The sequence below is a fragment of the Oceanobacillus jordanicus genome (assembly GCF_022095695.1).
Taxonomy (GTDB): domain Bacteria; phylum Bacillota; class Bacilli; order Bacillales; family Amphibacillaceae; genus Oceanobacillus_B; species Oceanobacillus_B jordanicus.
Genome location: NZ_JAIFZM010000002.1, coordinates 230,515 through 288,185, shown reverse-complemented (window position 1 = coordinate 288,185; position 57,671 = coordinate 230,515). Strand labels below are relative to the sequence as shown.

Sequence of the window (57,671 nt, the reverse complement as noted above, 5' to 3'; positions counted from 1 at the left end):
TTTAAACAATCAATATTCGTTTACTTTATAAGCTTTGGTAATAGGACTTGAATAAACTCCACTTATTTTTGGTCAATATTAGGCCCCTTCAATCATATCCCGTTTATTATAACCAAGATAACCAACGATCATCATGGCGATGCTGATCACGGTGATTGTAATAAAGATTGGTGCGTCAAAACCTTCCATTGGCATTCGAGGTATCCAGCTCTGAATGGCTGTTTTTGAAAACCATTCTGGTAAGTCTACTATACCTCCAAAGTAGTTAAGCAAAAAGGAGTAGGCAAGATAGATATACACCACTTTACCCAGCTTCGGTGCCCAGCCGAGAGCTAAAGCTGCCAAACCAGTAAAGAATAGTACGGATGGTAAAAAGTTGAAGCCAGAAGCAAGAAAATCAAGTATACCCATCGTTGACTTATCCCCCATCGCTGCGATAGCTATACCACCAAGACCGCCTGCAGCTAATAAAATCCCCACTAAACCTGCAAAAATGGCCAGACCAATAGTGGTCCAATAAAGTTGGCTACGGGTCACTTTTGTAGCGTAAAGCTGACTTAAGTGTAATCGACTTTCTTCAGAGAAGAGTTTATTTACAATGGCAATTGGTAATATCGAAACCAAACCAATCATGACCATCATTATCGTTCCAGTGAATGATTCTTCAATGGAAATGCCTGATTGAGTGAACATTTGCCTCATCATTTCATTACTTCCAAGGAAGGACCGCATGTCTCCATAAATTGAACCATAGGCCGCACCCATAATAACAAAAGCAATTAACCAACTAATCATTACGCCTTTATTAATCTTAATAAATAAACCATGAACAGACAGCAATGATTTCTTTGCATTTTCTCGACCATCTCTTTCAGGGAGATAGCCAGCTCCCATATCGCGGGCCCCTTCAAGGGTAAAAGCAATGACCATCATGATTAAACTGAAAATCAAGACAAAAAGAAGTAGGATCCAGTTATTTTCCGTAAAGGGATAAGTTAAATATGTCCACCCCAAAGGATTAATTATAGATAAGTCAACATTGGAGACATCCGTCCCTGCACGAATAATATAAAGCAGTCCTATTATTCCTAAGGTTGAACCTGTTGCTCCGGATGAAGTAGGCATAATTTGTGCCATAACGAGTGCAATTCCAGCACCCATAATACCTGCCATTCCAATGGAAGCTCCGAATAAAAAGGAACCTTCAATAGAGATGGTATCCGCACCAAAGCTCACCATTACCCCACCAATAATAAGGGCTAATATAAGGTTGATGAAAGCAATTTCCACCATTGCAGCCAGAGAGTTTGCTTGGCGACCTATTTGAAATGAGCGTACAAGCTCAGTCAGACCAAGATCCTCTTCTTTACGAGTATGTCCTACCACATGTAAAGCCGCCATTATCATCGCAAATAAACCACAAAATAGTAACATTTCGTGCGCATACATGGCCCCTAACGTATAACTAGTTGCTGATTCAATTGGCGTAGGACCTACCATAGCTATCATAGCAGGGTTTTGCAATGTTTCGAACATCCCCAGAAATCCCTCGCCTTTTGCTATCTCTTCAAACGCTGGAACAAAAGCAGCTGAAAACAAACCAATTCCTAAAATCCAAACAATCATTTTTTTCCAATCACGTTTTAGATATAACAGGAACAGTATATCCCACCGCGCAAATTTTTCCTTCATTGTATTTCATCCTCCCTTCCGACAGTTATCCTTCATAATGACGCATAAACAAATCTTCAAGAGTTGGCGGTACGGATTCAAATTTCTTGACCCCCAATTTGCTTGCTTCCATTAAAATACGATTGAGATGTTGATTATCAATAGAGAATGTGGCTTGATTATCTTTTTGTTTGAAATCAAAAACCCCACTTATATCAGCCATTTCAGCCACATCCCCTTCTGTAGCCAACGTAACAGTGGAACGGGTCAAGTGACGCAATTCATCCAAGGAACCGGTTTCTACAATCTCACCTTGGCGAATGATGACAACCTTATCAGCTAGACGTTCCACTTCACTCAAAATATGAGAGGACAACAGAATGGATTTACCTGATTCTTTGATTTTTTCTACTTCTTCCTGAAAAATCGCTTCCATTAAAGGATCGAGACCTGAAGTTGGTTCATCAAAAATGTATAAATCGGAATCAGCAGATAATGCGGCAATCAAACCCACCTTTTGGCGATTTCCTTTAGAATAACCCTTGGCCTTTTTCTTAGGATCTAATTCAAAACGTTTAATTAAATAGTCACGTTTTTGCTTATCTCCTCCACCATGCAATTTAAGAAATAAATCAATAATCTCACCGCCTGTCAGATTTCCCCACAGCGTGACATCTCCCGGGACATAAGAAATACGTTTGTGAATTTCAATGCTCTCTTTCCAAACATCCTTACCGAATATTTCAGCATTACCTGCATCCCGATTAATAATTCCAAGTAAAATACGGATTGTTGTAGATTTCCCAGCCCCATTGGGACCAATAAAACCGACAACCTCCCCAGCATTTACGGAGAATTCTACGTCTCTTAATGCCTGAAACTTACCGAATTTTTTTTGTAAACCTTGTACCTTTACAATTTTTGTCATAATCCTTACACCCCTTTTTCAAGAAAAAATTTGGATGAATATATGATTCGTATTGTCGTTTTTCAAACTTGTTTTTATTAATTCTGAGGTCATTCTAAACCCTTATATTAAGCCATAATCTTTCTGGTCTTCGCTAAATTTATAACTTCAACATGTCAAATTTCTTCTTCATTTGTAAAAGCTATCCCTCAGTACTTTCGAATAACTCTCCCATTCTTTGATATATTGCTCTCCTACTTCTTCAAAGGTGTCTAATTGATTAACCGCTCTTTCCGCAAACCCGAGCATTGTCCAATTAAGAATGTCAATCGCCTTTTGAACATTAATCCCTTCACGAAATTTGGAATAGTCTATATTCTGATATAGTTTTTCAATCCCTCTTTCAAAGATATAATTAATTTTATGCTGAATATCATCCTTCACTTCATCAGATTCCTCATGGGCTAATGAAGTAAGAAAATCAAATACTTGAGGAAATTTCCTTTGGATATGCAATTTTTTTAATCCCAATTTCTCGATTCTTTTAAATAGGTCGGTTTCATTCAAATCTATTTGCTCATAAATTTGCTCGACAACTTGAACCCCATACTCGATTAAATAAAAATAAAGTTCCTTTTTGCTATTAAAATAATTAAACAATGATCCTTTGGAGATATTTGCCTCTTTTACAATCTCATTCGTTGACGCCTTTTCAAATCCGCTTTTCACAAATTCTTTTGTTGCGGAATTTATAATAAGCTCTTGTTTTTCTGTTTTCAGGTTGTTAAATACGGAGTATATGATGGTTACCTCCTTTCTTTTATACCCAATTGACCAGTTTGGTCATTTGAATATACCACACATGACCAAACCGGTCAATAAGATTCAGAAAATACAGGTATGGTTATGAAATAAAGATTAATTAAAAACCAAAACAAAAAAACATCCATTTTGAATTAGAATGCAAAATAGATGTTTTTCTTGTGAATTAGCATATAGTGTTATTCAACAATATGGTCCGTTTGTAAAAAACAATAACGCAATCTATCCATAAAGTGAAACTTCAATCAGTGGGGATTTTCGTTCTTCCCCCCACTGATTGTTAGTTGAACGAACCGGGGTGTTAGCGGCCGTTTACTCCCACTAAAAACTAACGGTTTCTCTTCATGTTTAGAAGTGGGAGTCTTACGGACGGTTGCTCCGGAATAAATCCCTTGTTCTTTACCTACTCCCCATGATCACTTCAACGCGTCAAAAACAACTTTAGCAGCCTCCGCGATTAGCGCGTCGTCATAGTCAGCATCCTCGGTATCATGGCGGGACATTATTGCAATGACGATTGGTTCTCTATCTGGCGGCCAGACAACTGCAATGTCATTTCTCGTTCCGTGTGTTCCGGCTCCACTCTTATCACCGACCACCCAGCCATCAGGTGCGCCGGCACGAATCAATGTATCACCTGTCGCATTGCCTTGGAGCCAATCCGTGAATAGTTCAAGTTTTTCGTCTGGAAGCAAGTCGCCTACCGCAAACTTCTTAAGATTGGTGGCCAGGGCTTTAGGTGTGCTGGTGTCACGGGTATCTTCTGGATTGAACTCATTCAATTCTGTTTCGTATCGGTCAGACTGTGTAACATCATCGCCAATTTCTCTTAGCGCTTCCTCAAATACAGCTGGTCCACCCAATGCTTCAAATAAAAGATTTCCAGCGGTGTTGTCACTTGTGCGGACTGCCGCTTCCCCAATATCTAAAAGAGTCATGCCCGTATCAACGTGCTTCTCAGTAACAGGCGAGTAGGGAACCAGGTCATCTTCCGTATATGTCATCACTTCGTTAAGCTCTTCTAACGTGTTCTGCTTTAGCACAAAGGCTCCGGCCAAAGCCTTGTATGTTGACGAAAAGGCAAAACGTTCCTCAGCTCGATATGCGATCGTCTGATTCGATCCTGTATCAAGCGCAAAAACACCAAGTTGTGCGTCAAAGTCATCCTCCAATGCAGCGAACTGCTCATCTAGCTTAGCACTTTGTCCGTTTTCGTTCTCCTCTTTTGATGAAGTGTCGGTTGAACTGTCAGCATCCGCACAAGCTACGAGCGAAATCAGGGCTAGTAACAACATTAGCAATATTACTTTATTCATACTAAACCTAGTTTTATTTTTCATGTATATGACCTCTTTCTATATCTATTAAATAAATCTGGGTTTCTTAAACTAATTGAATAGTTCGTTCGGCGATTCCCCTGTTGTCTAACATACATTCTAATTTCTCAGATTTCCCTCCTTCCTGAAACATGATTACGAATGTAGTCCAATCTTACATCTGTAGTCTCATAATGTCAATACTTCGTTTATTTAGATGCCTCAATACCTCTGTATACAGTCAACATAAAAAGATTGGAAGTGATAAACTGGTCATTAAATGTTAAAATAAAGGCTCTTCGATCATTTAATTAAAGAATGTTAGGATTGTAAGTGGGGGCGAAAACGGAGGTGATCAGCTTGGTCTTAACTTACCTTGTAATAAGTTTGCTAGTTTCTTCTATTACGCTTGCGGTTATTAAGCTAGTTAAAAAAATGTTTCAAAATCAGCTATCAGCGAAATGGCAATATAATCTATGGTTTTTATTTCTAATTGCATTAACGCTTCCTTTTTTGCCAAAACATTTAATTGATTTTGGAAACTTTTTCACTTCATTAGACGTTAACCTAAACGATGAAGTCAGCCCTTCTATAACCACCAGTGACACTGCAGTGGTGGGAAATCCCAGCTGGATGCAAGACTTTACGCTATCCGTAAATCGAATTGATGTAGAATTCCTAAATATACTACTAGCCAGCATATGGATTGCAGGAATGTTAGTCATGGCTGTTCTAACTTTCCAAGGGTGGTTCATGTTAAAGAAAATCAAATCCACGGCAACTGTTCCCAAAAATAAAGAAGTTCTAAGATTATTTATACATTGTAAGCATCGTTTAAATATAACGGGACGTGTAATTGTAAGGGAATCAACCCTTGTGAAATCTCCTATGACATTTGGTCTATTTAAGACCTATGTGGTGCTGCCTTCCCGGGTTGAAGAATGGATGACTATGAAGGAAATTCAGTACATTTTCTTGCATGAACTGAATCATTATAAATATAAAGACATTGTGTCAAATTACTTTATTATTGTTTATCAGATTTTGTACTGGTTTCATCCGCTAGTTTGGGTGGCATTTAAAGAAATGAAAGTGGATCGAGAGATAGCTTGTGATAGTGCTGTTTTACATACTCTGGATGAGCCCTGCTATCAAGAATATGGCAATACCATTATTAATTTTGTAGACAAAGCATCCAACCCGAAGAACATCGGGTTGGCAAATGAACTGAACGGTTATAAAGGGCAAATAAAAAAACGTATTGAAAAAATTGCCTCCTTTACAACGGAATCAATGGGCTTGAAGCTGAAGAGCGTCTCCATCTTTCTCCTCGTCGGAGTATTTGTAGTAAGTCAGGCACCCTTGGTTTCTGTAATGGCTGATGACAGTAGTCGTTATGATTTTAATGAGGAACGCACGGTCTATGAGGATCTGAGCGAATATTTTACTGGATACGATGGGAGCTTTGTCTTATATGACATGCAAGCTGATACGTATCATATCCATAATCAGAGTAAGAGCACACGGAGGATTTCTCCAGATTCTACTTACAAGATTTATAGCGCGCTGCTCGGATTGGAGACAGGTGTTGTATCGAATGATAATTCACAAATCCCTTGGGATGGAACAATGTATCCATATGAAGCATGGAATAAGAATCAATCTTTATCTTCAGCAATGAAACATTCTGTTACCTGGTATTTTCAGAAATTGGATAAAGAAATACAACAAGATACCATTCAAGCCTACCTTAAACAAATTAGCTACGGTAATGGTGATCTTTCCGGTGGAATAGAAGAATATTGGCTCGAATCTTCATTAAAAATATCTCCAGTAGAACAGGTACAATTACTAAAGGCATTCTATACAAACGCGTTTGAATTTGATGAAAAAAATATCAAAACCGTTAAAGATATCATTAAATTAGAGGAACGTGATGGAGAAAAGCTATCCGGTAAAACGGGGACAGGCACTGTGAATGGAAAGAATGTCAACGGATGGTTCATTGGGTATATAGAGACCAAGGAAAACACCTACTTTTTTGCAACAAATATTCAAAATGAAGATAATAGTGATGGAAGCAAAGCAGCAAACATTACCTTATCTATTTTGAGGGATAAAGAAATCATCCATGGAATAGAAGGATGAGTGGTCTGATTCAAGCGTCCATAGAAGGAGAGAGGAAAAAGGATGTCAAAGAAAATCCCCAATATTTCAGAATCAGAATGGGAAGTTATGCATGTGCTCTGGAAAAAGGCCCCGCAAACTGCCAGTGAGATTATCTCTTCCTTGCAGAAGCATACAGACTGGAAGAAGAAAACCGTACGCACACTCTTGGATCGTCTTACCCAAAAAAAGGTTGTCGGCGTCAACAAAGAGCAGAGGGTCTATACTTTTTTCCCTCTTTATTCGCAAGATGAGTGTCAACGTGCCGAAGCACAGTCTTTTGTTAAGCGAATTTATGGCGGAACGTTAAAGTCTATGCTGGTTCAGTTCATTCAGGAGGATTCTTTGTCAGAAGAGGACATTAAAGATTTACGTTCCATTTTGGATGAAAAGACACAAAAAAAGAGAACTAAAAAATGAAGTTAACTCGGGCGCTTTCTTTAATAAGAGGGCGTCTTTTTGCTTGGTATTTTCTAACATTCTATCGACCAGCTACTTTCTTAAATAATCTTCCTTTCAACCAAATTGGGATATTCCCAAAATGCATTTGGAAAATATGAAAGAGAAGAACGCAGGCCAAGCTATGAAGCGCTCATCCAGATAGCCGATCTTTTTCAGGTGCCGATTGATTCCCTGTTACGAGGAGAAGAACCAGTTTATTTAAAAAACTACCGCAAAATAAATGACGTTCTCAATCTATTGGAAGACGCAGGATATAAGCAGCCGTTTCTATTAGATGTGAACAGTTGGACCAAGCTAGGGAAAAAGGAGCTTCACGACCTCTCCCACTACTTCTACTGGCAGGTGCAGCAAGCAGCAAAGAAAGAAGACTAGCATCCCCGTTCTCCCCCTCTTCACCAAGACAGAAATGGCATCTCCCCCTCTCCAATCCACTAAAGGAGGCATTTCATGTCAAAACCCTACACCTTTGAAGAAATTTACGAGCAGAACAAGCGACGCATTCATTACCACATCCACAAGCTTAATCTCCAAGACCCCCATAAGGAATACTACCAAGAAGGGCTGATCGCCATGTGGCAGGCCTATGAGAAGTACAACCCTGACAAAGGCCCCATGGCCACCTACTTCAATTACACCATTCGCCATAAACTCATCGACCTGCTTCGAAAGGAAACGAACGACTCCCTCAAGCAACAAAACTATCTCGAAATCCAAGCTCCCTTATTACCAAAAGCCGCTCCTCCCGTAACATATAACGATATCCCACAACTACTAAAGGAAATAAAATCCCTTCTTACCGAAAAACAGTGGAAATGGTTTTATCATGCCGTTTTATTAGGTATGCCCATTAAGGAAATTGCTGCACAGGAAAATGTGAGTGTGGAAGCTGTGAAGAGTTGGGGGAAAGAAGCGAGAAAGAATTTAAGAAGAACGCACGCGTAGTCAGTCATAGTTTTATTAGTCAATGCATGTTACGTTTCATCATCTTCTATTCTAGCATTTCGCATTGGTGAGAGACTAAACCATAACCCACATACAGTTAGTCCAGCTATCGAAATCCATAAAGCCGTTGTGAAACCTAGCCCGTCAGCAAGGGCTCCTCCTAGTGGAGCACCGATAACGACTGCACTACGGTTGATGGATCGCAGTGTCGCATTCATGCGACCTTGCAAGTGAGACGGCGTGATATACTGCCGGTACCCCATTTCAAGCGGCCCCTCGATTCCCATGGCAAATCCGTAAAAGAGCTGCCCTAAAACCACAAATAGGAGCGCTATGTATTGCGAGTCGGAGATGTTAACTGCTAGAGCTAGCGCCATAAAGACAACTGCTGGACCATAGAGAATTCGAGAAAAAGCCATGGCACGCCCGACACCAAAGCGCACACCGACTCGCGGAGATAGAGAGGTTCCTGCGACCGCACCAACACCTGCAGCGGCAAGGATATACCCTAGAAGGGAGGCATCAAAGCCAAGCTCAATTAAAACAATCGATACGAGAATCGTCATCGTCATGCTATGAAAGAGAAACCAGGCGTGCGTATTTAAAGCGAGTGTACGAAGGTATTGGTGCTGGTAGACCCAGCGCAAACCTTCCTTGATTTGCTGACCAAGTGGTCCCGTCTTCACCTTGTTTACGGGCTGATGTTTAATTGATGCCATTAATACACCTGAAAATAAATAGGATAAGGCATCAAAAAGAAGGGCAAATGGTGCACCGATTAAGGAAACAAGGCCCCCTCCTATAGCTGGACCACTCGTTTCCGCAACAGCTGCGCTTTGTTCCAACCGTGCATTTGCACGTGTTAATAAACGTCGAGGAACCAATTGTGGCACAAAGGACTGGTAGGCACTATCATGAAAAAGAGACAACGCACCAAATAGCACCAGCAGGAACATTAGCCAGCCAATACTGATTACACCTAGAATAGACAATAAGCAAATGCAGACAAGGATAATGCCGCGCCCCATATCTGTTATCACCAATACAGTCTTGCGATGAAAACGGTCAATTAAAACTCCCGCTATCAACCCCAACAGGACGTACGGAATCCATCTAGACGCTGAAACCCAGCCAACATCAACAGCACTGCCTCCCATATTACCAACAACTAATACCTGAAGAGCCAGCGTTGTAATATATGTACCAAAGCTTGAAGTGGTCGATGCAATCCAAAAACGAACAAAGCTACTGTTCTCTCTTAATTTCATGGGGCTGCCCCCTCCTGCCAACTTATCCATCTTACAAATATAATAATCTATATTCGACAGAATAGTAATCTATTCTTGGCTTTTCTAATTTGATACACGGATAGCAGCAGGCGAGGCGGAATGGAGACGGCTGTATTTGGAAGGGGCTGGGGCGTAGAAAATGAACGCTTCATAGGTGTCATACTGTAAATATGTTACTAAAACAATACTAAAAATTCAGGAGGTTTGTCATGCCAATTAATAAAGAAAAAAGATCTTTTTACCATGATATAGCACCACTTCGTTTAACAGTAGAAGGTCACTATGGTAAAAAAGAGGTATTAGCCTTCCGTGATAAAGAAGGCTTAGTTCTGACAAAAGAAGAGGTAATAGAAGCAAGAAAGGAATTCCTGAAAGATATCGAGAAAGCTGCAGAATTTTATGCCGTTCCGGGAATGGAGGAAGTAATCCGCAAAGAAAATATAAAAAAAAGTATTGCCTCCTTGTCATTTCTGATAGAATTTCAGAAAAAAGAAAATGGAAAACTCATGATTCCGGATGCTAATTTGAAGCAATTACATTTCAAAACCAACTTAAAGAGGGATTGGAACTTTACATGTGGCGGATGCGGTCAGAAAACATCTAGAAAAGGTAATAAACACTACTATGGTATCGATTTCCCCTGCCTTCCTAGCTTATACCATTCAGCCGAAAGAGCTTGCTCCGTGGAGTGTGGGCAGCATATATGGAATGAAGTACTTCGGAATTGGATTTACGAAAATGATTACCAGGACGTGTTTGCGTTACATTTGTAATACCTGTTATTGTGGCCATTTAACGAAGCTACGTCATTAGTTATTTAATTAATTGGTTTAGCTCATCTGTCATTTGCTCAACTAATTCAGGTCTTCCATGAAATTGAGCAGGAGTATTTTGAAAGAGCTCGACTTGCCATGCATTATTTTTCTTAACTGCAACCAGCGTTTGATGAGCATTTACCGAGGGCTCAATTTCTGTTTTCCCAGGTGGAATCATCCCTGCAATAGCATGCAAAATTGCAGCCTCCGCCCCCAATGCACGAATATCTTTAACTTTCGTTATAAAAGGAGCAGTAGGGTGGTTTTCAAAGATAGGTTCGAGGTGCGATAAGATTTCCTCTCTTCCAATTACCTTACTTCCATCAAAACCAATTTGAACTCCTTGTACTGCGAATTGTGCAGCCATTCCTTCTGCATCCCGATTATTCCATGTATCTATTAGTATTTGGTAAAGACTCTTTATTTCATCTTGAAATGAACTATTCATATTCTATTCCTCCTCATCCTTCAGCTTCTTTCTATAGTACTGTTTTTCTTTCTTTGTACTACTAAATGTTTTCTGTGTTGGATAGTGAGCTTTTGCAAACGAGCCACCACTCACATCCTTTACTGTATTTACAACAGTAAACGCCTCTTCATCGACCTCACGGACCAATTTTTTCAAATAAAACAATTGCTGTTTTGGAACGACCACATAAATTAAATTCTCGTCTTTCCCATTTTCATCATTTTTACCTTCCAAAATCGTTGTATGAGCACCAAGATTCCCTCGGATAGAGCGAGCTACTGATTCGCTGTAATCTGAGAATATATGAACGATCTTTTTCGACTCAAACCCTTCTAAGACGTAGTCCGTCACTCGTTTCCCAATAAATAAAGCCACTACGGTATATAATGTTAAAATTGGACCAATAACTAAGACTCCACCTACTACAACCAAAGCATCTAACACAAAGTTTACTGTTGTTAGTTCCCAGCCAAATTTGTAATTTAGCATTTTTGCAATTGTGGACGTTCCACCAATCGTACTTCCCGAACGAAAAACGAAACCAAAACCAATTCCAGTGAATACCCCGGCATAAAGGGCAGCAAGAAGAGGATCACCCATCGCAGATCCTAAATCCTCCATCAGGAACAGAAATAGAGAAAATAACGAAATCGCAGCAATCGATTTTATTATCATCGCATTGGGTAAGTAACGATAACCAATTAATAAAATAAACCCATTTGCAAGAAAGGCCACCAATGCAGGAGACCAACCTAAACCAAAATAAAGTAAGAGGGATAGCCCGGGGATACCGCCCTCCGCAAGAGAGTTAGGCATTGCAAATATAGCTACTGAAAAAGCAAAGAAAAAAGTACCCAGTACCATGAGTCCAAAATCTCTCATATCGCACTTCCTTTATCTTTCTGATTGATGATTAGTATATAAGTTTTTCCTTTATGTTGCACTAATTTCGTGAAAACTATTTGGTATACGATATGTTAAAGAACGTGGGTCTTTGAGGCTGTATGTGCTGAATTTTATGACATTGGGGGAATTGAGGAAGTGATTACTCCTTATCATTCGAAATATAAAACGAAATGAAAAATTCATGATATGGAACAGCGTAATTATACAAAATAATTATCAGAACATGTTTGAGTTGGAGTAAACAGTTAAAAAGCTATCACCGCATCCATCATAACTACAACGTCTCATCCAATTTTTGAATCTTTGAGTGGGAAAGTGAAAATACATTGCCCAAGATGTCGATTTTGTCTCCCTTCACACGTACTGCGCAATCTTTATTTGACACATTAACATCCATTTCTTCCGATAAGGGAGACAGTTCACTTTGAACTAGCATCATTCGGATCGAAAAAAGGAAATTGAGAAAAGTAAAATTTGATAAATTAGCAAAGTCATAGAATAATGTGCATAGTTGATAAAATCATTGCTTAGGAGAACTAAAATATGAAATTAAAAGTATATACAGTAAGTTCATTTGCTAAAACATTAGAAGGGGGCAATCCAGCCGGAGTTGTGCTTGATGCGGATTCTTTATCAGAAAAAAGTATGAAAAAGATTGCAGGTGCAATTGGTTTTAGTGAGACTGCCTTTGTCATGAAGTCAGATTCAGCACATTTTAAAGTAAGGTTTTTTACCCCTGAAGAGGAGGTAGACCTTTGTGGACACGCTACCATCGCAGCATTTTATGTACTCTTAAGTAAGGGTTTAATAAAGCCTGGAATATTTCTTCAAGAAACAAAGGCAGGAATTTTAAGTGTGGAGGTAAAAGAAGATTCATCTATTATGATGGAACAAAACGTTCCAAGTTTTTATGAGACTGTAAATAAAAAGGAAATAGCTGATTCCTTGAACATTACAGAAAATGAAATGATAGATGTACTTCCAGTGCAAATTGTTTCAACTGGTCTCAGGGATATACTTATTCCTGTAAAAAATATCGACATATTAAATTCAATTAAACCAAATTTTGAAGAAGTATCCCGAATTAGCAGTAAATATAATACGATAGGATATCATGTTTTTACATTTGAATCTCTCTATGGCTCCAATGCTTACTGCCGGAATTTTGCACCATTATATGGTATATGTGAGGAGTCAGCTACTGGCACTTCCAATGGTGCCCTTGCTAGTTATCTACACAAGTACGGAAACACCAAAATGGGAAGTGATCACCAATTTGTAATGGAACAGGGTTATTCAATGAAAAAGCCTTCAGAAATAATAGTGGAATTAATAGTTGAAGGGCTAGTAGTAACTGGAGTCAAAGTTGGTGGGAAGGTAATGAATTTAACGGAAATAGGAGTGGAAATATGAAAGTGTTCAGTACTATCGAGCAAAAACTGTTCATTTATTACAATGCTACTATCTTTTTGATGCTGCAAGACAAGATATTTGCTCCTTCATCTCCCCCTACCTTAATTGTAGCTGAGGTCTTATTTTTTAGCCTTTTCTGCTTAAATTACTCTACAAATGTAGATTTAGTAAAACCACCATTATATTATCCAAATATAGGATTGGAAAATTTTCATGATGGAGCATTGTATAAAGAGTACCTCCTAATGGGCGGCATTTCTATTTTGATTGGTATATTAATACTTTATGGTAATGCTTTATTTGGTGCGTATATGGAGATAACAGGATCTGCCGGCCCTAACACTATTGCTGAAATATCATCTCTCTTACTACGCAATTGTTTGCTTTGTAGTTGGATTGATTTTTATTGCTTTTTCTTTTTTAAAAATAAAGTGAAACTTCAATCAGTGGGGGTTTTCATTCTTCCCCCACTGATTGTTAGTTGAACGAATCGGGGGGTTAACGTCCGTTTACTCCCACTTAAACATCACTGTTTCACCTAATGTTTTAAAGTGGGAGACCTACGGACGGTTGCACCGGGATAAAATAAATATTAGCATTCATCCTCAAAGTATTAAAAACCTCAAGTCTATTGAGTGAGGTTTTTCTATTCTTATGCAGCTACTTTGTTTGTCGGTCTAGGGTCTATTAGATTAGCTTGAATTAACCTTTTTCTGACATTAATTCCGAGCCAACTAGCTAAATATGCCTTGATAAGCCCAACTACAATAAATGGATAAACTCCTGCGGCTAGAGCTTGATTCCAAGTCATATCCAATACAATTTTCAACTGAACCGCTCCAAAAACAAGCGTAATAATCATTCCAACAGTGTTGGCTACCATTGCCATCGTTATATTATGTTTTGTTTTTTCTAAGATAAAGCCTGTTACAAACGCTGTGACAATAAAGCCAAATATGTATCCGCCGGTTGGACCAACTAATACTTGTACTCCACCTTTATATCCAGCAAAAACTGGTAAACCCACTCCCCCTAATAAGGCATAACAAGTCATTGCAATCGCACCGTACCTGCTACCAATAATCGTTGCCGTTAACCCTACTGCTAATGTTTGCCCACTAATAGGAACAATTGGCAGTGGAACCTCAATTTGTGCCAATACCGCTGTTACAGCTGCAAAAATACCACATAAACTAATTGCTCTTAATTTTGATTTACTCGTAATCAAAAGTTGACCCCCTATAGGTTTATTATTGTTAACCTAAAAAATACATGGTTAACAATAATAGGTTACCATACTTTTTTGGACAAGGATAGGATTTTTCTTAGCTGGTAATAAGTAACCTATTTTTGTTCTGCCGACTTTACCTAAACTCCAAACCCCATTAACCATTATGATGCATGCAGGGTATTAATGGTTAATGAGATAGTTCCAAAATACGCGGATTTATCATTCCTACCCTCAGTTATAAAGTTAGGATTTACGTAGAGATCCTTTGTCTTTTCACTCTTAAGTGCTTATGACAAAATTTGTCGCGCTCCCACGTTAGTTGAATAAGAAAGAAGCTGCTAAAAACAACTCCTGTTCTTAAACGATGCACCAATTAGTGAAAAAGTGGCTTTTTATAAAGTGAAACTTTAATCAGTGGGGGTTTTCATTCTTCCCCCACTGATTGTTAGTTGAACGAATCGGGGTGTTGAAATTGTTGCAACTAATCCCACGTGATTTGTCACTTGAGAAATAGCTGTTAGATTGACTACTGGATCAAAACACCTAAATGTAGTTTTCGTTTTTGCCATTTATTTACACGTCAAAATACATCATGATTTATTGTCTTTTATCCTCTTTTTTTAAAGAAATATACTTGGTCATGTAAGCTATTAGTTCATGGTCAAACCGCCATCTACTGTGAAATTTTGGCCTGTAATACCGTTCGCGTTTTCCGAAGCTAAATAAGCGACCATATTGGCTACATATTGAGGTGTAGTCACTTTCTTCAATGGTGTTGATTGAGCAATTAAATCGAATACTTCTGGTGTTGTAACAGCACTGGCGTCTGTCTCTTTTAATAATCCACCTGAAACTACATTCGCTTTTATACCATATTGTCCTAATTCGGAAGCTATATTACGTGTAAAACCTATTAATCCAGCTTTAGCTGTAGTATATTCGTGGTAAGGTACAACAGGATTTTGATATAAATTAGTACCTATACTTATAATACTTCCATTTTGTCGTTCAATAAATTGAGGTATGACGCTTTGAACTATATTAAAAGCTGCTTTTACCGTACCATCTAGTTGTTTTTGATAATCCTCCCATGTAAGTTCTGTGAAGCTTTTCTGTTTGATTGGATCAAATTTGAAGTCTACTAATGCATTATTGACCACAACATCAATTTGCCCAAAATAATCTGTTGCTTGTTTTATCAATTCATCTACTTCTTTAAGATTTGTTACATCAGCCTGTATGGCAATAACATTTTCTTCCCCAATCTCAGAAACGAGCTTCTCAGCAGCATCTTTGCTTTTATAGTAATTGATCACAACCTGAAATCCTTGTTGTGCCAACGTCTTTACAATAGTTGCTCCTAACCCTCTGCTACTACCTGTTACTAATACTGTTCTAGTCATCCTAACAACTCCTATTAATAAAAATGATAGATAAAATAAAAATACGCAACCATCCCATAGGAAAGCTGCGTAAAAACAAATAACTACATATTAAAAATAAGGCATAATCGCCCTTTAAGTATGTATTAGAGTTTACACTTTCCTACGCTAGTTTCAACTAGTTCAGGTTCAAAGGGTTTGAGTTCTATACTCATCTCAGTTAAATAACACCCCTAGTGTATATATTAAGTTATATGCCATGTTATAGCTTTACGGGATTTATGTCAACCAAATATGGCTAGTTAAAGTATTTCTATAACTTTGCTATTCTTAAATTAACATGTTATATCTTCTTTCATATAACAAATTAGTTGTTGCACAGTATAGGTCTATTGCGTAATACTGAACCACTAGAATGATTGTATTGGTAAATTTCAATAGCTGCAGATTTTATCCTGAAGTTAAAGGTATCTACATCTGTAATTATGAAGAAATAGAGCGGGCGTAATATATAGGAGTTAATAAGTGAAGCGGAGAGATCAGAGTAGCTTGTCTTATCTTTTGATGTTTGCTGAACTCTAATTTTAACCTCCAAGCCCCTCCACTAGGAATACTACCAAGGAGGACTCATTACCATGTGGCAAGCCTTGAAAAGAACAACCTTGCCAAGCTGGAGCGAGAGTTTGAACCATCATTTATGAAACATACTCATACTGAATGGCGCCACTACTAGTAAATATATAAAACAGCCATTGAAACTTAGTGACTCCAATGGCTGTTTATCTTTTTTTAATTTTTTCGTCTTAGTGTATATAATTATCTCAAGAGCTCAGCGGGATGTCTATCCTCTAAATCTATTCAAACACTCTTCCATGTCAATAATTCTACTCTAAATCACAGCTTCTAGCTCTTTAGCTCTCTTCGCTTCCTTTGCCATTGCTTCCATTGCGACTTGGTTCAGGTAATTGACTGGTTTATTGTAATGTGGCTGGAAAAAGAAATCTGTTAAAGCTAGTTGTTCAATCGTCATATTGTCGGAGATCCCAACGCTTATTGTATTAATTGCCTGTGTAAAGTCAGCATCAGAGATGACTTGCGCACCAACAATACGATGTGTTTCTAATTCATACACAAGCTTCAATTGAATAACCGCATTTTCTGGCATAAATTCCGGGCGATAATTATCTGTGATCAACGCGCTCCCTACAGATAATCCTGCTATCTTGGCACTTGTTTCCGTTAATCCAGTTGAGGCAATGTTATGATTGTAGATCTTCAACCCTGACGTACCTTGTGTCCCAGGGTGAGGTAACACAGGACTTACGAGGTTATGCGCCACAAGCGTCCCCATTCTTACCGCGTTTGTTGCTAATGGGATATAAGTCGGTTGCTGGGAAGCATTATTATATACCGCACAGCAATCCCCCGCTGCATACACATCTTCCCTGCTTGTTTGCATATATTCATCCACGATAATGGCACCATTACCTAACATATCCACTTGACCTTTAACTAGTTCTGTATTTGGTTTAAATCCAATACACATCACAACAAGGTCCGCCTTATACTCTCCTTTATCCGTGATTACCTTTTCTACTCTATTGGCTCCTTCGAATTTCGCAACCGTTTGACCAAGGGCCAAGTTAATGCCACGTTGTTCAAAAGTCTCTTCTACTGGTGCTGTGAATTCCTCATCTAAATAACGATTTAAAATGCGTTCTTCACTATCAATTAAGGTGACGTTTTTTCCATTTTCCTCAAATGCTTCCGCAAGCTCAATCCCAATGTAGCCTGCTCCGACAACTACCACATTGCGAACTGGTTCTGAACGTTTGATAATCTCTTTCGCATGGTAGAAGTTCTTACATAACAACACGTTATCTAAATTGGAACCAGGGATTGGTGGTGTTACTGGCCAAGAGCCAGATGTAATGATCAACTTATCATAGCTATAGTTTGTTGTAGTATTTGTTTTCATATCTTTTGCTTGTAATTGTTTACGATCAATATCACAGGAGGTCACTTCATGATTCATATGCATCTGTACACCTTGTTTTTCAAATTGTTCTACAGAAGCATAAAACAGTCCATTCGGATCTTCTACCACTCCGCCTACATAAAGCGCAATTCCACAAGATAGGAAAGAAACATTATCGTTCTTTTCAAAAACATCGATTTGTGCGTTAGGGTAAAGATTTAACATATTATTAATCGCTGCTGTTCCCGCGTGTGTACATCCAATAACTGCTACTTTCATTATTCAACACTCCCACTGTTTAGTTTGTTCAATACTTCACATGTTATTTTATACTAGCTCCATGTGATTATGTTTTTATTATAATACATTGTTCAGTATTTCACAATATAAAACGAAAAACTTCACGGTTTTGACACAAGTGTCCTATCGTTACCTCCAAATTAGAATTCAGCTAATGGAATTATATCTTCCTCGCTGCAAGGCAGTCCGCTGCATTATTCTTCTTTCATTAGAGGGCATAACTTCCATGATGATCACCCCTTCATTAGATAATAATAAAAGCGTAATTTTCATTTGTTGCTTACTAAATTAAAACGTTTCGTGCCAACGACTCATGTACTCGTTGGCACGAAACAATAAATAGCAAATACTAATTCATGATATGGTCATCATTATTGAAAGCTAAATCAATTCCTTTAAAAGTGTAATACTGTTCGTCTTTCAAGGCTACTGCATCAATATTATTCTGCTGAGCAATTTTTTGTAAAGGATATCCAAATAAGTCAAAGCTTTTTGAGATTTGCCCCCCTAACACAATTTTATCTGGTTGAAAGGATTCAATATAAGGTTTTAACATCTCAGCTAAGTTCTTTCCGAAAACCTTAAAAGTTTGGATAGCTGATCCCTCTTTTTCTATTGCAAGGAGAGAGATGTCTTTCACGGTACTGTAACGATTAATATCAATTCCGTTAGACGAAGCTAATTTGAGAATGCCTCTTATCGAAAAATAATCATCTACGATTGACTCTTTATATGGAGTTTGATAAAGGTAACCTTCTAACGGGATGTTTTTTTGGTTTCTTATAATTTTTCCTTCATCTAGAAAGGCAGATCCTAATCCTGTTCCAATTGTCAAACAGATTAATTTTTGCTCTGAAAGTTCCTCACTTACGCCGACGCCAAATAAACGGCAGTCATTCTCAAAACGAATTATAATTTGATCGTTTACCGGAAGACGAGCAGCGCGTAACCTTTTTAGTATTTCGTCGCGAATATTCATTTCGTATAATGTATCAAACTTCCCTATGCCTTTCATGTAACTAACACCATTTTGATAATCAAAAGGACCAGGAAAAGTCAATCCAATAATTAATTGGTTTATACTTTCTTTGTTGTAATCTCTTAAGTATTGGTAGAATAGATCTTCAATTACTATTTTAAAATTGTTGAGAATCGCATCTGCATCTAGATATGAATAAGTATGGTATTTTTTTATGGTTGAAGTATTAATTCGATGATTTTCAATAATACATCCTTTTATGAAAGTTCCACCGACATCTAAGGCAAGCATTAAACGATGATTTGTCATAATTTATATCACCCTTCTCCTAAAGTTCACTTTTAAATTATTATTAATCCGATTTTAATCTCGATCTGAACTCTCCTGGTGGAATGTCCATTACTTTCTTAAATACACTTGAAAAATAGTGAACCGTATCATAGCCAACTTTTTGAGCAACTGTTTTAATGGGTAAATCTGTTGTAGCAAGTAATATAGCGGCTTTATTCATTTTTTCTGAACGTACATATTGCGAAAACGTGACGTCAAGATGCTTTGTAAATAGTCTTGAAAGATGACGATAAGAAACGTGAAGGTAGTCTGCTACATCATTTAACTTTAAAGAAGTGGCTAAATTGTCATTTATAAACAATTTAGCATTATAAATAATCGCATTTGATTCAAGCTCTCTAGACTTTTTGAGTTCACTATCTTCGAGAGCCATAAGTTGTTGGTAGAAATTTTGAATAATAATTTTAATGAGAGTACAGGCCAAAGGTTCGATGATTTCTTTTGTAAATATGGTTTGTTGATTACTCTGAATTAGGATTTCTTTCCATAACAACCCCAGATTAAATTGATCGTTTAATAATAAATGCTCAAAGTTCTCTACACTTTCTATTCGATCGAAGAATTTCATTAATTCCTCTGTCTTTGTTAACGAATAAGGTTCAAAAGCAAAAAATAACATATTCAAATTTGATTTATCTTTTAGTTGAAACTCTGTGTATGGTTTTAAAATAAATAAATCCCCAGGGATGATGTGATAATCCTGTTTGTTATAAATAAACGTACCTTCTCCGTTTAAAATATAGTACATTTCATAATATTTACTAGAGAAGTCATTTCGTAAAGAGTCTCCTCCACCCCAAAAATAAAGGTATAAATTCATTTTTTCACTTTCTACATAGTTGATATGGTGATTTAAGTAATGATTTCCTTGATTTATTGTCGTGCTCTCAATAAGAATGTCCATACTTAACATTCATCCTTTTGGCTTTTATTAGTTCTAAGTTATTACTTTCTTTAATTCAGATACCACATACAATTCCCTGTGGTTAGATGAAAACTTACACTTATAAAGATGAAATGATATACATGATATTTAGCAAGATTGGTTTGGACATTCGTAACATTCAATTTACAAGAGACTTAAAGCGTATTACAGTCATAATTGTAACTTTATTGCTAATGATACTATACTATCTTTCAGAGGATATTCAATTCATTTTAAATGTAATGTCCGAATTTTATAAATATAAGGCTTAATATTACAAATACAAACTTTAATCACTACTATATATTTTAAGTTAGGTGAATGATATGATGAATAATTATTTTTTAGCGTTTGATGTAGGTGGACAATTTATAAAAGGAGGTGCTTTCGATCAACGAGGTGAGTTTATAAATTCTTCTTTTTCTTTTTATCCAGCTAAAAGTCGTAAGAATGCGGAGGTGATTTTAGATAATTTAACAAATATAATCTGTAATCAAATTAATAGAATTTTAGATGAAAATTACTTAATTAAAGGAATAGGTTTTGCCTTCCCTGGGCCATTTGATTATGAAAATGGAATTTGTTATGTAAAAGGTGTCGATAAATATAACTCTATTTATGGAGTTAATATTCAAAAAGAAATCTTGGAGCGCTTATCGAAAAGAAGAATATTTAACCAAATTTCAAGAGATGCTATTTTCTTTTTCCAAAATAATGTAAGCATGTTTGCTATGGGAGAATGGAAAAATCGAGAACTTGACAGCATAATCAATCGAGGGCTTTTCTTGACTCTAGGAAATGGAGTAGGTTCAGCATTTTTAGAGAATAATACAATTATTACAGATCGCTATGATGTGCCTCCTAACGGTTGGATTTATAATCTTTCATTTCATGATTCGATTATTGATGATTATCTATCTCACAGAGGAATAATTAGAATGGCCAAAGAAATCGGTGTTGCCGAAAACATAGATGAGATTATAGAAAAGTATGAGTTAGGAGATTATAAAGCGATCGAGTTATTTAACAAGTTTGGGCACTATTTCAGTGAAGTACTTACCACTACAAATAAAGAATTTAAGCCAGATGTCATTGTTATTGGTGGTGAACTTGCTAAAATATTTAACTACTACGAAAGTGGCTTGATGGAAAATTATGATGATAAAAAAATGCCAATCATGTTGAGTAAACAAACAGAACTGTCTACGTTTAAAGGATTATTTGAGCATTATAAACGATTCTAGTTTATTTTTAGAAAAAATTATCTGATTTTTAATTTTATACAAATAATTAAAAATAGTGGGTTCAGGAAGGAGTTTGTCAAGATGATGAAAAAGTTTATTTTTACACTTCTAATGGTGGCTAGTATAAGTATCCTTTTAGTCGCATGCGAAGGAAGTAGTGAGGGTAGTAAAAATACTGTCGATTATTATTCAGACTTAGCTGATGATGAACCAACTGTTAAAAAGATCTCCGAAGAAATTGATTTACCTATAAAGTTTACAGGTTATTCCGATGGTCAAGCTTATCAAACTGCTGTTTCACAATCTTTAGGGAAAGAAAATTCACCTGGAATTTTTAAGTGGTGGAGTGGCTATCGATTGAAAGATTTAGCTACCACCGGGCAAATTGCAGATTTAACAGCTGAATGGGAAGATTATTATACCGAAGCAGGAATCAATCCTGAATTAGCTGATGCTTTCACAGTAGATGGAAAGGTATATGGAGCACCATTATCTGTTTTATATAATGTTGTCTTTTATAATAAGAAGGTTTTTGAAGAGTATAATCTATCTCCACCAGAGACATTTGATGATTTCTTAAATATTGCAGAAACGTTAAAAAATGAAGGAGTTATACCATTAGCAGTTAAGAATGATGGATGGGCAAGTTTTGTGTGGCTACAATTTTTCCTTGGCGCTTATGACCCTGATCTTTATACAGAGTTAGTGGAAGGAAATGTGTCTTATGAAGATGAACGGGTTGTAGAGGCGTTAAGTGCTTGGCAATCAATGATCGAAAAAGGATATTTCGGCGAACCGGTAAAAGCTGTAGACCAAACTAAACAGTTTGCTAAAGGCGACGCTGCAATGACGTATGAACCACCTATTTTTATTAAAGGACTAGAAGATGATTATGGTATGGAAGCAAATGAAGATTACGGCATGTTTGTCATCCCTTCTATGGATGGTACTACCAAACCAGCCATTTTTTATGAAGCATCTCCTTTAGTAGTTTCAGAAGCAAGTTCTCAAAAAGAAGAAGCGAAAGAAGTATTGCGTGAATTGGAGACAAAAGATGCCTTTGAAATTTATGCAAAAGAATCTAAAGCTGCGTTTGTAGAAGGTGTTAAGACTGGAAATGAAATTAGTGATGAAATTAATGAAATTGCAAATAGTGATGATTATATTTTGAAATTACGTTATTACGAATCAACTCCGTCGGCAATTGTGAATGCTGCAACAGAGAATTTATGGGAGTTTTTCTACAATCCAAGTGATGAAAGTCTTAAAAAAGCACTGGAAAACATTCAGAAAGTGGCAGACGAAGAAGAATTTTAAAGTTAGTTCATGATACAGCGCATTTAAAAACAAATGAGTTTAATAGTTTTTGTTTTCATTAAAATTAAAGCGTTTTCAAAAACTGCCATGCCTGTCTTCCTACTGTTCAACAAATTTCATATAACCTAATTTTTCATGACAGGCATGTCATTTTTTCAGGACACCATTAACGGTTACGTTGCTTAAAGAGGGAGGCAAGAAAATGGAAATTGCAAAATCGAAACTTTCGATGAAAAGTAAATTAGGCAAAATAATACCATATTTATATTTGGCCCCTTCTGTAATACTGGTCGGTATTTTTTGTATCTACTCTGATGTCTTCTCTTTAATTGTAAGTTTTGCAGAGTGGGATGGATTAAATGAAATGAAATTCATCGGGTTTCAAAATTACATGAATATGTTTCAAGATCCGAATTTTTTATTATCATCTCTCAACACGTTAATTTGGGTTGTTGGTACATTGCTCATCCCGGTTGCAATCGCTTTGCTCTTTGCAATTGCTATTACACACGTAAAAACACAATCCTTTTTTAAAACTGTATTTTATTTACCAAATGCATTGTCCCAAACCATTGCTGGTATTATTTTAACAACCATTCTAAGCACTTATGGTTTACCACATTTACTTGGTGTTATGGGCTTTGATAGTTTAGCTAACGATTGGCTCACAGTGCCGTATTTAAACACGTTAATTATGGTCGTTTCTAGCGGCTGGCAAGGAATAGGTTTGAACTTAATCTTATTTATTGTCGGATTGAATCAGATTCCGAAAGAGCCGATTGAAGCAGCAAGAATTGAAGGTGCGCAGGGGATTAAGTTATACAGAAAAGTTGTTCTCCCCCTATTAAAGCCAATCATGCTTATCGTACTACTCATGTCTTTGGTTAATAGCTTTAAATCGTTTGATACAATCTGGGTTATGACAAACGGAGGCCCTTACAGAACTTCTGAAACATTGGCGGTAACGATGTACAAAGAAGCGTTCGTGAATAATCAGTTGGGCTATGGTTCAGCGATCGCAATGTTCTTGTCAGTCACTGTTTTAATCATCTCGTGGCTCTTATTGCGAGATACCTTTAAAGGTGAGGAGTGATGATATATTTATGAAATCCTATAATGATAGAAGTAGAAAAAACATAAGTATATTTCTTTCGATTTTTGCTTTTTTATGGTTTCTCCCATTTTTATATGTCGTGATAAACAGTGTTAAATCAAGAAAAGAATATAATTTAGGTGAGTTTTGGGACCTTCCTAAAAGTTTTTCAATTGTAGAAAATTTTGTATATGTAAATGATCGCATAGACTTTATGATGGGGTTTCTAAATAGTTTGTTTTACGGTGCAATTGCCACGACACTAGCAATCTTATTTGCTTCCTTAGCAGCTTATGCCATATCGTCGTTAAAAATAAAAGGGAAAATGTTTTGGTTTATGTTGATATACAGTGGAACAATATTTCCATTTCAAATGTATATTATCCCAATCTTTCGTATGTATTCAAATGTAGATTTATATGATACCAAGATAGGCCTATTAGTTGTATACACAGCACTTTGCATTCCTTTTTGTTTATTCGTATTAAGAAACTACTTTTATTCGATTCCTAAAGAATTAGTGGAGTCTGCAAAAATGGATGGTGCATCTGATTTTAAAATTTATTTAAGTATATTTATGAGAATGGCGAAGGCCCCAATAGCTGCTTGTTTCTTATTTCAATTTACATGGGTATGGAATGATCTTCTCTTTGGTCTAACTCTTTCTAAGTCAGCAGAAGCAAGGCCAATAATGAGTTCATTGTCTTTACTGAACGGAGCAGCTGGCACAAATGATGTACCTTCTGCTTTATTAGCGGCAATTATTGCGTCCATACCAACTTTATTTATATTCTTGATCTTAAATAAGAGCTTCAATTATGGTTTTCCTACTACTTCAAAGTAGTAAAAATTTAGTGAGGAAATAAGGAGGATATTTATGAAAAAGAAAATGAAACTTTTTGTTGTTCATCATTCCCATACAGATATTGGCTATACAGAACGCCAAGAAAAGATAGAACGATACCATGTTGATTTTATTAAGCAGGCTATTGATATTTTAAACCTTATTCATGAGGGAAATGCAGCGGAGTGGAAAGGATTTCGTTGGACATGCGAGAATACGTGGCAGGTTGAAAACTTTTTGAAGTCAGCAAATGATGCGTATATTAACGATTTTAAAAAGTATATCCAAAACGGGGAAATTGACGTCTCGGGAAATTATTTAAATATGACAGAACTCGTTGACCAAGAGGTATTAAACAGAAAATTAAAAGCTGGGGTAGAACTGGTTGAGTCTTTGGGATATAAACCAACTAGTGCAATGACAGCTGACATCAATGGATATGCTTGGGGATACGCGGAATCATTGTATCAAAATGGAGTGGAAAATTTATTTTCTTGCATCCACCCTCATCATGGACTTTTCCCGCTTAATCAAAAGCAAACCCCTTTTTATTGGGAGTCACCAGAAGGCAATAAAGTATTAGTTTGGGTGGGAGATCACTATCATGTAGGAAATGAATTAGGTTTAGTTCCTAATGGCGGGACGAGTTATACAATACGTGATGAACTATCATTGAAAGTGCATTCTGAACCTTTTAAAGTCGCAGAGAAAAGAATTTATAGATATATTGAAAACCTACTTGATGAAAATTATCCATTTAATTTCGTTCCAATTATGGCTTCTGGAGTAATTAGTGACAATGCTCCTCCAAATGGAAGGATAATAGAATTTATAAATGCATGGAATGAAAAACATCAAGAGAATATAGAGATTGAAATGGTAACCTTAAAAGATTTTTTTAATGTATTACGTGAAAACGACAAAGATGTTCCAACTTACAAAGGAGATTGGAATGATTGGTGGGCTGATGGTGTAGGTTCTACCCCACTTGGTGTGAAGCAATTCCGAGAAGCCCAAAGAAAATATAGATTGAGTCATAAATTAGATCCTAAACAAGAGATATGTGATGATAAAAAAATAGAACAATATGTAGACAACAGTATGAGATACGCGGAACATACTTGGGGATATTCTACTTCCGTTTCTGAACCTTGGGATGGCCTAGTGAATAGCTTGCAACAACGAAAAGCAGGTTATGCTACTAAAGCGGATGAATTGATTTCTGAGAACCTAGATTTGATTCTAGCTGAAAAAGGAGAAGTCTCCCTTATTCCTGATCGTAAGAAAAAGTATAAGGTAATTAACCCCCATTCGGAAAAGGTTACAGATACAGCAAGTGTTTTTATTGGTCATTGGGAAAAGTTTGATGAAATGCAGTTAAAAGATGAAGAACTCAACAGATTCCTAGAAGTAATAGATTCCGATACAAAAGAAGCCCTTCCACATCAAATTGTTCCAACTGCAAGCAATGGCTATAATTGTGAATTTCTTATTACGCTAGAACCTAAAGAAGAAAGAATTGTAGAGATTCGTCAAAAAGAAAATCCGACTTACTATACGGCTAAAAATCATGCACATATCGGTGCAGAAGGAATACAGGATATTCAACTTGTAGATTTCGAAAGTCGTAAACATCATGTCTCATCGCACTATGTTGAAACGTCTTATTATAAAATTACGCTTGATGAAACAGTTGGCATTAAAAGTATTATAGACAAAAGTGATAATGCTGAATTGATTCGAAAAGATTTGAAATATAACCCCTTTATTGGGATTTATGAGCAAACAGAAATAAAAACGAACCCAATTGAGGAAAGAAGAAATATGGGGAGAAACAGAAAAAGTGTATCAACTAAAAGATATTCTGCAAAACTTACCGATATACAAGTACACGAAAAAGGAGAAGTTTATTCATTAATTGAGCTTTATTATGAATTGGAAGGAACCAAGCATTATTCCGTTCAATTAAAAGTTTACAATGATTTACCAAAAATATCTGTGAAATTAAAAATTCATAAAGAAAGTTACTGGATGCCTGAAAATCTATATGCATCTCTTCCGTTTACAACTGGCCAAGATGAACAATTATATGTGGAAAAAACTGGAAGTATTGTCCGCCCTGGCATTGATCAACTTCCTTATACAAACCAAGAATTTTATTTATTACAGGATGGATTAGCTTACGTTAGTAAACAAAAAGGTGTAGCTATCGCTTTAAAAGACGCTCCTTTAATTAGTATGGGGAACCTAGAACATCATCTAATTAATCTGTCAGAATCAGAAAATGAAGAAAAGAATCAAGAGCCAGTCTACACTTGGATTATGAATAATTTCTGGGAAACAAATTTTAATGTGGATTTAGCAGGTTTTTATGAGTTCTCTTATCATATTGCGACCTCTTCTCATTACAATAATGCAGAGGATGCTATTAATGCTTGTAGACTTTTAAACGAAGGGTTAATCGCATTTAATATTAGTGATGATTCCACAAATATTCAACAAAAAGGAAAGCGTCTTCAATAAGTCGCGAAGTGCTAATTATATATAACCTTTAAAGAATCAAACAAAAACTTGGAAGAAAAGTATAATAATCATTCTTCCAAGTTCTTTCGTTCTTTCAACATTAAAGAAACCGATTTATTCATCTAAATTTTACTAATAGGAGCGTGAAAGATTCGAATGACAACCTTTGATAAATACCCTACAACCATTGTTTCTGAGAGTAAACATGATGTATGGGAAGGGTCTAAGCATATTGTAGAACAATTAAAAACCATTGCTTTGGATAACAATCTTATTGCAATTGAATGTTATCCAGGGATAGATGTAGACAAATTATATCGTGATGTAATTCAACCTTTGAATGCTGATGAAACGATTTTTACTGATGATCTATTTTATAGTAATCATACAATTACTGAGATGATAAAAAGTAATTTAACTGAAGATGATGTGTTTGGTACTTTTTCGCCGCATTCACTTAAGGAATTGTTGGATGATGAGAAAGTAAAAGATGTCAAAGAAAAAATGAAGAACAATCACAAAAAAAATATCGTTATTTATGGAATGGGATCAAGCCTCTTCACAGAAGAATGTTCACTCATTTATGTAGATATATCCAGATGGGAAATCCAACAAAGATTCCAACAGGGCATGCCAAATTGGAAAGCGAATAATCAAGATGAACAAGTATCACGAAAAATGAAACGCTCTTATTTTTTTGAATGGCCATTAGCTGATCGTCTAAAAAAGGCACTGCTATCTAAAGTTGATTTCTGGATAGACGGAAACGATATAGAAAATCTGAAATTGATTTCAAAAGAAAAGTATTTACAAGGATTAAACCAAATTGTTTCACAGCCGTTTCGACTCGTTCCATTTTTTGCTCCAGGAGTTTGGGGAGGAGAATGGATGAGAGAGAAATTCGACCTGGATAAAGATCCGGTGAACTTTGCATGGTGCTTCAATGGAGTTCCTGAAGAGAACAGTATCTTTTTACAGTACGGTGATTGTATAATTCAAACACCAGCAAATAATGTAGTTTTTTACCATCCGACAGAATTATTAGGGAATAAAGTATATGGTCGATTTGGAAGTGAATTTCCAATTCGTTTTAACTTTTTAGATACTATAAAAGGGCAAAACTTAAGTTTACAAGTTCACCCCACTACTGAGTATATCCATGAGGAATTTGGGGCGCATTATACACAAGATGAAAGTTACTATATCTTACACTCAGAGGAAGATGCTGTTGTTTATTTAGGGCTGAAAGAAAATATAGAAAAGGAAGAAATGATCAAAGATCTAAAGGAGGCTAAGAAAGGAAATAAAGATTTTGACGACGAGAAATTTATTAACCGTATGAGAATAAAAAAGCACGATCATTATTCAATTCCTGGAGGGACCATTCACTCGCAAGGAAAAAACTCTGTAGTTCTTGAGATTAGTTCGACACCAAATATCTACACATTTAAACTGTGGGACTGGGGAAGAGTTGATTTAGATGGAAAACCAAGACCTATCCACTTACATCATGGTTTAAATACTATTCAATGGTCAAGAGATGAAAATTGGGTAAAAGAACATTTGACCTCTCCAAACCAATTAATAGCCGAGGGAGAAGGATGGTACGAAGAAAGAACAGGTTTACATGATTTAGAATTTATTGAAACTAGACGACATTGGTTTTCAAAAATCGTCTATCATGAAACACATGATAGCGTTAATGTGTTTAATTTGGTTGAAGGTGAAGAAGCAATCGTTGAAAGTATAAATGGTGAGTTCGAGCCTTTTATTGTTCATTATGCTGAAACGTTTATTATACCTGAGCATATAAAAGAATATTCTATTAGACCACATGGACCTTCCATAGAAAAAACTATTGCTACTATTAAGGCATTTGTTAGAGTGTAAGGATGGATGAATACAAGACATTATTCATCTTTGAAGTTCAAAAAATCAATTTAGTATCAATAGGGTAAAACCCTATTGATACTAAGAATTCCCTTAGCTCGCCCATTATGGCTAAACGCCTGCGAGTCCTAACCCTATTGCGATATACGTTTCCCAAGGGCAAGAGGACATAGGAGAATTAAACTGTACTGTTGCTCTCTAGCAACTTAATTCTCTTTAAATTTCCGGGTTCCCCATACTTCCCTTCATAAAAATCCACATACCAATCCGCAAACTGCTGTAGACCTTCTTCAATGTTGTCTCAGGTTTAAACCCAACTGCCTTCTACAACTGTTATGTTGATGCATAGGTTGCTGGGACATCGCCAGTTTTAATAGATACAAACACTTCCTCGGACTCTACTTCTTTGCCTAAATATTTACCTAAGCATTTCTCTAATGTGGTAATAAAGGTCATGAGTTTCTCTGAATTGTTGTTTCCGGTATTGAATACTTTATACTGCAAATCGCCTTCAGAGGCGTATGTAACATGCAACTTTAAAAGCTATTTTCCAATTGCCAAATACAGTTATTGAATGGGGGGATGCTAAAGTCCCTTATTAAAAAACTCTCCAAATTTATCTTAATGATCGTAAAAGAATTCCCATATGAATCTTGAAGACAATATACATAATTAGCTATAACAAATAAGTGTAAGTTTGTATTTCAGACTACAAACTTACACTTATATTTTTAACTAGATTCGTTTAAAACACTTAATTCAAAAACTCATTTACAGTTTTTGCAACCTTTGCAACTTCATCTTCCTTTAAATAAGGATGCATTGGTAAGGAAAGAACAGTATCACATAATTTATTTGTTACTTCGAAATCACTCTCTTTAAAACTCAAATTAGAAAATGCTTGTTGTCTATGCATTGGTTTTACATAATATACCATACTAGGGATACCCTGTTCTTTTAAATAGCTCTGTAAACTATCACGTTGCTCTTTAGAGTCTAGCTGTATTGTATATTGTGCGAAACTAGAATAATAACCACTTGGAACTACTGGCTTTTGTACATAATCTGCTAGCTTGTTGTTGTACAAGTCATATACTCGATTAACATCATCTAACTCGTGTTGTCTAAAGGCTCTAAGTTTAATCTTCAGTATTGCGGCTTGTATTGTATCTAGTCTCGAATTTAATCCAATTCTAACGTTATCATATTTATTTTCGCCTTTTCCATGAATCTTTAAGGAGTTCAACAATGCCGCTAATTCATCATCGTTCGTAAAAATAGCTCCACCATCGCCAAAGCATCCTAGTGGCTTAGCTGGGAAGAAAGAGGTTGTTGCAGCATCTCCAAAGCTACATACCATTTTCCCATCAATATTGCCTCCAAATCCTTGAGCTCCATCTTCAAGGACTAATAAATTATGTTTTTTAGCTAATTTTTCAATTTCAGGATAGTTAGCAGGCAATCCAAATAAATCTACAGGAATTACAACTTTTGGTGTCAATTCTCCTTCTTCCAACGTCTCTTCGATAGCCTTTTCTAGTTTATCAATATCTATATTGAAAGTTGTTTCATCTACGTCAACAAATACCGGTGTTGCCCCATTTAGGGAAACAACTTCTCCAGTTGAAAAGAAAGTAAAGTCAGGTACGAATACAGCGTCACCTTCTTTTACATCCCAGGCCATCAAGACTAAAGATAGTGCATCTGTACCATTTCCACAAGTAATACAATGTTTTACACCTACATAATCTGCTAATTCTTCTTCAAGCTCTTTCACTATTGATCCACCGATAAAGCCAGCATTACTCATTACTTCTTGAACTGCTGAGTCGATTTCATCTTTATATGTATTATACTGTGTTTTTAAATCTCTAAATTGCATATAGATATCCTCCGTATTTAAATAATATTCAACGATATGATTTAATGATTAAAGTGGCATTTTTATTATATAAATTCCTCATCTTTCTCACAAAGTTCTGCTTTAATGTAGCTTGGTAAACATTGGATTGGGCCTGTTTCGTTTTGTTCTCTTTTAACAAAACCTTCCTGTGAAACTTCGTATACAACTCTTACTATTAATTTTTTCTTTTAAACAACTAACCATCCTATGTAACTTGTCAAAGACTAGATTCAAAGGTTCAATGTTAAAACGGTCTGTTAAAACTCATACAGAACCTTTTCCCACTAATACCTGACTTATTGTCTTAAATAGTATTTTTAAATCTAACCATAAATTAAAGTTTTCTACATAATACAAATCGTGTCTTATCTTCTTAGCATGAACCATATCACTTCTACCATTCACTTGTGCCCAACCTGTAATTCCAGGCTTAACAGCTAAGCGAAGCTTTTGTTCCGGACTATAACATTTAGTTATTTGTATTATTTCTGGTCTCGGTCCTATTACACTCATATTCCCTTTTAACACATTAATAAATTGTGGTAGCTCATCCAGACTGTATTTTCGGATGAATTTACCTATCTTAGTTATATTCGGATTTTCAATTGATCCGGTTTTAAATACAAAGTCGTCTGGTACTCCATTCTCCCAGTCGTATATTCTTCCTTTACTCTTTCCTTCAGAAGTTTGTTTTATTTTCATCGAGCGGAATTTATACATCTCAAAAGAAATATCCCCTTTTCCACTACGTAGTTGCTTAAAAAATACAGGTCGACCATCTTCTTTAATAATTAGAATAGCTAAAATTAAAAATAAAGGACTTAATACTAACAATACACTTAGACTAAATACGATATCAAATAACCGTTTTACTATAAGTTGAGATGAATTTTTCGATTTTGTGTAGCCTATTTCTGTCTGTTTCACAGAGTTGTTCACTTTTTTTCACCCCTCCACTCCCGTCCGCTATTCCAATCACTTGGTTCGGTTGTTTAGTACTATCTACTATTACACTGCCTTCTTTACCAATATATCCACCAGCAACTACTGATACTCCTTGGATTATGGATGCTCCATAGACATCATTAAAAAAGGCATTAGTATATTCATGAGTTGACAAGAACTGATAAGGAAGGGCAATCCTTGTATCAAGTCTTGTAATATGAACATTTTTTAATAACATCCGCTGGATAAAATCATTACTAAAATTATTTATTCCACCATCTATAATAAATGTGTTCTGGTGTATTAGTGGAAATAAAGTCTCATCATTAGTAAATTCACCTGATAGAAATGATACAACCAAATCCACTTGCTCTACTAATTGTGACCCTTCAATTGATTGAATAGGGGATGAATATTTGGGTAAAAAAGAGTTTAGAGCTTCAATATGCCTGTTTTCCTTTTCTTTTGTTCTTCCAATCAGGTAAACATATGCTTGTCTTTCAGCAAGTCTCACAGCCATTTTACTGGCTAAATTACCAGTTCCTATTATAATTACGTTTTTGTTATATATATTGTCCTCGAAATAATTTCGAATTAATAAATCACAGGATTCAATTGTTGTATCATTGGGTTTAACTGATACCAACTTTGACTTTTTAATTACTTCTTTAGCAACTTTGAAAAGGTTTAAACTTTGCTTTAATTCTACATCTATGTAAACATAGTCTACTTTACCGTCAAAAAAGGAAAGGGTTTCTTTTAACATACATTCTTCATTAATCATAAAACAGGATATAGCCAATACACCCGGGATATTTCTACGTGGGAGTACTCTAAAATCTAAGGCGTGTTTAGCTGTTGTACTGATCATAATAGAGCTATTATTATACTCTTTTAGATACTTGAGCTCTTTACGAAGCATCTCATTTATTTCCATTTAATACACACCCCCTCAAATATCACTTTGAAATAAACGCTTTAAAAATGACTTTCCAACTTTTTAGCTAACATACTCCACGTATGATTACTTTCTCCATATTTATAGGAATTTTTGCTATACTCTTGTAATAACTCTGGATCTTTGGATACTCTTAATATCTCATTTGAAATCTGATCAATTCCGTCTGTTACTATTCCCAAGTTATGCTTAGTAATTACTGTATCTTTTAGATTACTAAGCATAAAAATAGGTAATGAAGCCGCCATATAATCAAACATTTTATTTAAACTTATTCCCCACTTATAAACTTCTGCATTTCTCATTGTTATTATTCCTGCATCAGCATAATTTAAAATTGTTGGAATAAACTCTTTCTGAATAGGGGGCAAGAAAGTAACATTTTTCAAATTGTTTTCTTCCGCTTTTTTAATCATGTTTTTTTTCTCAGGCCCATCACCTATCAATACAAAATGAATATTCTTATCGTACCTACCTATTTTCATTGCAATCTCTACCATTGCCTCTAAATAATTTGCTAGGCTATGGGCTCCAGTATATATTAATAAGAATTTTGATTTCTGTTCCTCTAAAGCATATAAATGAGATTCAGGTAGTTCACCTTTTGTGTGGTATCGGTTAATATCAACACCATTAGGTAAATAAATGACTTTTTCCTGAGCAATACCTTTTTGCTTAACATATTCTGGTGCCTTATCAAATAATACTATTATTTTATCGGCCTTTTTGTATAAAAATAATTCTAATTCTCCTAATAACTTTACAATTGGATTGTTTGGCGAGATTTTACCTAAATCTATAAGAGATTGTGGCCACAAGTCTCGTTCTTCAAAGAAAAATTTTGCTTTTTTCTTCTTGGCATTTTTATAGCCTAATATTGCTGCAAGTGGATGCATTAAAGAACCGATAACAATATCCGGTTTTTCTTTAATTTTTTTTGCTAATTTGTTAGCTTTATAGGTATATGAAAACATATTAAGAATTCTTTTATGGTCATTTTTATAATAGCTAGTTGTTTTTAGCCAATAAAACTTCACACCAGTATATTCTTTGTAAATAAAATAATCACCTTTACCGTAGTTTTGTTCTTCTTCTCTTTTCTGATGATTAAATGAGGACGCAAATATAGTAACATTGTGACCTAATGAAACTAGCTCTTTTGCCAAATCAAAATGACGGGTAATCCCACTTGAATTTGGTCCAACTGCATAATGATTAAAAATCCAGATATTCACTATAATCTACCTTTCCTGATTACGAAGCAGCTGATCTTCTGGTACATTTCTAAGTTTTTTCGCAGGTGAGCCGACGACAAGACTTTCACTTTCCACATCCTTAGAAACAACACTTGCAGCAGCAACAGTTCCATCTTTTTCAATTACTTTACCAGGTAAAATTGTTGAATTCGCTCCAATCCTCCCGCCAGTTTTGACCGTAACACCTTTAAATTTCTCAAATCTTTCTTTACTTCTGGCCATGTAATTATCATTAGTTGTAACTACACAAGGTGCAACAAAAACATAATCTTCAAGCTCTGAGTATGCCGTGATGTAACAATTTGTTTCAAGCTTACAGCGCTTTCCAACTGTACAATCATTTTCAACTGCTACTCCACGACCAATGATTGTATACTCACCGATTTTTACTCTTTCTCGCACAGTTGCAAGATCTGCTACAAAAACATTATCGGCTATTTCACAATTGGCATAAATAATAGTTGAAGTACCTATAGTTACTTCGGATCCTATTTTAGCTGATGGTAGATGGTTAGTGCTTGGCAATATAGATGCTTTCGCCCTTGTAGGTTGCTTTCCTATTACTGCGTTATCTTGAATTACAACATTATTTCCGATTACAGTTCCTGCATAAATAATTACGTTGTGACCAACGACAACATTTTTTCCAAACTTTACATTATCCTCTATAATAACGTTTTGGCCAATTTTAGGTTGATTCATAGATTAACACCTACTTTTTATAAATTTTTTTACTTTACAAAGTCTCATTAAAAACTAATTTAGTTTCTCATATAATTTTATTAGTTTTTCACTTTCTGTTTCCCAATTATATATTGTTTCTATTGCTCTTCTACCGTTTTCACCCATAGTTGTTGCTTCTTGAGGGTTACTAAATATCCATTGAATAGCCTTTGATATCTCCTCTACATTTAAAGGGTCCACACATATACCACATTTATTCATTTCAATAATTTCTTTCCACACTGGGAAGTCTGATGCAATTACAGGGATCCCTGCCGCCATATATTCAAACATCTTAATGGGTAGAGAATCTATAAAATTTAATCTTGGCTCTAATACTACTAATCCAGCTTTTGACCTTGAAAGAGTATTTTTTATGCCCTCTCTGTTCAAAAAGCCATGATAATTTACTTTTGTTTCCCAAGAAGGTAATATCTCTAAAATTTTTTTTTCGTTTTCATTCACAAATTTACCAGCTAGTTCCAATGTACCTATTGTTTTTTCTATGGCACCAACCATAACTAGGCTTCCTCTTTCTTTTGTAATGCCACCTATATAAACTACTGAATTTTCTTTTCCTATTTGTTTATCACCAATATATAATTCATTTAAAATTGGAAAGTTACTTACATTAATTACGTTATGATTATATTTTTTAAATCTATCTTCTATATAAGGAGTCGCTGTTACTATGGCATCTAACTTTCGAACAATATTGTTTTCATATTTTTCAAAAGCAAAGGATGTAACTTTTCTTATAGGTTTAGGTATCCAATGTTTATTTAAGATCTGTCTAGGTACGTCCTCATGAACGTCATATATTACCTTTTTACCTTGTTTCTTTAACATTATTCCTGTTTTAAGCAGCTCTGGATCATGAAAATGATATATATCAGCATCTAATTCTAAAGCCTTTAAGTAAACCTTTCTTGTAAAAAAATTTGCTCTTTTAAACCGTCCTTTATATGGGTTTAGTAAACCATGCACTTTAATACCCTGAAAGTTTTCAACTGATGTATTAGGAGCGATTAAATGCACTTCAAAACCCGCTTCTACTAATGAGCTACATTCCTTTACAGTTATTCGTATATCATTATAGGGATGTACTGAAGTCATATGGCAGATTTTCATCATCGTATCCTTTCGAACTATATCTTTTATAATTTATTATCTCTTCTACTACAAAATATTAATTTTTAGTTTTATTTACTGTCGCTTTTTGATATTCAGCAAGTATTTTTAATGATACTTCTTTCCATGCAAAGTTATCCTTAATCTTTTTAATAGCATTATTGCCAATTATTTTTCTGTATTTAGAATTATTTATTAAGTAAAGAGTCTTTTCAGTAATATCCTCCACACTTTTTGGTTCAACTAAGAGACCATCAATTCCATTGTCAACTATATCTTCTATTCCTTCACCCTTACAACCAATAACAGGTGTCCCACAAGCCATAGCTTCTATATAAACTACTCCAAAGGCCTCATTCCAGCTAGGTAATAAAAAGATATCCGCTTCAGTCATAAACTCTTTAACATCTTTCCTTGATTTTTTACCCAAAAAAACAACATTTTCTTCGAGATTAAGTTTTTTTACTAGCTGTTCCAATATAGCCTTTTCTTGACCGTCACCAATAATTTGATAAGTAATACCTGGATGTTTTTCCACAATCTTCGAAATTGCCCGTAGGCAAAGATCGATTCCTTTGGGTTTTAGTAAGTTTGATACACTGAGAATTTGTACATTAGACCCTTTGTCTGTCGCATTTTTTTGTTGCATGCTACTACCCTCTAGAAACATATTTGATACACCATTATTAATTACTGTGAATTTTGTAGAATCTATTTCGGCTAAAAATTGCTTTCGAATACTATTCAGCTTATTACTAACTAAGATATTTATATTTGATTCTTCTAATACTTCTTTTACTTTTCTTTTACACTTAACATTCTTATGAATTGTGTGTTGAAAATCTTGACCATGTATAGTTGTAATTAAAGGAACATTATATCTTTTTGCTACCAAAGTAGCTGCATAACCATCAGGAAGAGCAACATGAGCATGAATTATATCAAACCTAAAATCCCTACGTATCTTCTTAATTGTATTTTGAATGCTTATATACATCCTTTTTCCAGAGGAATCGAAATTAGCGTTTCTAGGTAGAGCAACATATCTAGGATAATATACTTCAACACCCTCTATATTATCTTTGGGTGGAATTGAGCTATAATTACTCCATTTTTTTGAGCTGCTTCTTAATATTGAAGGTACATAGGGTACAGGAGAAACTACTACTACTTCTTGCCCTAATTTAATTAACTCCTTTATTTGCTCATGGACAAATATACCATTAATGTAATTTGCTTTGGATGGATACATATGAGAAATGACTAAAATTTTCATTACCAATCTCCTAAGTGTCGTATGACTTTATATTTAATTGATAAGTATCCTTTATATACTTTGGCTCTTTTTTAAATAAAATCAAATAAAAGAATAAAAGGAAAATTAATACTTTACTTATTATTGTAGGGAATCCAATAACAGACTGTATTGAACTAATAGAGATATCTTTTATTGTAAATGCTAACATTATGTAAAAAGCAACATTCAAATAAGTATATTTAAAATTCTCTAGGTTTCTTTCTATAAATCCTATAATAAAGCCTACTAACAAAATACTCATCGTCATTATTATAAATCCAAAATTCGCGTACACTTCCCCAGTGAAAATGGTTGGGGCAGTTCCCACAATCCCTCTTTCATATATCTCTGGATACATATATCTATGGATATAATTTTCAACGTTAAAAGTTTCAGGATTGAACATACCTGCCATAATTGTGGGGCTAATAGATTTACCCATTAAGAATTCATGGTAATCAGGAAAAATACTAAAATAATAATACAGGGGTTTTACACTACTAATAAAAACACGTTCAAAAATTGAAGAGATTATAATACCAATATTGCTAAATGGTATTTTCATAAATAAAGAATATACTACTATCAATAATGAAAAACCTACTAAACCAACACTAAATAATTTCAATATGTAACTTTTATCAAGTCTACTTTTAATATTTTTTTTATAATTGTCGTAACTATTAATAAAAAACAGAAAAAGTAATGTGAATATTATATCTGCTTTCTTTAAAGTTGAAACAGAATTAAATATTAAAAGTAAGAATGGAAAAATAAATAAGATAAGGTTAACGGTGTTTTTATTATGTTTATATTTTAAATATAAATAGCCTACTATAAATGATAGTAATGTTATTTGAATAAAATCTCGGTATCCTACTAACAACTTAAAAATATAATTTTTATTACTAAAATTCAGGTTATTAGTAGCGTCACTCCTAGACTCCGCAAGTACATATTTACTTTGAATTGTCGAATCAAATACTGAAAGAAGCGGAATATTAGTTAAACTAGTGTAATATAGCAAACATGAAGATATTATCACTAATATAGAAATATATAATCCCTTTTTGTTTATACTATCTTTATTATCAATTTGAATTAAAGAATTATTTACACTAGAACTTTTTTTCATAACTATACTAGAGAGTAAATAGCCTAGCGGGAGAAAATACATTGTTAATATTATACTTATAGTTGCTAAGAGAGCTGCCTCATCATTAGTAAAACTCTCATTTATATATATGGAATATCCCCCAATAAATATAAACAATAAAAAAAACAAATAAATTATATTAAAAAGTTTAGGAATTAAAATTCCCCCTGTGATTTTTTTTACTAATATGAGGGAATAAAGTAAAGAAAGATAATATATAAAAAACAAATTCTACCACCTCCAAAAGGCCTTTTATTTAATTGTTTATATAGGTGAGGGGGTTTTTCAATAAAATTGATTCAACTTTTTCAGCTCTATGTTCCCACCTTCCATATTCATTAACAAAGGATTTAACATTTCCTATAAAGTCTACATAGTCTTCAATCATTTTCCTTATACCCTCAGAAAAAGATTGCAGTGTACTATTACCCACAATTCCTAGTTTATTATTTACTATATAACTTTCCAAAACTTTACAGTCCGTAGATAGTATTGGTAACCCAAAGGATAAATACTCAAAAAGTTTCACGGGAACAGCAAAGTCATTGTAACTGTCCTTTAATAAAGGAATAACTCCAAAGTCTGCCTTATCATATTCCTTTTCTAATAACACGCCACTAACATGCTTTATTTCCAGCCAATTTTTATTTTTATAATACGAGAATAAGTTCAAATTTTTTTCGAGGTCCTCTTTTCTGCACACTAAAAGAAGCTTTGATTTTAATTCTATTTTATTTACCCTCTCAAATGACTGTAAAAGCAATTCAGTCCCATATCTCTTGCTCAAACCACCAACATAGATTGCTGTAGGAATCTTCCTTTTATTTTCTTGTTTTTTATTAGGTATTATTGTTTTATCTGCTGCCGGTGGCAAAGATACTTTTGGTTGCTTAAATGAAAAATGATTAGCCATTTCATCACTAGGAAAAAACATTATACTGCTCATCTTTTTAAAAAAAAGTAAATCGTATTGATATCTAAACTTAAGTTCAACATTTTTATAACTATTTACTAAGTTATTATAAAACTTCCAGTATGCATCCCTGTAAAATATACCGATTGGTATATTTTTATTTTTTATATGCTTTATAATCTTATAATCTATTAATGGTTGCATTGGATATGAACTAGGTTCAACATAGCAAAAATCAAAATTCATTGTTTCTTCCTTTTTTAGCCGTTCAAAGGATTGTTCTTTCTCTATTTTGTTTCCTGAAATTAAATAAACATCGTATCCAATTTTTTTAAATGCTTCATACATCTTTTTTGGGCGGACTTTTGAACCGCTTGATAGATCAGAAAAATCATATGTTACAAACATAATCATCTTTTTCATTCCTTAGTAACTCCCTTCAATAAAGTTATGTTTCTGTCTCCCGCTAAAGTATAGACAAATAATGAACATTATCACATAGTCTATACTCAATGTGCATACATAGATTGCTAAGAAGGTTTTAAAGTTTAATGCATATATAATCGATATCATAGCTGAAATTATTGTTAAAATCACTAGAGAGACTTGCCAAATCAGTACTATTTTCTGTTTCTCGTATAAATTTAACACGTTACTTAAAGGAGTCACAATAAATCTAAAAAACAATAAAATTATTAACATTTGAGATATCTCTCCAGCAGGTTCCCAAGTTTCCCCAAAGGCTAGTATAATTAAGTCTTTTACTACGAAAAATAATATAGTATATAACGGTAGTGATATACAAACTAACTTTTTAAATGTTGATATAAATGAATTTTTAGTTGTGTTACTTTTTTTTAGTTCCATTGAAGCTTCATTTAGAAATACCTGACTTATAGAATTACTTATCACTTTCATTGGTAATATAATTATTCTTTGACTAAGTGAATATTGCCCCAAAAGTGATGCCGAGAAGAAAGTTGGAATAATAAAGCTCATCGAGTGTAAAGAGACATTATTAAATATAGTTGAGGGTACACTGTATTTTGGATAGTCAGAATACCTCTTTGCTAGAGAATAGGCATCCCTCGGTCTAAATCTTTTAATTTCATCTTTTTTTGAATCTAATAATTTGCCAAAGATCTTCAAATTTCCAATTATATTCGATAATGTAGCGCCAATTATCAGACCGCCTACGCCCATATGCATTAATCCCAATAAAATTTGAGCTATAGAGCTATAAAGCGCTTGATAGATCCTTGTTTTTGAAATGACCTTAAATAAACCAACTCTGGTTGCCAAATAGTTCAATGAATTGTAAATTCCCATAAAAAGCGTCGCGATTGGTACTAAAAATAGCCAATTCCCTAAACTCTTTATATTAAGTGCGTCTAAAATTTCATTTTTAAAACCTAATAATATACTAAAAATCAAAAGAGAAATAATGAGAGAGCTTACTATTGATAGTATTGTTATGTTAACTGCATCCTGTTCTTTTATAGGTACTAAAATTGCTAATTCGTATCTTAAAGTTACAATTGTCCCCATAATTGTTACTAACGAAATGAAAATAGCTAATAACCCATATTCTTCTGGAGTATATATTCTAGTTAAAATTAACGAGGCTACAACTGGGATAACTTGTGCAGCACTCGTTCCAATTAACATAGTAAATATATTCTTATTTGAAGGGTTACTTAGTGTTTTCTTTAAAGTATTGAGTAGACTTATCATTATTATCTACTTACCATCATAGAGAATGGATATTTCCATTGCCCTTAATTTCTTTATTTATAGTATTCCTAGTATCGTAAACAACTTTCGAATGGGTAACTATTGTTTCATAATTGAAATCACTATGGTCAGTAGCAATTAAGACTAAATCTGCGCTTTCTAACATTTCAGCTGTAACACTTTCTATTGGTGATTGGAAATCATTTTTATATTTAAAATTCTTTACATACGGATCCACTACTGACCATACCGCACCAGCCCCATCTAACTTCTCTAGAATAGGAAGAACTGGTGATTCACGATAATCATCAATGTCTTTCTTATAAGCTACTCCAAGCACTAAAATATTTGAACCATTCAATGCTTTTTCTTCTTTATTTAGGATCTCCATAATTCTTTGAATCACATAATTAGGCATTTCATTGTTTATTTCACCTGCTGTTTCGATTAACTTAGTGTGATAATTATATTCACGTGCTTTCCATGTCAAATACCATGGATCAATTGGAATACAATGCCCACCTAATCCAGGACCAGGATAAAACGGCATAAACCCATAAGGTTTTGTTGCCGCTGCATCAATGACTTCCCATACATCGATACCCATTTTATTACATAGAACAGCCATTTCATTGGCAAGACCAATATTAATATTTCGGAAAGTATTTTCTAAGATTTTTTCCATCTCAGCAACAGATGGACTTGATACCTGGTGAATATCACTTTCCAATACATTTTCGTACATTGTCGCTGCTACTTCTGTACAATTTTCAGTTACACCACCGACAACTTTTGGAGTATTCTTTGTCTTAAATTGTTTGTTACCTGGATCAACACGCTCTGGTGAATAAGCTAAGAAAAAGTCCTCACCACAGTTTAATCCACTTTGTTCTAAAATAGGCTTTAGCAGTTCTTCTGTAGTTCCTGGATAAGTTGTACTCTCAAGTACTACTAGCATTCCTTCATGAATATGATCAGAGATCTCGTGTGCAGAACTTTCAACATAATTTGTATTGGGTTGTTTATATATATCTAATGGTGTTGGTACACATATTGCAACCGCGTCTACTTCTTTAATAAAGGAATAATCAGTAGTAGCTTTTAATTTTTTGTCTGCAACTAGTTCCTTTAATTCCTCATCAACTACATCTCCAATGTAATTAATTCCTTGGTTCACTTCATCAACTTTTGATTCCTGCACATCAAATCCAATTACATTATAACCAGCTTTCGCCTTTTCAACTGCTAAAGGTAAACCCACATAACCTAGCCCTACCACACCTATTACAGCAGTTTTATTATTTAGTTTTTCTATTAGTTTCTCTGCAAGTTGATTGCCTTTTTCTTTAGTTGTTAACATATTCTTTCTCCTTTGTTAATTGGATTGGTTGATTACTTTTAGCAGATTCATAAAATGAAAGTACTAACTCTAACGATTTCCTTCCCTCTTCCCCAGAAACAGCTGGTTGTCTATCTTCCTCAATCGCTTTTAACATATCATCAATAATACATTGATGCCCTGGAATACCAAACGGATCTTCCTTTATTTTTTCTTTGATCTTAATGATCTCATCATCTTCCACACCCTCAATTTCTAGATGTTCGAAGTATATAGCATTTTTCCCACCAATCTTTACAGTACCTTTTTCTCCAAAAAGTGTAATGGACTCTTCGAAATTTTGTCCATAAGATGTCGTGGAAGCTTCTACTAATCCTAAAGCACCTGATTTAAATTTAATAACTCCTGTGGAAACATCTTCGGCTTCAATTTTACGTAATCTTGTTGCTTCCATACTGAATATTTGTTCAGGTTCACCCATAAACCATAACAGTAAATCAAGATTATGGATTGCTTGGTTCATTAACACACCGCCATCGAATTCTTTAGTTCCTCGCCATTGTGCCTGATCATAATACTCTTGATTTCTATTCCAATTTACAGTTGCATTCGCATGGCTAATTTTACCTAACAGATTCTGATCAAGTATTTTACGTAACTCTTTTACTACTGGTCTGAAGCGATTCGGGTGGACAATTGACAGTTTTACTTCATTTCTATTACATGCTTCAATAATTTCATCTGTTTCTTCTAAAGTCATTGCAATTGGCTTTTCTAAAATGACATGTTTTTTTGAATTAGCTACTTTGATAGCTAATGGTGCATGTAATCCTGTCGGTGTACACACAGATACTACATCTATATCTTCTCTAAGTAACATTTCATCTAAACTTTCATATGCCTCAGCACCATATTCCTCAACATATGGTTGCATTGCTGAAGATAACTTGTCACTTACAGCTACTAGATTGGCGTTTTCAACTTCCTGTATTGCTTTCGCATGTTTTTTGGCTATGAAGCCACACCCAATAATAGCAAAATTCATTTTAACAACTTCCTTCTATAGTAAGATTAATATTATGGTTATTTTGCAGTCAGCATTTTTCTTTCTGTATAAATAATTTTCATCAAAACTTCTTTAAGGTCCACAGTATTATAACGATCAAACTGCTCAATCAAATTAAGCACCATCTCATTGTCCACCTCAACCGTCCGGCCAACGTAAATCTTCTCATAAACTTCCCCAGGAAGAATTTCTTCTTCGCCAAGTAACTCTTCATACATCTTCTCACCTGGTCTAATACCCGAAAATTGTATTGGGATTTCTTCTTCGGTATAGCCTGATAGTTTAATAAGGTTTCGCGCTAGATCTACAATTTTCACAGGCTCCCCCATATCTAGGACAAAGATTTCTCCACCTTTAGCAAGTGTACCTGCTTGAATAACAAGTCTTGACGCTTCTGGAATCGTCATAAAATATCTTGTCATTTCCGGATCCGTCACAGTTACCGGGCCACCTTTTTCAATTTGTTTCTTGAACAGAGGAATAACACTTCCACGGCTTCCCAGTACATTACCAAAACGTACAGCGACAAATTTTGTTTTACTTTGCTGTGCCATATGCTGGACAACCATTTCCGCTACACGCTTCGTTGCTCCCATCACATTTGTTGGATTTACTGCTTTATCCGTTGATACCATGACAAATGTTTGGACACCAAATGTATCTGCTGCTTCGGCTACGTTTTTCGTGCCGATAATATTGTTTTTTACAGCTTCATGCGGGTTATATTCCATAAGTGGAACATGCTTATGTGCAGCTGCATGGTAGATAATTGTTGGTTTATGTGTGTTTACGACCTCAAAAATGCGCTCTTTGTCCTGGACATCGGCAATAACCGGTACGATTTCTATTTCCTTTTCTCCGTATTGCTGCTTTAATTCCATATCAATTGTATAAATGCTAAATTCCCCGTGTCCGAGAAGGACTATTTTATTCGGTGTAAACTTCATAATCTGACGACAGATCTCTGATCCAATCGAGCCACCAGCTCCAGTTACCATTACCGTACGGCCAGTTACGTATTCTGAGATTGCATTAATATCAAGTTTTACTGGTTCGCGACCAAGTAAATCCTCAACCTCAACGTTTTTTAAGTTGCTAACGGACACACGACCCGTCATCAGATCCTCGATTTTGGGGATCATCTGTACCTTGGCTGTTGTTTTGTTAGCAGAGGCGACGATCTTTTCTAACTCCCCATTTTGTAAGGAAGGGATAGCAATGACAATATGCTCAATATTAAGTTCTTCTACCACCTCAGGAATATCCTTTACTCCCCCTGCAACTGGTAAATTGAATAGCTGCATCTTTTGTTTATGTATATCGTCATCAACGAAACCAACTGGCCATAATTCTGTGTTTTGTTGTTCGTTTCTTAACTGGCGGGCAATCATCGCGCCCGCTGATCCTGCACCAACGATGAGTGTGCGTTTCTTGTTTTTGTCCTGTTTTATGTACCGGTCTCGGAAAATACGCCACATGAAGCGTGATCCACCAATTAAGATAATATGTAACATCCAGGTGACAACCAATGCTCTTCTATATAGGGCATAATCATTAAATAAGTACATGATGAGACCTGATGCTAGTACGGAAAATGTGACAGCCTGTACAATTGCGACCAACTCTCCGACACTGGCATAGGACCAAACTTTGTTATAGAGCTTGTAAATAGAAGCAAATAAATGATGGAATAATAAAAGAGCTACTGCGCTAATAATGATGGCATCCATGTTAATAACAGAAGTAAATGGATATACAACCCAAGAAGCAATAAAAATTGCGGTACTGACAATAATAGAATCCAGTAAAATAAGTAGACCTAAGCGCGTACGATAGCTCATGAACGTGCCCCTTTCTCTTTGTGTTTTAACTCTTTGAAGTATTGAAAAAGATCTCTTCGGCGTTTTTTTCCTGTTTTTGTGTAAATGTGACTAATATGTACTTTTACAGTGCTTTCTTTCGTATCAAGTAGATAGGCTATATCACGGTTTTTTAAGTCTTTACCTAGTAGGTAGGCAATTTCAATTTCTTTAGGCGTGAGGTTAATGCAAGATTTTAAAAGTTTATGTGCAAATGACTCTTTATCCAACTGACGCAGTTCGACAATATTCTCTCTAAGAAATTGTAACAAGATTGATGGTAGAATACTATGGTCCTTTTGTGCCACATAGACCGCTTTAACTAATGAAGATAAAGAATGATCATCTATTAAACTTATAACTCCCTCTCGTACGAGGCGTAACAAATGACGAGGTTCATCCTCCCCTGAAATTAATCCGACCACTTTTACATTTTTTTCAGTTAATTCTCTTGTGAGGGTAATGCTATCTTTTGGGGTGAGCTTTTGAAGATCGAGAAAGATTAGACTACAACATCTAACAAGTACGTTAATTGATCCAATCATGACCGGAATGTCGTGTTGCTCTTCCATTTGTGTTACTATCTCTTTCACACTATCTCTTGGTTGATAAAAACCTACATAGAACATAACTGTCCCTTCATTCTCAGCTGATATTTCGTATGTAAAAAAAACGACCCCTGAATTTTCCTAATCAAGGAAAGTAAGCTACAAAATTCATGATACTAAAGACCCGGTCATAATTGTAGTGACTTTTGGAAATAAAAGTCATATCAAGCACCTGATTTGTTCCTAGTTTTTCCTATTTAATACTTTTTGTAGGTATTGGACGAGCTTTTTGCGATTGGGTATTCCAAATTTATGATAGAGTTCACTAATATAATTTTTAATAGTACCTTCACTTAGAAATAGATTTTCGGCAATTTGCTTGTTTGTGTTGTTTTGCATAAGTAAATACGTTATATCAAGCTCTCTTTTAGACAGGATAATGTTTCGGTTTTGCAGTTTCCGGTCCAGAATTTGCTTTTTGCTATACGTTTGGGCACGGATTTTTTCTGCTAAGATACGAGCAGCTGGACCAGATAAGACAATTTCATTTTCATAGACTTCACGAATACAGCGAATTAGACTGGTGGCACGAAGACTTTTTAATAGAAAACCATCTGCACCTGCATTGATACCTGTGACAATCAAGTCCTCATCTGCATAAGTCGTAAGTAAAATAACCTTTATATCAGGGTGATTTTCTTTAATCTTAATGGTTGCTTTAATTCCATCCAGTTCAGGCATATGTATATCCATTAAGACCACATCTGGTAGGTATTTCTTAAATGTATCTATTGCTTCCTTGCCATTAGATGCAATGCCAACAACTTGTATATCTGCTGTGTTGGAGATCAGCGCTTCTACCCCTTCACTAAACAAGCGCTGATCCTCTACTAGCATAACGTTTATCATTTTTACTGCCCCTTTTACTACGTTGATTGTTCTTAAAGTTGTATTCTTAATTTCCCAGTATCCCCTTGCCATGCCGTGAAAAATAACCTCTTATTTCGTATCTGTAACATTCGCACGTCTTTTAGTAATGTGTACATTTTTCTTATACACGCCGTAATTGTTTCCAGCTAAAATTTCATGCTATCCTAACGTGTTAAAAAAGAGAGTACGTTATTTGTACTCCCACCCTTTATTAAGATGCCCATTAAAACAGTCCAAGAAACTTTTTCTTTTTAACCTTGAATGGCTCCACTTTATTAACATTACTATTATCTACCAGCAATTGACTGTTTTCTAAAAACATATAAAAATATTCGCTACCATACTCCTGCTTTATTGTGTGCATAGCCTCCTGCAAGCAAAAGCCACGTGTTGTTGTATTATGTGCGTCCGTAGCCACAAAATGCGTGAGGTTCGACTCAATCAATTGGTGAGAGAACTTCTGAATGTTTTTCCCGAATTTACCGATAACACTTGCTGCTGTCACCTGGGTTAAGGAACCTTTGCGCACAAATTCATACAGCTTACTTGGATCTTGAATTAACTCTGCGTTTCGTTCTGGATGGACGATAATCGGTGTATAGCCAGCTACCTGTATGTCAAACAGCATTTGCGCTGCATAGCGCGGCACACTGCTTGAAGGAAATTCTACAAACATATACTTCGTATCATTAAGCGAAAGTATTTTCTTGTTTTGGATTTCCTCAATCATGTCGCCATTAATGCGCACTTCCTGCCCCGGCAACACAGTTAGTGGAATATCCTGCCTGACAAACAACTCACTTAAAATATCTACATTGTGCATGATCGTGTCGCGGTCATTTTCGTATTTTCCATTTCGGTGATGTGGTGTTGCAATGATAGTATGGATACCCTGTTCCACAGCAGCTTTCGCCATTTCGATGCTGTCTGTTTCAGTCTGTGCCCCGTCATCGACACCAGGTAATATATGACTGTGAATATCGATCATTAGAATCACTTCCTAATTTTTATTCTTTGGTTGTATTAGTTATTGGAATTGTTCAAATATTACTGCACATTATAGCAGATTATGTCAGTCTTAAACAATTAATTCGTTTGTTAAACAATGTTTACATTCTAATAAAATGAACTAACATTTTCAGGACTATTATCTTGCTTGCATTGTAGCAAAGGGTTGAAAGAGTATGTAGAAACATTACTAAAACAGTAAAAAACTCCCTGCTACTCTGGCTGCAGGGAGTATCCATTCATTTAGTTGGTACCATAGTAGTAATGATAATTAGATTCTTTCTTTTCTCGGTCATTAAGTACAGCACCAAGTAATTTCGCCCTTGCTGGCTCAAGTGCTTCTTTCGCTTTTTCTACTGCTTCATCTTCGGTATGCTTACTGCGGACAACTAATAAGGCGCCATCCACGATGTTTGCCAAAATTTGAGCATCTGTTACGGCAAGCACTGGTGGTGTATCAAAGATCACCATGTCATAAGACTGCCTTGCATCAATTAAGAATTGTTCCATTTTTCTTGAGGCAAGCAATTCGGATGGATTCGGTGGGATCGGCCCACAGGAAATGACATCAAGATTGTCGACGTCTGTCCGATTAACGGCTTCTTCTAATGTATTTTCCCCAACAAGTATATTACTTAAACCACGTAAGTTATCAAGACGGAATGTATAATGGACCGTTGGTTTTCTTAGGTCAGCATCTATTAACAGCACTTTCTTTCCTTGCTGTGCATACACGACAGCTAAGTTGGCCGTTGTCATGGATTTTCCTTCTCCTGGGCCCGAGGAGGTGACCAGCATGGATCCTAGCGTCTCATCCACTGAAGCAAATTGTAAATTCGTACGAATGGTACGATATTGCTCGGAAATCGGCGACTTCGGGTTCAGCTTGGCAATTAGATGCCGCATTTTATTTGTTTGCTTAGCTTGATTTTTTCTGCGCGCCATCAAAGCCACCCCTTTGCTTAGATTTTACCTGAAAGGAGAACTGATCCCCGTGCAGGTCATCTGTATCGATATGAGCGATCACACCTAGAACGGGTAGACCGTGTTTCTTCTCAAGATCATCTTCTGTAGTAACAGTGTTATCCAAGTATTCTAGTAAGAAGGCTAGCCCTACACCAACCATTCCTCCAAGTACAAATGCAATCGCAATGTTGAGCATTGGATTTGGTGCTACTGGAGAAGGGTTTTCACTTAATTCTGCTTCAGACAGAACTTTCACATTATCGACATTCATAAATTCCGCGAGATTTTCTTGAAAGGTTGAAACCGTCGTATTGGCAATATCTACAGCCATTTCTGGACTTTCATCCGTTGCAGTAACAGAAACAACCTGTGAGTTTTCTGCATTGGAGACTTGAAGCTTTTCCCCAAGTGCTGAAGAACTATAAGGAAGGTTTAATTCCTCTACGACCTTATCTAAAATGGCAGGACTTTTAATAATAACATTGTATGTATTTATAATTTCAACATTGGCTCGAATATCATTGACGTTGTATTGTACTTCCGGATCCTGCTGTCCTTGGTTAACGATGAATTGTGAACTTGATTCATATGTCGGTGTCAGGACAAAGTAACTTACTGCTGCTGCGATCAACGCTGCGCCTAAAACAAAAGCGAGTATCATGAGCAAGCGCTTTTTAATAACCCCGAATATCTCCTTCAGGGAAATAGTTTCTTCCATGCTGGTACCCCCATCTTCTTATAATCTTAGTAGTTTTCTTCCGTATTTCGACATTACAATATGAAATTATATCATAGATGGTAGGTTTTAAAATGACTTTTTTATATTTTTTAACATTTCTAGAAGGGGACAAGTAGTGTGTCGGTAGTCTTCTGTTGTAGGGACATTGATGTGGCCGCAATTTGTCGAAAGGGGTAAATTTCCCTAGGACGATGGTTTTGCACGTTTATATTACAGTTATATTACAAAGCGGTTTGTTGTCTATCAATCTATTGTCGGAAAAGATATAATAAAAGTACTTTCTAGTAGATATTGGAAAGAAAACACAAATTATGCAGGGGGAAACGACTTTGGCCAATAAGAAAATGATCATGTCGGTTACTGCCGGTGCAGCTATAGCATCAGCCATCGTCGGTGCAGAAGAAGCAGACGCAGCATCTTATAAAGTAAAGAGTGGCGACTCGCTTTGGACCATCGCACAGAAATACAACACGAGTGTTTCAGATTTGAAATCAATCAACAAACTTTCAGGAGATATCATCTTCCCGAACCAAGTTTTGGAAACATCGAAAAAGCAATCATCTAATTCTAATTCTAGCAATTCAAATTCTACTAATACATCTACTTCAACTAAATCTACATACACCGTGAAAAGCGGCGACACATTAAGTGGCATCGCCTCGAAACACAACATTTCATTGAAGAACTTAATGGATTGGAATGGGTTGAATTCAACGCTCATCTTCCCTGGCAACAAATTCGTTGTTAGCAAAAATGGAGGATCTAGCTCAAGTTCTAGTGGATCAAGTTCTTCTGGTTCTAGTTCTAGTTCAGGCGGGAGCAACTCTCCGTCAACAGGTTCAGCCAAAGTTTATACTGTTAAATCAGGCGATTCTCTATCACGTATCGCTTCACAAAACGGCACTACTGTAGCTAACTTGAAAAAATGGAACAACTTGAAATCTGATTTAATCTTAATCGGACAGAAGCTAAACATTGGGGCAAGCAGTTCATCTAGCTCTGGCTCTAGCAATAGCTCAGCTAGTGAAAAGCCAACAGCTGACGTAAGCTACAATGTAAGCAAGCTTATCTCAACAGCGAAAAGCCAATTCGGCGTACCATATGTATGGGGCGGATCAACTACAAGCGGCTTCGACTGCAGCGGATTCATCTATTATGCATACAAAAAAGCAGGCATGAACATCAGCCGCCTCTCAACAGACGGCTACTATAACCGCTCATTCTATGTAAGCAAACCACAAGTAGGCGACCTAGTATTCTTCTCAGGTACCTACCGTGCAGGCATCTCCCACATGGGAATTTATGCCGGAAATAACGAATTCATTCATGCAGGCTCGTCCACAGGAGTTACCAAAACAAGCTTGAGCAACTCCTATTGGAAGAAGCACTTTGAAGGATTCAAACGTTTTTACTAATATAGATTTTGGTTAATGGGAACTCCAGCGCGGCTGGAGTTCTTTTTTTGGTTGGGGTTGGTGGTGATGGTGCTGCGTCTCTTCTTGATGATGCTGCGTCTCTTTCCTTGATTGGTGCGTCTCTTCTTGATGGTGATGCGTCTCTTTCCTTGATCGGTGCGTCTCTTCTCAGGAGTGGTGCGCCTCTTCCTGATGAGGTTGCGTCTCTTTTCTTGATTGGTGCGTCTCTTCCTGATGGTGCTGCGCCTCTTTCCTTAACCGGTGTGTCTCTTCTCGGGGATGCTGCGTATCTTTCCTTGGTTGGTGCGTCTCTTCTTGATGATGCTGCGTCTCTTCTCTTGGTTGGTGCGTCTCTTCTTGATGATGCTGCGTCTCTTTCCTTGGTTGGTGCGCCTCTTCCTGAAGAGGTTGCTCCTCTTTTCTTGGCCGGTGCGTCTCTTCTTGACGGTGCTGCGCCTCTCTCCTTGATTGGTGCGTCTCTAGGAAGCGCCACCACACAAGATACCAATACTCCCCACTATATTAGGAACTCTTATTCAGCGTTTTTTCCAACTTCTTTTTGTTTTATCATATACTAATTCTTTTTTTAGTAGTTTAGTGGCTATATTTTTAGAGGAAATATTAAGGTGTCTTCTACATTCTCTATTGCTGATGGTTGGTTGGATGAGGAACAAGTAGTCATAAATAGCACGCTTATGCGCCTCTTTGCTTATCATTTTACATTTCGGGCACAGCCATTTGCCATACAGCCTGCGCATCCCTAAGTATCCACACCCTGGACAGCGCACACCTGGCAGTATATCCTCCGGCCTTATCTCATAGTTTCTCATCAGTTTATATTCTCTCTTCCTGGCTGCCTGCATAAGATAGTGGCCAAGCTTTTGATGCTGGATCGGCTGCTGTTTGCTACCTCGGGCCTCGTGTTGCTTGATTTTATTCGGTATATGAGCAGCGTGGGCCACGACTTTGGCTATCTCTTCTTTATTTCCCTCTACCTTGATGATGGTGCTAGGGTCACTAATGGCGATAAAGTAATAGATTGGAATCGGAGGTAGATTCATTTCCTGCAACCATGCTTGCAGTCGTTGCTTCTGTAGTTCGGCCTGCAGGATGGGGTGGCGAAATCCTCTCTCCTGTGTGCTGTCATCTCGAGTGAATTGCTGCAACTCCGTGTCGAATGTAATAGATCCTGTAAAGTTTTTAACTTCCACAATATACGCGGCGTGCTGAGAGATAAGTAGATTATCAAGCTGCATATTCTTTCCCTCAACGGATAGGTTGAGATCTTGTAAGATTGTCATTTCGTATACGAGCTCTTCCAAATAATAATCCACTTGCTTCTCGCCAATATAGCCTTTCTTGCGACGTACATAGTCGCTTTCCACCTCTCTGAATTTTGGGTGGTCAGGTCTCATCCTTGATAGTAGAGCTTCATATTGGTCTAGCTCTGTTTTGTTTCTTTTTTTAATAATCATTTCGTTCTCCTTTTTTACTTGCTATCTTACCTTCTATTCGAAAACGTGAGAAATGTATAAAATCGTATTTTTACAAAGAAAAGCACCCCCAAACTGGTTTTTTCTTTTCAACAGAAATTAAATTTCTCTGCGATTTAGGGGTATGATAATTAATTTTTACTCCCTTTTATCGAGAAGCAATTCTGTTATAATAAAAATACAGTTATAAGCAATTTGATCGTTGAAAAGCTTCTATTGTATCTATAGATATAAACGAGGAGGAGATAGGTTGGAGACTTTCGCACTCATTGGAATGTGGTTGGTGTTCGCCTTACTATTAATTTATACGGTAATTGCTTGGTTAAACAGAGGTTTGGAAAACTATACATCTGCAATAAGAAAGACATGGTATGTGATTTTTGTTTTTGGTAGCTTGGTGTTTATAAGTGACAACCCAAGTCTGTTATTTTCAAATTGGAATAACTACCTAATAGTGCTTTTTATATTTGTTATCGTTGATTCTTTAGTATTCTTAAACCTTTATGTAAGTACGCTAGGTGGCCACCAATTAGAGAGTGTAAAAGTCCAGGTTGGAGTTACGCAGGAAGAATTGGAAGAAAACAATAGAAAAACAGGGCATATACCCGATATCTTAACCGCTTTTGATTTTCCGATAAATACTTTAGATAAGGATGAGTATATATTTCACTTAGGAGAAATCTTGAATAAGTATGCTCAAAGAGAGAATTTAGTCATTGACCTTCTTCCTTATGAAACGGAAGAAGAAAAGGAAAGTATTCTCGAAGGGTTAGGAAGGAACAAGAAAAGGGCTGAAAGGTTTCTAAGTCAACAACATAGTATTCTTTTAGAGAAAGACCATTTAGGTTTATACCCATATCATATATTGAAGAGATTCTATGTGGTACAAGTTCAAACTGTCAACGAAGGAAATAAAATCTCGAAAATAGATGGATTGGTTATTAATACGCTAATAATCACTTTTAGTTTAGCAGTTAGTGAATATCTTAACGATAGTGTAGAAGTAATGTCTGAGAATGTATCAGGATTTACTGGTAATAAGAAAGTCATTGACAAGCCGACTAAACGTGCAACCGCTACGATTCCGCAGATTACGGAAAGTAGCCACTCTACAAGGATGAGAGAAAAGAACAGAAGAATTGTATCCACTTTAAAAAAAGAACATCAAGAAAAGTTCAGGTTTTAATTCTGGAGTGCTTATGCGCTCTTTTTTCATATATTAACCGACATTGCATATTGGATTCCCATCTCCCCCCAATATCTTGAACCCCTTTAGACTAAAGTTATGATTTTGCATCCTTGGCAGGACAGGAGACACTGAAAATAAACTCCAATTAAAAAAACCCGGATTTCTCCAGGTTCTTTACCTCACCAAATATGCTTCTAAAATATAACGCTCTGGTGCCGATCCAATAAAGTCGAACGGATAGCATGTGCTGACAGTTAGGGTGGCTCGTGGTTTGGGCACAATGACGGTGCGATCATCTGCATCGACAATTCGCACTTTGCGCACCTTGTACGTGAACTCACCTGCTTCGGTTGTGACGATTAATTCGTCGCCAACGCCTACTTCTCCAAGCTTACGAAAAACGGTATCGCGGTGTCCGGAAAGAACGGAGTTGTCTTTCTCGCCTGGAAGTACGCTATCTGCGAAATGACCAACACCCTTGGCTAATTCATCTTCATCTGTTCCGTGGAAGATGGGCAAAACTGCCTTGAGCTTCGGTATGGAGAGCTCGCCCATTTCGTCACCGATTTCCGGGCGCTCTGGATAAAGCATTTTTGATTCTACTACCTTTTTTTCCTCGACAGCCTTGTTGCTTTCTGCAGAGACTTCCACCTGCTCGGTTCCTCCACCAAGATTATATCCTTTTAAAAAGGTCCATCCATTGGTTGCTGTTAACCAGAGACCACCCGCTACAAGCAGGATGGCACTGGTTAGCATGAACCGTTGTTTTTTACTTTTCAAGGCTTGTTGCCCTTGTTTTACGGAATAAGAATATTCCTCCACTGATGATCAACAATCCAGCAAGCGCCCCCATGCCATAGTTGGAAGCTGTTTTTGGCAGCTCTCCGCCTTTTACAGTAGCTGGAACTGTTGTGTCAGATGAAACGGTCTTCTTGACTGGTGCTGGTGTTGGTTTTTCAGTTCCGTTTGAAAGTGCTTGTCCTGTGTCATGTAGGCTTTCCGAGTCAACCATCTCTCCCGTTATGATCAAGTCTGCCAGGAATTCGCCCTGTAAGTTATATAGTGAGATTTTCAAGTCTGCGTTCACAAGCTCTGTCATATTGAACAAGGCAGTTAAGGATAATGGTTTTTCTGTGCCATCTTGAATTAGGCTGAATTCTACTTTCAACTGGAAAATGGAAATGAATTCTTTGTAAATGGACAGTAATTCGGCTGCCTCTTTTGGTGTTAATTCTGTTGCTGTGTCAAAGTCTTCGAATGCCATCATGCGATCAGCCAAATTAAAAATCTGCTCTAGCGTTTCGTCATCCATTGTTTCAAAGATGGAAAGGAAATGTGCTTCCAATCGGTCAATTTCTTCCATGGTCAACCCATACTCTTCCATCAATACGCTTAATTCATCGATAAGGTACATGTCCTCAAAGAAACCATTTATATCCTGGTCAAGATCATCGATAAAAATATAGTCATTAATATCAAGTCCGTTCTCCTTCATAAGCGCAAGTAATTCATCTTTGTTCACATCATATACGTCAGTAAAGTAATCAAGATTGCTTAAATCTTTCTTAATAACTTCACCTAGAAAGTCAAAAAGGCGATCTATTGTTTTAAAGTTGTCCAATGTTTCTTCATATCTAGCTAGTGATGCTACCACATCCTCGCGGGTGACCGTAAATCCTCTTACTTTACTAACTTCTTTTAAACGGATCTCTAGATTTTTATCAAAATCTGGATCACGTACAATCCTTGCTTCTAGATAAAAATCAACTGCTTGATAAAGATCATCGACGAATACATAGTCATCCAATGTTTCGCCGTTTTCAGCTAATAATGCTCCCAGTTCCTCTTTGCTTATTTCGTAGTCTTCATAAAGATAACGTAAGTTCCGGCCATCTTTTTGAATAACTTCGCCTAAAAAAGCTTCTAAGTCTTCCACTGTTTCAAAGTTGTCTAATGTATCTTCATATAATGAGAGGGAATACTCGATATCTGCCTCTGTTACTGTAAAGCCGCGCTCTTTGCTGACCCTTTCCAAGTATTTGGCAAAATCCTTTTCAAATCCTGTGCTCTGCGCTGCACTTGCAAAGACTGGCATTACAGTAAAAACGAGTAGTACAAAAGCTAATAAAGCAATTGCCCTTTTTTCCATTTCTTCTCCTCATTTCCTTAAATTGCAAATCTTTATGAAATGATTATAGCCTTGAACGGGTATTCTGGCAATCTATTTTTTTATAAATTTTTGTAAAGATTAGAATGGTAAAATGTTAGGATAGAAGTAAGGAGGTTGCCGCCTATGAAACTATTTAATTCAAAAGCTGAACGGATTTATTATATTGTTTATACAATGATGATGCTTCTTCTCTATCTTGGCTATGTAGCTTTAGATAACGCTCGTCTTTCCAAAGGAGCAATGATTGGAAATAGATCGATTACAGAATCGGAGTGGGAATCCATTTCACAAATGGGAGCCTGGACAGTAAACCTCGAATTTATCTTTCTTGGAGTATTTGTCGTCATGTTAAGTATTATGTATTTTCGTTCCTTTAAAAACAAATCGGTTATCAAGCCGTTCTTGGTTACGCATGCTGCTCTATTTATGGTTATTTTAGTGTTGAGTTTTGCTTTGCTGCCTGTAACATCACTGCCAATCGGCAATTTGCTCCAACCACTTCTATCTCTTGCAATCATCACGCTCTTTCTCATTTCTCTATTCTTTGTCATTTTTATCTTGAGAACAATGAAGAAGAAAACGGAGCAGTCGTTTTAAATTTGGAAGTAGCCGGGAATAGTCCTATTACATACATTCCGATTTAGGAGATGATTTTTTGGGACCGGAAACATACAATAAAGATTGGTTGCTGCAGCAAATCGACAGCACGTTAGCATTTTATTATCCGACCTGCATAGATGAAGAGAATGGCGGGTATCATCATAGTTTTTATGATAATGGCGAACTTAGTTCTGACACGACGAAGCACTTAGTTGGGACTTCCCGCTTTATTTATAACTTTAGCATTGGCGCCATTCTTGGCCGTGGCGAGTTTTGCAAAGAAGCTGCTGAACATGGCCTGCGCTTTTTACAAGAATATCACCAAGATAAGATGAATGGTGGATATTTCTGGACATTGGATGGTCAGGAAGTTACCGAGGATAAAAAGTATGCCTATGGCCATGCTTTTGTATTACTTGCGGCATCCAAGGCCTATGAGGCAGGCATCGAGTGGGCGGTTGATGTAGTGGAATCTGTTTACGAGGTTCTAGAGGAGCATTTCTGGGAAGCGCCGTATCATTTATATGCAGACGAACTGACTGCTGACTGGTCAAAAACGGCAGGATATCGCGGCCAAAATGCCAATATGCATATGTGCGAAGCAATGATAGCGGCCTATGAAGCAACCTCTGATAGGAAATACTTGGAGCGAGCATATGAAATTGCCGACGCTGTTACTGGACGCCTTGCTGCACAGACGAAGGGGCTCATTTGGGAGCACTACACACCTGATTGGCAGCCAGACTGGACGTTTGTCGAAACAGAAGAAAGCAAGCAGGAGTTCCGCCCACATGGTTTTGTGCCAGGGCATTCCATTGAGTGGAGCAAGCTGTTACTAATGCTGGACCGACATATTAGTGAACCGTGGATGCTAGACAGAGCTGTTCACCTCTATCAAGAAGGCTATCAAAAAGGTGCCGATACGGAATATGGTGGCATCATCTATTCCATATCCTCTGACAAAATTATGATGGATACCGATAAGTATTATTGGGTCCAGGCCGAAACGTTCGGCTCCTCCGCCCTATTAGCGGAGAAGTTGGGAAATCCCGCATACTGGCAACGCTATGAAGCTATGCTAGATTATTGTTCAGAGAT

General features: G+C 36.2%; 51 protein-coding genes, 2 pseudogenes and 1 riboswitch (1 of these 54 running past the window's edge). Of the genes and pseudogenes, 17 read left to right on the top strand and 36 right to left on the bottom strand.

Annotated features, from left to right (window positions below):
* Positions 1–78: 78 nt before the first annotated feature.
* From K3T81_RS03435 to bla, 4 genes are all read right to left on the bottom strand, one after another.
* The gene (locus K3T81_RS03435; protein WP_238018258.1) at positions 79–1,692 is read right to left on the bottom strand and encodes an ABC transporter permease; all 1,614 of its coding nucleotides are present in this window, start codon (positions 1,690–1,692) and stop codon (positions 79–81) included.
* 25 nt (positions 1,693–1,717) lie between these two features.
* Positions 1,718–2,599, bottom strand: coding sequence for an ABC transporter ATP-binding protein (locus K3T81_RS03430; RefSeq protein ID WP_238018256.1), 882 nt, complete (start codon positions 2,597–2,599; stop codon positions 1,718–1,720).
* A 168-nt stretch (positions 2,600–2,767) separates the two neighbouring features.
* Positions 2,768–3,331: a TetR/AcrR family transcriptional regulator gene (locus K3T81_RS03425; RefSeq protein WP_338044600.1), complete on the bottom strand. Its 564-nt coding sequence runs from the start codon at positions 3,329–3,331 to the stop codon at positions 2,768–2,770.
* 485 nt (positions 3,332–3,816) lie between these two features.
* On the bottom strand, positions 3,817–4,716 hold the full coding sequence (gene bla / locus K3T81_RS03420) for a class A beta-lactamase (protein ID WP_420830776.1): 900 nt from the start codon (positions 4,714–4,716) through the stop codon (positions 3,817–3,819).
* A 360-nt stretch (positions 4,717–5,076) separates the two neighbouring features.
* On the opposite strand from bla, the gene K3T81_RS03415 reads away from it, so the two are divergent.
* From K3T81_RS03415 to K3T81_RS03400, 4 genes are all read left to right on the top strand, one after another.
* Entirely contained in the window at positions 5,077–6,864 is a 1,788-nt protein-coding gene (locus K3T81_RS03415; protein WP_238018253.1) for a BlaR1 family beta-lactam sensor/signal transducer, read from the top strand.
* 42 nt (positions 6,865–6,906) lie between these two features.
* Positions 6,907–7,302: a penicillinase repressor BlaI gene (gene blaI, locus K3T81_RS03410; RefSeq protein WP_106897793.1), complete on the top strand. Its 396-nt coding sequence runs from the start codon at positions 6,907–6,909 to the stop codon at positions 7,300–7,302.
* 105 nt (positions 7,303–7,407) lie between these two features.
* The gene (locus K3T81_RS03405; protein WP_238018252.1) at positions 7,408–7,716 is read left to right on the top strand and encodes a helix-turn-helix domain-containing protein; all 309 of its coding nucleotides are present in this window, start codon (positions 7,408–7,410) and stop codon (positions 7,714–7,716) included.
* A 75-nt stretch (positions 7,717–7,791) separates the two neighbouring features.
* On the top strand, positions 7,792–8,286 hold the full coding sequence (locus K3T81_RS03400) for a sigma-70 family RNA polymerase sigma factor (protein WP_238018251.1): 495 nt from the start codon (positions 7,792–7,794) through the stop codon (positions 8,284–8,286).
* A 29-nt stretch (positions 8,287–8,315) separates the two neighbouring features.
* Here K3T81_RS03400 and K3T81_RS03395 read toward each other — a convergent pair whose 3' ends face one another.
* Positions 8,316–9,554, bottom strand: a complete 1,239-nt coding sequence (locus tag K3T81_RS03395; RefSeq protein ID WP_238018250.1) for an MFS transporter — start codon at positions 9,552–9,554, stop codon at positions 8,316–8,318.
* Positions 9,555–9,784: 230 nt separating this feature from the next.
* On the opposite strand from K3T81_RS03395, the gene K3T81_RS03390 reads away from it, so the two are divergent.
* Positions 9,785–10,348 (top strand): hypothetical protein, encoded by a 564-nt coding sequence (locus tag K3T81_RS03390; protein ID WP_238018249.1) that lies wholly within the window; start codon positions 9,785–9,787, stop codon positions 10,346–10,348.
* Positions 10,349–10,388: 40 nt separating this feature from the next.
* Here K3T81_RS03390 and K3T81_RS03385 read toward each other — a convergent pair whose 3' ends face one another.
* The 3 genes and pseudogenes from K3T81_RS03385 to K3T81_RS03375 all read right to left on the bottom strand — a co-directional run.
* Complete coding sequence (locus K3T81_RS03385; protein ID WP_238018247.1) at positions 10,389–10,838, bottom strand: SgcJ/EcaC family oxidoreductase; 450 nt, start codon at positions 10,836–10,838, stop codon at positions 10,389–10,391.
* 3 nt (positions 10,839–10,841) lie between these two features.
* A complete protein-coding gene (locus tag K3T81_RS03380) occupies positions 10,842–11,741 on the bottom strand; it encodes a YitT family protein (protein WP_238018245.1) in 900 nt (299 codons plus the stop codon).
* 298 nt (positions 11,742–12,039) lie between these two features.
* Positions 12,040–12,261 (bottom strand): annotated as a pseudogene (locus K3T81_RS03375) (cyanophycinase); the annotation flags it as partial.
* Between the two features lie 47 nt (positions 12,262–12,308).
* On the opposite strand from K3T81_RS03375, the gene K3T81_RS03370 reads away from it, so the two are divergent.
* Positions 12,309–13,178 carry a PhzF family phenazine biosynthesis protein gene (locus K3T81_RS03370; protein WP_238018243.1) on the top strand — a complete coding sequence of 290 codons (870 nt, stop codon included), beginning with the start codon at positions 12,309–12,311 and terminating at the stop codon, positions 13,176–13,178.
* Positions 13,175–13,663, top strand: a complete 489-nt coding sequence (locus K3T81_RS03365) for a hypothetical protein (RefSeq protein ID WP_238018241.1) — start codon at positions 13,175–13,177, stop codon at positions 13,661–13,663. Before K3T81_RS03370 ends, K3T81_RS03365 begins: the two co-directional genes overlap by 4 nt.
* A 167-nt stretch (positions 13,664–13,830) precedes the next feature.
* Here K3T81_RS03365 and K3T81_RS03360 read toward each other — a convergent pair whose 3' ends face one another.
* From K3T81_RS03360 to K3T81_RS03340, 5 genes are all read right to left on the bottom strand, one after another.
* Positions 13,831–14,403 carry a biotin transporter BioY gene (locus tag K3T81_RS03360; protein ID WP_058951186.1) on the bottom strand — a complete coding sequence of 191 codons (573 nt, stop codon included), beginning with the start codon at positions 14,401–14,403 and terminating at the stop codon, positions 13,831–13,833.
* A gap of 656 nt (positions 14,404–15,059) precedes the next feature.
* Positions 15,060–15,812, bottom strand: coding sequence for a 3-oxoacyl-ACP reductase (locus tag K3T81_RS03355; protein WP_238018239.1), 753 nt, complete (start codon positions 15,810–15,812; stop codon positions 15,060–15,062).
* 122 nt (positions 15,813–15,934) lie between these two features.
* A riboswitch (TPP riboswitch) is annotated at positions 15,935–16,036 on the bottom strand.
* A gap of 644 nt (positions 16,037–16,680) precedes the next feature.
* Positions 16,681–18,048: an FAD-dependent oxidoreductase gene (locus tag K3T81_RS03350; protein ID WP_238018237.1), complete on the bottom strand. Its 1,368-nt coding sequence runs from the start codon at positions 18,046–18,048 to the stop codon at positions 16,681–16,683.
* A 370-nt stretch (positions 18,049–18,418) separates the two neighbouring features.
* A complete protein-coding gene (locus K3T81_RS03345) occupies positions 18,419–19,357 on the bottom strand; it encodes an ROK family protein (RefSeq protein ID WP_238018235.1) in 939 nt (312 codons plus the stop codon).
* A gap of 43 nt (positions 19,358–19,400) precedes the next feature.
* Positions 19,401–20,303 carry a helix-turn-helix domain-containing protein gene (locus K3T81_RS03340; RefSeq protein WP_238018234.1) on the bottom strand — a complete coding sequence of 301 codons (903 nt, stop codon included), beginning with the start codon at positions 20,301–20,303 and terminating at the stop codon, positions 19,401–19,403.
* Positions 20,304–20,653: 350 nt separating this feature from the next.
* Here K3T81_RS03340 and K3T81_RS03335 point away from each other — a divergent pair, with 350 nt between their 5' ends.
* The 6 genes from K3T81_RS03335 to K3T81_RS03310 all read left to right on the top strand — a co-directional run bounded on the left by K3T81_RS03335 (position 20,654) and on the right by K3T81_RS03310 (position 29,235).
* Positions 20,654–21,568, top strand: coding sequence for an ROK family protein (locus K3T81_RS03335; RefSeq protein ID WP_238018231.1), 915 nt, complete (start codon positions 20,654–20,656; stop codon positions 21,566–21,568).
* Between the two features lie 81 nt (positions 21,569–21,649).
* A complete protein-coding gene (locus K3T81_RS03330) occupies positions 21,650–22,885 on the top strand; it encodes an ABC transporter substrate-binding protein (RefSeq protein ID WP_238018230.1) in 1,236 nt (411 codons plus the stop codon).
* A 202-nt stretch (positions 22,886–23,087) separates the two neighbouring features.
* The gene (locus K3T81_RS03325; RefSeq protein ID WP_238018228.1) at positions 23,088–23,978 is read left to right on the top strand and encodes a carbohydrate ABC transporter permease; all 891 of its coding nucleotides are present in this window, start codon (positions 23,088–23,090) and stop codon (positions 23,976–23,978) included.
* 10 nt (positions 23,979–23,988) lie between these two features.
* The gene (locus K3T81_RS03320; RefSeq protein ID WP_238018226.1) at positions 23,989–24,822 is read left to right on the top strand and encodes a carbohydrate ABC transporter permease; all 834 of its coding nucleotides are present in this window, start codon (positions 23,989–23,991) and stop codon (positions 24,820–24,822) included.
* 33 nt (positions 24,823–24,855) lie between these two features.
* Complete coding sequence (locus tag K3T81_RS03315; protein WP_238018224.1) at positions 24,856–27,345, top strand: glycoside hydrolase family 38 N-terminal domain-containing protein; 2,490 nt, start codon at positions 24,856–24,858, stop codon at positions 27,343–27,345.
* 156 nt (positions 27,346–27,501) lie between these two features.
* The gene (locus K3T81_RS03310; protein WP_238018222.1) at positions 27,502–29,235 is read left to right on the top strand and encodes a class I mannose-6-phosphate isomerase; all 1,734 of its coding nucleotides are present in this window, start codon (positions 27,502–27,504) and stop codon (positions 29,233–29,235) included.
* Positions 29,236–29,413: 178 nt separating this feature from the next.
* Here K3T81_RS03310 and K3T81_RS19615 read toward each other — a convergent pair.
* From K3T81_RS19615 to K3T81_RS03215, 19 genes and pseudogenes are all read right to left on the bottom strand, one after another.
* Positions 29,414–29,748, bottom strand: a pseudogene (locus tag K3T81_RS19615) (hypothetical protein); the annotation flags it as partial.
* A gap of 241 nt (positions 29,749–29,989) precedes the next feature.
* Positions 29,990–31,117: a DegT/DnrJ/EryC1/StrS family aminotransferase gene (locus tag K3T81_RS03300; protein ID WP_238018220.1), complete on the bottom strand. Its 1,128-nt coding sequence runs from the start codon at positions 31,115–31,117 to the stop codon at positions 29,990–29,992.
* Between the two features lie 285 nt (positions 31,118–31,402).
* Positions 31,403–32,065, bottom strand: coding sequence for a sugar transferase (locus tag K3T81_RS03295; protein ID WP_238018218.1), 663 nt, complete (start codon positions 32,063–32,065; stop codon positions 31,403–31,405).
* Positions 31,995–33,020, bottom strand: coding sequence for a Rossmann-fold NAD(P)-binding domain-containing protein (locus K3T81_RS03290; protein WP_238018216.1), 1,026 nt, complete (start codon positions 33,018–33,020; stop codon positions 31,995–31,997). The genes K3T81_RS03295 and K3T81_RS03290 overlap by 71 nt, the downstream gene beginning before the upstream one ends.
* Before the next feature lie 41 nt (positions 33,021–33,061).
* A complete protein-coding gene (locus K3T81_RS03285; RefSeq protein ID WP_238018214.1) occupies positions 33,062–34,276 on the bottom strand; it encodes a glycosyltransferase family 4 protein in 1,215 nt (404 codons plus the stop codon).
* Positions 34,277–34,282: 6 nt separating this feature from the next.
* A complete protein-coding gene (locus tag K3T81_RS03280) occupies positions 34,283–34,999 on the bottom strand; it encodes an acyltransferase (protein WP_238018212.1) in 717 nt (238 codons plus the stop codon).
* Positions 35,000–35,053: 54 nt separating this feature from the next.
* Positions 35,054–36,151, bottom strand: coding sequence for a glycosyltransferase family 4 protein (locus K3T81_RS03275; protein ID WP_238018210.1), 1,098 nt, complete (start codon positions 36,149–36,151; stop codon positions 35,054–35,056).
* A 58-nt stretch (positions 36,152–36,209) separates the two neighbouring features.
* Positions 36,210–37,427: a glycosyltransferase gene (locus tag K3T81_RS03270; RefSeq protein ID WP_238018208.1), complete on the bottom strand. Its 1,218-nt coding sequence runs from the start codon at positions 37,425–37,427 to the stop codon at positions 36,210–36,212.
* Between the two features lie 10 nt (positions 37,428–37,437).
* On the bottom strand, positions 37,438–38,832 hold the full coding sequence (locus K3T81_RS03265; protein WP_238018206.1) for an O-antigen polymerase: 1,395 nt from the start codon (positions 38,830–38,832) through the stop codon (positions 37,438–37,440).
* Positions 38,833–38,860: 28 nt separating this feature from the next.
* The gene (locus K3T81_RS03260; RefSeq protein ID WP_238018204.1) at positions 38,861–39,940 is read right to left on the bottom strand and encodes a glycosyltransferase; all 1,080 of its coding nucleotides are present in this window, start codon (positions 39,938–39,940) and stop codon (positions 38,861–38,863) included.
* Between the two features lie 3 nt (positions 39,941–39,943).
* On the bottom strand, positions 39,944–41,251 hold the full coding sequence (locus K3T81_RS03255) for an oligosaccharide flippase family protein (RefSeq protein WP_338044592.1): 1,308 nt from the start codon (positions 41,249–41,251) through the stop codon (positions 39,944–39,946).
* Between the two features lie 16 nt (positions 41,252–41,267).
* Complete coding sequence (locus K3T81_RS03250; RefSeq protein ID WP_238018200.1) at positions 41,268–42,611, bottom strand: nucleotide sugar dehydrogenase; 1,344 nt, start codon at positions 42,609–42,611, stop codon at positions 41,268–41,270.
* Complete coding sequence (locus K3T81_RS03245; protein WP_238018199.1) at positions 42,598–43,635, bottom strand: Gfo/Idh/MocA family protein; 1,038 nt, start codon at positions 43,633–43,635, stop codon at positions 42,598–42,600. The genes K3T81_RS03250 and K3T81_RS03245 overlap by 14 nt, the downstream gene beginning before the upstream one ends.
* A gap of 38 nt (positions 43,636–43,673) precedes the next feature.
* Positions 43,674–45,497: a nucleoside-diphosphate sugar epimerase/dehydratase gene (locus tag K3T81_RS03240; protein ID WP_238018197.1), complete on the bottom strand. Its 1,824-nt coding sequence runs from the start codon at positions 45,495–45,497 to the stop codon at positions 43,674–43,676.
* Entirely contained in the window at positions 45,494–46,144 is a 651-nt protein-coding gene (locus K3T81_RS03235; protein WP_238018195.1) for a helix-turn-helix transcriptional regulator, read from the bottom strand. Before K3T81_RS03235 ends, K3T81_RS03240 begins: the two co-directional genes overlap by 4 nt.
* A 162-nt stretch (positions 46,145–46,306) precedes the next feature.
* Positions 46,307–46,972, bottom strand: coding sequence for a response regulator transcription factor (locus K3T81_RS03230; protein ID WP_238018194.1), 666 nt, complete (start codon positions 46,970–46,972; stop codon positions 46,307–46,309).
* Positions 46,973–47,216: 244 nt separating this feature from the next.
* Positions 47,217–47,981, bottom strand: a complete 765-nt coding sequence (locus K3T81_RS03225; RefSeq protein ID WP_238018193.1) for a tyrosine-protein phosphatase — start codon at positions 47,979–47,981, stop codon at positions 47,217–47,219.
* A gap of 263 nt (positions 47,982–48,244) precedes the next feature.
* On the bottom strand, positions 48,245–48,946 hold the full coding sequence (locus K3T81_RS03220) for a CpsD/CapB family tyrosine-protein kinase (RefSeq protein WP_161464280.1): 702 nt from the start codon (positions 48,944–48,946) through the stop codon (positions 48,245–48,247).
* On the bottom strand, positions 48,921–49,685 hold the full coding sequence (locus K3T81_RS03215) for a YveK family protein (protein WP_238018192.1): 765 nt from the start codon (positions 49,683–49,685) through the stop codon (positions 48,921–48,923). Before K3T81_RS03215 ends, K3T81_RS03220 begins: the two co-directional genes overlap by 26 nt.
* Before the next feature lie 350 nt (positions 49,686–50,035).
* On the opposite strand from K3T81_RS03215, the gene K3T81_RS03210 reads away from it, so the two are divergent.
* Positions 50,036–51,121: a C40 family peptidase gene (locus K3T81_RS03210; protein ID WP_058949412.1), complete on the top strand. Its 1,086-nt coding sequence runs from the start codon at positions 50,036–50,038 to the stop codon at positions 51,119–51,121.
* On the opposite strand, the gene K3T81_RS03205 is transcribed toward K3T81_RS03210, so the two are convergent.
* Both K3T81_RS03205 and K3T81_RS03200 read right to left on the bottom strand, forming a co-directional pair.
* The gene (locus tag K3T81_RS03205; RefSeq protein WP_238018191.1) at positions 51,105–51,629 is read right to left on the bottom strand and encodes a hypothetical protein; all 525 of its coding nucleotides are present in this window, start codon (positions 51,627–51,629) and stop codon (positions 51,105–51,107) included. The genes K3T81_RS03210 and K3T81_RS03205 overlap by 17 nt on opposite strands.
* Before the next feature lie 28 nt (positions 51,630–51,657).
* Positions 51,658–52,596: a nuclease-related domain-containing protein gene (locus K3T81_RS03200; RefSeq protein WP_238018190.1), complete on the bottom strand. Its 939-nt coding sequence runs from the start codon at positions 52,594–52,596 to the stop codon at positions 51,658–51,660.
* A gap of 268 nt (positions 52,597–52,864) precedes the next feature.
* Between K3T81_RS03200 and K3T81_RS03195 the strand changes: the two genes are divergently transcribed.
* Positions 52,865–53,800 carry a type II toxin-antitoxin system SpoIISA family toxin gene (locus K3T81_RS03195; protein WP_238018189.1) on the top strand — a complete coding sequence of 312 codons (936 nt, stop codon included), beginning with the start codon at positions 52,865–52,867 and terminating at the stop codon, positions 53,798–53,800.
* A 177-nt stretch (positions 53,801–53,977) separates the two neighbouring features.
* Here K3T81_RS03195 and K3T81_RS03190 read toward each other — a convergent pair whose 3' ends face one another.
* Both K3T81_RS03190 and K3T81_RS03185 read right to left on the bottom strand, forming a co-directional pair.
* Positions 53,978–54,559 (bottom strand): class D sortase, encoded by a 582-nt coding sequence (locus K3T81_RS03190; protein ID WP_238018400.1) that lies wholly within the window; start codon positions 54,557–54,559, stop codon positions 53,978–53,980.
* A 13-nt stretch (positions 54,560–54,572) separates the two neighbouring features.
* On the bottom strand, positions 54,573–55,952 hold the full coding sequence (locus tag K3T81_RS03185; RefSeq protein WP_238018188.1) for a processed acidic surface protein: 1,380 nt from the start codon (positions 55,950–55,952) through the stop codon (positions 54,573–54,575).
* Between the two features lie 144 nt (positions 55,953–56,096).
* On the opposite strand from K3T81_RS03185, the gene K3T81_RS03180 reads away from it, so the two are divergent.
* Both K3T81_RS03180 and K3T81_RS03175 read left to right on the top strand, forming a co-directional pair.
* Positions 56,097–56,570: a hypothetical protein gene (locus K3T81_RS03180; RefSeq protein WP_238018187.1), complete on the top strand. Its 474-nt coding sequence runs from the start codon at positions 56,097–56,099 to the stop codon at positions 56,568–56,570.
* A 58-nt stretch (positions 56,571–56,628) separates the two neighbouring features.
* On the top strand, positions 56,629–57,671 hold the 5' portion of the coding sequence (locus K3T81_RS03175; protein ID WP_238018185.1) for an AGE family epimerase/isomerase. It continues 151 nt past the right edge of the window; the window shows 1,043 of its 1,194 coding nt (coding positions 1–1,043); it begins with the start codon at positions 56,629–56,631; the stop codon falls past the right edge of the window.

Coding starts and splice junctions, on each gene's coding strand:
- K3T81_RS03255 (WP_338044592.1), bottom strand. CDS start 41,251: ATGATAAGTCTACTCAATACTTTAAAGAAAACACTAAGTAACCCTTCA.
- K3T81_RS03180 (WP_238018187.1), top strand. CDS start 56,097: ATGAAACTATTTAATTCAAAAGCTGAACGGATTTATTATATTGTTTAT.
- K3T81_RS03380 (WP_238018245.1), bottom strand. CDS start 11,741: ATGAGAGATTTTGGACTCATGGTACTGGGTACTTTTTTCTTTGCTTTT.
- K3T81_RS03235 (WP_238018195.1), bottom strand. CDS start 46,144: ATGTTCTATGTAGGTTTTTATCAACCAAGAGATAGTGTGAAAGAGATA.
- K3T81_RS03435 (WP_238018258.1), bottom strand. CDS start 1,692: ATGAAGGAAAAATTTGCGCGGTGGGATATACTGTTCCTGTTATATCTA.
- bla (WP_420830776.1), bottom strand. CDS start 4,716: ATGAATAAAGTAATATTGCTAATGTTGTTACTAGCCCTGATTTCGCTC.
- K3T81_RS03300 (WP_238018220.1), bottom strand. CDS start 31,117: ATGCAATTTAGAGATTTAAAAACACAGTATAATACATATAAAGATGAA.
- K3T81_RS03240 (WP_238018197.1), bottom strand. CDS start 45,497: ATGAGCTATCGTACGCGCTTAGGTCTACTTATTTTACTGGATTCTATT.
- K3T81_RS03270 (WP_238018208.1), bottom strand. CDS start 37,427: ATGAAAATTTTAGTCATTTCTCATATGTATCCATCCAAAGCAAATTAC.
- K3T81_RS03340 (WP_238018234.1), bottom strand. CDS start 20,303: ATGGACATTCTTATTGAGAGCACGACAATAAATCAAGGAAATCATTAC.
- K3T81_RS03245 (WP_238018199.1), bottom strand. CDS start 43,635: ATGAATTTTGCTATTATTGGGTGTGGCTTCATAGCCAAAAAACATGCG.
- K3T81_RS03280 (WP_238018212.1), bottom strand. CDS start 34,999: ATGAATCAACCTAAAATTGGCCAAAACGTTATTATAGAGGATAATGTA.
- K3T81_RS03275 (WP_238018210.1), bottom strand. CDS start 36,151: ATGAAAATCTGCCATATGACTTCAGTACATCCCTATAATGATATACGA.
- K3T81_RS03365 (WP_238018241.1), top strand. CDS start 13,175: ATGAAAGTGTTCAGTACTATCGAGCAAAAACTGTTCATTTATTACAAT.
- K3T81_RS03220 (WP_161464280.1), bottom strand. CDS start 48,946: ATGGCGCGCAGAAAAAATCAAGCTAAGCAAACAAATAAAATGCGGCAT.
- K3T81_RS03185 (WP_238018188.1), bottom strand. CDS start 55,952: ATGGAAAAAAGGGCAATTGCTTTATTAGCTTTTGTACTACTCGTTTTT.
- K3T81_RS03190 (WP_238018400.1), bottom strand. CDS start 54,559: ATGCTAACCAGTGCCATCCTGCTTGTAGCGGGTGGTCTCTGGTTAACA.
- K3T81_RS03345 (WP_238018235.1), bottom strand. CDS start 19,357: ATGACAAATCATCGTTTAATGCTTGCCTTAGATGTCGGTGGAACTTTC.
- blaI (WP_106897793.1), top strand. CDS start 6,907: ATGTCAAAGAAAATCCCCAATATTTCAGAATCAGAATGGGAAGTTATG.
- K3T81_RS03200 (WP_238018190.1), bottom strand. CDS start 52,596: ATGATTATTAAAAAAAGAAACAAAACAGAGCTAGACCAATATGAAGCT.
- K3T81_RS03430 (WP_238018256.1), bottom strand. CDS start 2,599: ATGACAAAAATTGTAAAGGTACAAGGTTTACAAAAAAAATTCGGTAAG.
- K3T81_RS03310 (WP_238018222.1), top strand. CDS start 27,502: ATGACAACCTTTGATAAATACCCTACAACCATTGTTTCTGAGAGTAAA.
- K3T81_RS03250 (WP_238018200.1), bottom strand. CDS start 42,611: ATGTTAACAACTAAAGAAAAAGGCAATCAACTTGCAGAGAAACTAATA.
- K3T81_RS03230 (WP_238018194.1), bottom strand. CDS start 46,972: ATGATAAACGTTATGCTAGTAGAGGATCAGCGCTTGTTTAGTGAAGGG.
- K3T81_RS03385 (WP_238018247.1), bottom strand. CDS start 10,838: ATGAATAGTTCATTTCAAGATGAAATAAAGAGTCTTTACCAAATACTA.
- K3T81_RS03390 (WP_238018249.1), top strand. CDS start 9,785: ATGCCAATTAATAAAGAAAAAAGATCTTTTTACCATGATATAGCACCA.
- K3T81_RS03350 (WP_238018237.1), bottom strand. CDS start 18,048: ATGAAAGTAGCAGTTATTGGATGTACACACGCGGGAACAGCAGCGATT.
- K3T81_RS03355 (WP_238018239.1), bottom strand. CDS start 15,812: ATGACTAGAACAGTATTAGTAACAGGTAGTAGCAGAGGGTTAGGAGCA.
- K3T81_RS03260 (WP_238018204.1), bottom strand. CDS start 39,940: ATGAAAAAGATGATTATGTTTGTAACATATGATTTTTCTGATCTATCA.
- K3T81_RS03325 (WP_238018228.1), top strand. CDS start 23,088: ATGGAAATTGCAAAATCGAAACTTTCGATGAAAAGTAAATTAGGCAAA.
- K3T81_RS03320 (WP_238018226.1), top strand. CDS start 23,989: ATGAAATCCTATAATGATAGAAGTAGAAAAAACATAAGTATATTTCTT.
- K3T81_RS03330 (WP_238018230.1), top strand. CDS start 21,650: ATGATGAAAAAGTTTATTTTTACACTTCTAATGGTGGCTAGTATAAGT.
- K3T81_RS03315 (WP_238018224.1), top strand. CDS start 24,856: ATGAAAAAGAAAATGAAACTTTTTGTTGTTCATCATTCCCATACAGAT.
- K3T81_RS03400 (WP_238018251.1), top strand. CDS start 7,792: ATGTCAAAACCCTACACCTTTGAAGAAATTTACGAGCAGAACAAGCGA.
- K3T81_RS03225 (WP_238018193.1), bottom strand. CDS start 47,981: ATGATCGATATTCACAGTCATATATTACCTGGTGTCGATGACGGGGCA.
- K3T81_RS03215 (WP_238018192.1), bottom strand. CDS start 49,685: ATGGAAGAAACTATTTCCCTGAAGGAGATATTCGGGGTTATTAAAAAG.
- K3T81_RS03370 (WP_238018243.1), top strand. CDS start 12,309: ATGAAATTAAAAGTATATACAGTAAGTTCATTTGCTAAAACATTAGAA.
- K3T81_RS03335 (WP_238018231.1), top strand. CDS start 20,654: ATGAATAATTATTTTTTAGCGTTTGATGTAGGTGGACAATTTATAAAA.
- K3T81_RS03290 (WP_238018216.1), bottom strand. CDS start 33,020: ATGGAAATAAATGAGATGCTTCGTAAAGAGCTCAAGTATCTAAAAGAG.
- K3T81_RS03395 (WP_238018250.1), bottom strand. CDS start 9,554: ATGAAATTAAGAGAGAACAGTAGCTTTGTTCGTTTTTGGATTGCATCG.